41 protein-coding genes and 1 pseudogene (2 of these 42 cut by a window edge) are annotated in these 57,671 nt (G+C 63.0%); 16 read left to right on the top strand and 26 right to left on the bottom strand.

All coding sequences use genetic code 11. The features are described from left to right. Window positions 1–1,855 carry the 5' portion of a bifunctional 23S rRNA (guanine(2069)-N(7))-methyltransferase RlmK/23S rRNA (guanine(2445)-N(2))-methyltransferase RlmL gene (rlmKL, locus tag BT125_RS14405; protein WP_072407912.1) on the bottom strand. It extends 416 nt beyond the left edge of the window, so 1,855 of the gene's 2,271 nt are visible here — the first part of the coding sequence; it begins with the start codon at window positions 1,853–1,855; the stop codon falls past the left edge of the window. A gap of 531 nt (window positions 1,856–2,386) precedes the next feature. Here rlmKL and rmf point away from each other — a divergent pair. Beyond that, window positions 2,387–2,602 (top strand): ribosome modulation factor, encoded by a 216-nt coding sequence (gene rmf / locus BT125_RS14410; RefSeq protein WP_003223300.1) that lies wholly within the window; start codon window positions 2,387–2,389, stop codon window positions 2,600–2,602. Between the two features lie 221 nt (window positions 2,603–2,823). Here rmf and BT125_RS14415 read toward each other — a convergent pair whose 3' ends face one another. The 6 genes and pseudogenes from BT125_RS14415 to BT125_RS14440 form a co-directional block, all read right to left on the bottom strand. After that, on the bottom strand, window positions 2,824–3,843 hold the full coding sequence (locus tag BT125_RS14415) for a quinone-dependent dihydroorotate dehydrogenase (protein WP_072407914.1): 1,020 nt from the start codon (window positions 3,841–3,843) through the stop codon (window positions 2,824–2,826). A gap of 238 nt (window positions 3,844–4,081) precedes the next feature. Then, window positions 4,082–4,240 (bottom strand): annotated as a pseudogene (locus BT125_RS14420) (EscJ/YscJ/HrcJ family type III secretion inner membrane ring protein); the annotation flags it as partial. Beyond that, window positions 4,237–4,308, bottom strand: a complete 72-nt coding sequence (locus BT125_RS30045) for a hypothetical protein (protein WP_371857811.1) — start codon at window positions 4,306–4,308, stop codon at window positions 4,237–4,239. The pseudogene BT125_RS14420 and the gene BT125_RS30045, both read right to left, overlap by 4 nt. Before the next feature lie 130 nt (window positions 4,309–4,438). Further along, window positions 4,439–4,684 (bottom strand): type III secretion system needle filament subunit SctF, encoded by a 246-nt coding sequence (sctF, locus tag BT125_RS14430; protein ID WP_371857809.1) that lies wholly within the window; start codon window positions 4,682–4,684, stop codon window positions 4,439–4,441. A gap of 25 nt (window positions 4,685–4,709) precedes the next feature. After that, window positions 4,710–5,114 (bottom strand): PrgH/EprH family type III secretion apparatus protein, encoded by a 405-nt coding sequence (locus tag BT125_RS14435; protein WP_315984992.1) that lies wholly within the window; start codon window positions 5,112–5,114, stop codon window positions 4,710–4,712. Window positions 5,115–5,363: 249 nt separating this feature from the next. Next, window positions 5,364–6,578 carry a winged helix-turn-helix domain-containing protein gene (locus BT125_RS14440; RefSeq protein WP_256573773.1) on the bottom strand — a complete coding sequence of 405 codons (1,215 nt, stop codon included), beginning with the start codon at window positions 6,576–6,578 and terminating at the stop codon, window positions 5,364–5,366. Between the two features lie 542 nt (window positions 6,579–7,120). Here BT125_RS14440 and BT125_RS14445 point away from each other — a divergent pair. From BT125_RS14445 to cobA, 8 genes are all read left to right on the top strand, one after another. Beyond that, entirely contained in the window at window positions 7,121–8,332 is a 1,212-nt protein-coding gene (locus tag BT125_RS14445; protein WP_072407920.1) for a CmpA/NrtA family ABC transporter substrate-binding protein, read from the top strand. A 14-nt stretch (window positions 8,333–8,346) separates the two neighbouring features. After that, window positions 8,347–8,922: an ANTAR domain-containing response regulator gene (locus tag BT125_RS14450; RefSeq protein WP_060738484.1), complete on the top strand. Its 576-nt coding sequence runs from the start codon at window positions 8,347–8,349 to the stop codon at window positions 8,920–8,922. 403 nt (window positions 8,923–9,325) lie between these two features. Continuing rightward, window positions 9,326–10,537, top strand: coding sequence for a nitrate/nitrite transporter (locus BT125_RS14455; protein ID WP_025212688.1), 1,212 nt, complete (start codon window positions 9,326–9,328; stop codon window positions 10,535–10,537). Window positions 10,538–10,546: 9 nt separating this feature from the next. Continuing rightward, window positions 10,547–12,220, top strand: coding sequence for a bifunctional protein-serine/threonine kinase/phosphatase (locus BT125_RS14460; protein WP_072407922.1), 1,674 nt, complete (start codon window positions 10,547–10,549; stop codon window positions 12,218–12,220). 421 nt (window positions 12,221–12,641) lie between these two features. Continuing rightward, a complete protein-coding gene (gene nirB / locus BT125_RS14465) occupies window positions 12,642–15,095 on the top strand; it encodes a nitrite reductase large subunit NirB (RefSeq protein ID WP_072407925.1) in 2,454 nt (817 codons plus the stop codon). Beyond that, a complete protein-coding gene (gene nirD / locus BT125_RS14470) occupies window positions 15,092–15,409 on the top strand; it encodes a nitrite reductase small subunit NirD (RefSeq protein WP_018605256.1) in 318 nt (105 codons plus the stop codon). Before nirB ends, nirD begins: the two co-directional genes overlap by 4 nt. Beyond that, window positions 15,409–18,126 carry a nitrate reductase gene (locus BT125_RS14475; protein WP_072407927.1) on the top strand — a complete coding sequence of 906 codons (2,718 nt, stop codon included), beginning with the start codon at window positions 15,409–15,411 and terminating at the stop codon, window positions 18,124–18,126. Before nirD ends, BT125_RS14475 begins: the two co-directional genes overlap by 1 nt. Window positions 18,127–18,136: 10 nt before the next feature. Next, window positions 18,137–18,892 (top strand): uroporphyrinogen-III C-methyltransferase, encoded by a 756-nt coding sequence (gene cobA, locus BT125_RS14480; protein ID WP_072407929.1) that lies wholly within the window; start codon window positions 18,137–18,139, stop codon window positions 18,890–18,892. 214 nt (window positions 18,893–19,106) lie between these two features. Here the strand turns inward: cobA and BT125_RS14485 are convergent, their stop codons facing one another. The 8 genes from BT125_RS14485 to ppsA all read right to left on the bottom strand — a co-directional run bounded on the left by BT125_RS14485 (window position 19,107) and on the right by ppsA (window position 27,227). Beyond that, a complete protein-coding gene (locus BT125_RS14485; protein WP_060738489.1) occupies window positions 19,107–20,141 on the bottom strand; it encodes an OmpA family protein in 1,035 nt (344 codons plus the stop codon). 107 nt (window positions 20,142–20,248) lie between these two features. Next, window positions 20,249–20,839 (bottom strand): RNA polymerase sigma factor SigX, encoded by a 591-nt coding sequence (gene sigX, locus BT125_RS14490; protein WP_003183614.1) that lies wholly within the window; start codon window positions 20,837–20,839, stop codon window positions 20,249–20,251. Window positions 20,840–20,930: 91 nt separating this feature from the next. After that, window positions 20,931–21,755 (bottom strand): mechanosensitive ion channel family protein, encoded by an 825-nt coding sequence (locus BT125_RS14495; protein ID WP_003199523.1) that lies wholly within the window; start codon window positions 21,753–21,755, stop codon window positions 20,931–20,933. Window positions 21,756–21,757: 2 nt separating this feature from the next. After that, the gene (locus tag BT125_RS14500; protein ID WP_014337331.1) at window positions 21,758–22,003 is read right to left on the bottom strand and encodes a hypothetical protein; all 246 of its coding nucleotides are present in this window, start codon (window positions 22,001–22,003) and stop codon (window positions 21,758–21,760) included. A gap of 64 nt (window positions 22,004–22,067) precedes the next feature. Next, the gene (locus BT125_RS14505) at window positions 22,068–23,063 is read right to left on the bottom strand and encodes a zinc transporter ZntB (protein ID WP_072407931.1); all 996 of its coding nucleotides are present in this window, start codon (window positions 23,061–23,063) and stop codon (window positions 22,068–22,070) included. A 25-nt stretch (window positions 23,064–23,088) separates the two neighbouring features. Further along, window positions 23,089–23,580, bottom strand: a complete 492-nt coding sequence (rraA, locus tag BT125_RS14510) for a ribonuclease E activity regulator RraA (protein ID WP_072407933.1) — start codon at window positions 23,578–23,580, stop codon at window positions 23,089–23,091. Between the two features lie 125 nt (window positions 23,581–23,705). After that, a complete protein-coding gene (locus BT125_RS14515; RefSeq protein WP_072407935.1) occupies window positions 23,706–24,695 on the bottom strand; it encodes an alpha/beta fold hydrolase in 990 nt (329 codons plus the stop codon). A 156-nt stretch (window positions 24,696–24,851) separates the two neighbouring features. Beyond that, the gene (gene ppsA / locus BT125_RS14520) at window positions 24,852–27,227 is read right to left on the bottom strand and encodes a phosphoenolpyruvate synthase (protein WP_072407937.1); all 2,376 of its coding nucleotides are present in this window, start codon (window positions 27,225–27,227) and stop codon (window positions 24,852–24,854) included. Between the two features lie 184 nt (window positions 27,228–27,411). On the opposite strand from ppsA, the gene BT125_RS14525 reads away from it, so the two are divergent. Then, the gene (locus BT125_RS14525) at window positions 27,412–28,230 is read left to right on the top strand and encodes a posphoenolpyruvate synthetase regulatory kinase/phosphorylase PpsR (RefSeq protein WP_072407939.1); all 819 of its coding nucleotides are present in this window, start codon (window positions 27,412–27,414) and stop codon (window positions 28,228–28,230) included. A gap of 65 nt (window positions 28,231–28,295) precedes the next feature. Here BT125_RS14525 and BT125_RS14530 read toward each other — a convergent pair whose 3' ends face one another. Beyond that, a complete protein-coding gene (locus BT125_RS14530; protein WP_072407941.1) occupies window positions 28,296–29,141 on the bottom strand; it encodes a type 1 glutamine amidotransferase domain-containing protein in 846 nt (281 codons plus the stop codon). A gap of 103 nt (window positions 29,142–29,244) precedes the next feature. Between BT125_RS14530 and BT125_RS14535 the strand changes: the two genes are divergently transcribed. Continuing rightward, window positions 29,245–30,141, top strand: a complete 897-nt coding sequence (locus BT125_RS14535) for a LysR family transcriptional regulator (protein WP_072407943.1) — start codon at window positions 29,245–29,247, stop codon at window positions 30,139–30,141. A 191-nt stretch (window positions 30,142–30,332) separates the two neighbouring features. Here BT125_RS14535 and BT125_RS14540 read toward each other — a convergent pair whose 3' ends face one another. The 5 genes from BT125_RS14540 to BT125_RS14560 form a co-directional block, all read right to left on the bottom strand. After that, on the bottom strand, window positions 30,333–30,560 hold the full coding sequence (locus BT125_RS14540) for an MbtH family protein (protein ID WP_072407945.1): 228 nt from the start codon (window positions 30,558–30,560) through the stop codon (window positions 30,333–30,335). 84 nt (window positions 30,561–30,644) lie between these two features. Next, window positions 30,645–32,057, bottom strand: coding sequence for an aspartate aminotransferase family protein (locus BT125_RS14545; RefSeq protein ID WP_072407947.1), 1,413 nt, complete (start codon window positions 32,055–32,057; stop codon window positions 30,645–30,647). Between the two features lie 97 nt (window positions 32,058–32,154). Then, the gene (locus BT125_RS14550) at window positions 32,155–32,676 is read right to left on the bottom strand and encodes a GNAT family N-acetyltransferase (protein ID WP_072407949.1); all 522 of its coding nucleotides are present in this window, start codon (window positions 32,674–32,676) and stop codon (window positions 32,155–32,157) included. A 289-nt stretch (window positions 32,677–32,965) separates the two neighbouring features. Continuing rightward, entirely contained in the window at window positions 32,966–34,297 is a 1,332-nt protein-coding gene (locus BT125_RS14555) for an ATP-binding protein (RefSeq protein WP_072407951.1), read from the bottom strand. After that, window positions 34,294–34,974, bottom strand: a complete 681-nt coding sequence (locus tag BT125_RS14560) for a response regulator (protein WP_072407953.1) — start codon at window positions 34,972–34,974, stop codon at window positions 34,294–34,296. Before BT125_RS14560 ends, BT125_RS14555 begins: the two co-directional genes overlap by 4 nt. A gap of 175 nt (window positions 34,975–35,149) precedes the next feature. Between BT125_RS14560 and dsbD the strand changes: the two genes are divergently transcribed. Genes dsbD through dsbG form a run of 3 tightly spaced genes read left to right on the top strand, consistent with a single transcriptional unit; the run spans window position 35,150 to window position 38,489 of the window. Beyond that, entirely contained in the window at window positions 35,150–36,877 is a 1,728-nt protein-coding gene (gene dsbD / locus BT125_RS14565) for a protein-disulfide reductase DsbD (RefSeq protein WP_072407955.1), read from the top strand. Further along, window positions 36,877–37,746: a TlpA family protein disulfide reductase gene (locus BT125_RS14570; RefSeq protein WP_072407957.1), complete on the top strand. Its 870-nt coding sequence runs from the start codon at window positions 36,877–36,879 to the stop codon at window positions 37,744–37,746. Before dsbD ends, BT125_RS14570 begins: the two co-directional genes overlap by 1 nt. After that, window positions 37,722–38,489 carry a thiol:disulfide interchange protein DsbG gene (dsbG, locus tag BT125_RS14575; RefSeq protein WP_072407959.1) on the top strand — a complete coding sequence of 256 codons (768 nt, stop codon included), beginning with the start codon at window positions 37,722–37,724 and terminating at the stop codon, window positions 38,487–38,489. The genes BT125_RS14570 and dsbG overlap by 25 nt, the downstream gene beginning before the upstream one ends. Before the next feature lie 151 nt (window positions 38,490–38,640). On the opposite strand, the gene BT125_RS14580 is transcribed toward dsbG, so the two are convergent. After that, window positions 38,641–39,447, bottom strand: a complete 807-nt coding sequence (locus BT125_RS14580) for an alpha/beta fold hydrolase (RefSeq protein WP_072407961.1) — start codon at window positions 39,445–39,447, stop codon at window positions 38,641–38,643. 196 nt (window positions 39,448–39,643) lie between these two features. Next, the gene (locus BT125_RS14585) at window positions 39,644–52,630 is read right to left on the bottom strand and encodes a non-ribosomal peptide synthetase (protein ID WP_072407963.1); all 12,987 of its coding nucleotides are present in this window, start codon (window positions 52,628–52,630) and stop codon (window positions 39,644–39,646) included. Window positions 52,631–52,911: 281 nt separating this feature from the next. On the opposite strand from BT125_RS14585, the gene BT125_RS14590 reads away from it, so the two are divergent. After that, window positions 52,912–53,460 (top strand): RNA polymerase factor sigma-70, encoded by a 549-nt coding sequence (locus BT125_RS14590; protein WP_024619408.1) that lies wholly within the window; start codon window positions 52,912–52,914, stop codon window positions 53,458–53,460. Window positions 53,461–53,565: 105 nt separating this feature from the next. Here BT125_RS14590 and BT125_RS14595 read toward each other — a convergent pair whose 3' ends face one another. The 3 genes from BT125_RS14595 to BT125_RS14605 all read right to left on the bottom strand — a co-directional run bounded on the left by BT125_RS14595 (window position 53,566) and on the right by BT125_RS14605 (window position 56,168). Further along, window positions 53,566–54,579: a GNAT family N-acetyltransferase gene (locus BT125_RS14595; protein WP_072407965.1), complete on the bottom strand. Its 1,014-nt coding sequence runs from the start codon at window positions 54,577–54,579 to the stop codon at window positions 53,566–53,568. Window positions 54,580–54,649: 70 nt separating this feature from the next. Continuing rightward, a complete protein-coding gene (locus BT125_RS14600) occupies window positions 54,650–55,426 on the bottom strand; it encodes a substrate-binding periplasmic protein (RefSeq protein WP_072408035.1) in 777 nt (258 codons plus the stop codon). Between the two features lie 115 nt (window positions 55,427–55,541). Beyond that, the gene (locus BT125_RS14605) at window positions 55,542–56,168 is read right to left on the bottom strand and encodes a TetR/AcrR family transcriptional regulator (RefSeq protein ID WP_072407968.1); all 627 of its coding nucleotides are present in this window, start codon (window positions 56,166–56,168) and stop codon (window positions 55,542–55,544) included. Window positions 56,169–56,348: 180 nt separating this feature from the next. On the opposite strand from BT125_RS14605, the gene BT125_RS14610 reads away from it, so the two are divergent. Continuing rightward, window positions 56,349–57,671, top strand: partial view of an acyclic terpene utilization AtuA family protein gene (locus tag BT125_RS14610; RefSeq protein ID WP_072407970.1) — the 5' portion only. Its footprint extends 492 nt past the window's final position; the window shows 1,323 of its 1,815 coding nt (coding positions 1–1,323); the start codon lies at window positions 56,349–56,351; its stop codon lies beyond the right edge, outside the window.

Raw genomic sequence — 57,671 nt, forward strand, 5'->3', positions numbered from 1 at the left:
GAGCACCACCCTTGGCAGCGTGGACGCTGGCGGTCGCGGTGTAGCAGAACAGGTTGAGGAAGCGCTTGCCGGCTGCTTCTTTCTGGATCCGCAGGCGCATCGGCCGATGATCCAGAAACAGCCCGGTGTCCAGGTAGTCGGTGAGGTTGACCAGCAGCTTCACCCCGCCTTCGTTGACCTCGGTGAACTTGCCCTGAGCGCTCTGGCGCTCGTACTGCTTGGTGCCGCTCTGACGTTCGCGGCGCTTGATCACCACACGGTTCTTGTCGACGTTCAGTGCCTGGGGAATGGCCGCCAGGGCGTCGAACAAGCGGGCGGAGGCCTTTTCCGGATCGATGGACTTGGGCGCGACGTATTCCTGGACATGAACCCAGTCGTGGTACAGGTCGATGGCCATGGAATATTCCGGCATGTCGGCATCGTAGACCCGGTAGCAGTCCACACCTTCACGCTTGGCCCATTTACTCAGCAACTTGAGGTTCTTTTGCAGGCGATTGGCGAACATCTGCCCGCCTTCGCTCAACCGCGCCTGCTCGACCACAGGGGCCGGTGCCGGAGCCGGTTTGATCGGGTTGCCGTTCTTGTTGTACTGGCGCTCTTGCGGGACTTCAGGGGCCTGATCGTAGGCGGCCTGTTCGCGCTCGGCCTGGCGTTGCTCTGGAGTGCGACGCTCGCCGGTGACGAACTGATCCGGCAGGACCTTGATCAGCAGCAGCTTGCACGGCAAGGCGCCGTTCCAGAACGAATACTGCTTGTGGCTGCGAATCCCCATGCGCTTGCCCAGGTCCGGCGCGCCGGTGAACACCGCCGCCTCCCAGTTCAGGCAGGCCTGGCGCAGGCGCTCGCCGAGGTTCTGATAGAGGTAGAGCAGGCTGGCTTCATCGCCCAGGCGTTCGCCGTACGGCGGGTTGCAGATCACCAGGCCTTTCTGGTTCTGGTCCGGACGCGGTTCGAAGGTGGCGACTTCGCCTTGATAGATCTTGATCCACTCGCTCAGGCCCGCACGCTCGACGTTGTTGCGGCCCGGCTGAATCAGCCGTGGGTCGGCTTCGTAACCGCGTATCCACAACGGCGGCTTGGCCAGGCCGGCGGCGGCGCGGGCGGTGGCTTCTTCGTGGAGTTTCTTCCACAACGCCGGCACATGGCCGAGCCAGGCGGTGAAGCCCCACTGCTGGCGACGCAGGTTCGGCGCCATGTCGGCGGCGATCATGCCCGCTTCCACCAGGAACGTGCCGACACCGCACATCGGGTCGGCCAGCGCGCCGCCTTCAGCGGCAATGCGCGGCCAACCGGCGCGGATCAGGATCGCGGCGGCGAGGTTTTCCTTCAGCGGTGCGGCGCCTTGCTGCAGGCGATAACCGCGTTGGTGCAGGCTGTGGCCGGAAAGATCGAGGGAGAGGATCGCTTCGCCGCGGTCCAGGCGCAGGTGGATGCGCAGGTCCGGGTTGAGCTTGTCGATGGACGGCCGCTCGCCCGTCGGGGTGCGCAGCTTGTCGACGATGGCGTCCTTGACCTTCAAGGCGCCGAAGTGAGTGTTGTCGATGCCCGAGCCATGGCCGCTGAACTCCACCGCCAGGGTGCCATCGGCCAGCATATGGTCTTGCCAGTCGACATCCAGCACACCGTGGTACAGGTCTTCGGCGTCCTTCATCGGGAAGCGCTTGAGCACCAGCAACACGCGGTTGGCCAAGCGCGACCACAGGCACAGGCGATAGGCCGTTTCCATGTCGGCCATGCCGCGCACGGCCGAGGTGTGCTCGCGCGCCTCTTCAAGGCCAAGCCCGACGGCTTCCTCGATCAGCAGGCCTTCGAGGCCCTTGGGGCAGGTGAGGAAGAGTTCGAAACGATCGGACATGGGATTTCCAGAGCCTTTGGCTAAGTGGACCGGGCAACGCATTGCCAGGCCGGGTTCAGTCAGGTGCTTTTCTCAAGAGCACCCGCGTGGCACGAAAGTGTGCCGTGCCGCCCTCGCCGCTCAGGTTAAAAGAGCTTTGATGCGAAGGGAGGTAAAAAATTCTGTGCAACAAATTGTGAAAACTCGACCCTTTCGTCGAATAGTACCCGAGTGCAACGGGAGGACATTCTCATTCAAGGAACGCCAGTCCCCTTTGGCGCAGGGCCGATCATACAGGGGTCTTGCTCAAAAGCGGTCAACGAACATGAAGTTACTTATCGCCCTAACATCTTTATTGTTACGTGCTTATGACAAAACGATCATTCCATCCATGTGACGCTTTAGTTAGAACTCAACACAGGTTGACGTCGCAACGGCGTCAACACCTCGGCTCGTCACGCCGGCAACGAGCCACCAACGGCAGAATGATTCTGCCCCGGCCTCGATAGAGGTCGACGCTAAGTAACAGTCAACAAGTGAGGGCAACACCCTATGAGAAGACTTAAGCGTGATCCGTTGGAAAGAGCATTTTTACGTGGTTACCAATATGGCGTTGGTGGTAAATCCCGTGAGCTTTGCCCCTTTACTCTACCGTCGGTACGTCAAGCCTGGATCAATGGCTGGCGAGAAGGACGCGGCGACAACTGGGACGGTATGACCGGCACTGCGGGTATCCACAGACTCAACGAACTTCACGCCGTCGGCTGACACAGGGCTTAATACTCAAGAACTCGACAATTTGACACCCATATCGATTTAACCACGCACGTCCCATCCGGACGGCGGGCTACGGCCCAGGGGGCTCCTTCGAGGAGCCCTTTTTAATGCCTGGGGTTTGGTGAATATCGGGGGGTGATTAGCGCAGGACTCAAGCTGCAAACATTCTTGTGGCGAGGGGGTACTGCACTCCCCCTTACAGGCGCGGCTGATCAACCCAACGCCGCAATGGCATCCACCGACTCACGGATCAGCGCCGGCCCTTTGTAGATAAACCCCGAATAGATCTGCACCAGGCTCGCCCCGGCGGTGATCTTCTCGGCGGCATGCTTGCCTTCGGTAATCCCGCCCGCCGCGATGATCGGCAAGCGCCCCGCCAATTCAGCGGCCAGCACCTTCACGGTGTGGGTGCTCTTGTCACGCACTGGCGCCCCAGACAAACCACCCGCCTCGTCACCGTGCTCCAGCCCTTCGACACCTTCGCGCCCCAAGGTCGTGTTGGTGGCGATCACCGCGTCCATGCCCGTCTCGATCAGGGCCTGGGCTACCTGGGTGGTCTCCTCGTCGGTCATGTCCGGGGCGATCTTGATCGCCAGTGGCACATGCCGGCCGTGGATCAATGTCAGTTCCGCGCGCCGCCGGGCCAGGTCGGCCAGCAGTTGCTTGAGGGAATCACCAAATTGCAGGCTGCGCAGCCCCGGAGTGTTGGGGGAGCTGACGTTGACGGTCACATAGCTGGCGTGGGCATAGACCTTGTCCAGGCAGATCAGGTAGTCGTCGACGGCCCGCTCCACCGGCGTGTCGAAGTTCTTGCCGATGTTGATGCCCAGCACGCCCTTGTATTTGGCAGCGGCCACACGGGCCAGCAGATGGTCGACGCCCAGGTTGTTGAACCCCATGCGGTTGATGATCGCCTCGGCTTGCGGCAGGCGAAAGATCCGTGGCTTGGGGTTGCCCGGCTGTGGTCGTGGGGTAACGGTGCCTATTTCGACGAAACCGAAACCCAACTGGGCGAACCCGTCGATAGCCGCGCCATTCTTGTCCAGACCCGCCGCCAACCCGACCGGGTTGGGAAATTCCAGGCCCATGACCGTCACCGGCAATTTCGCCGGCGCCTTGCACAGCAAACCGTTGAGGCCCAAACGTCCGCCCGCGCCGATCAGGTCCAGGGACAGATCGTGGGAGGTTTCCGGGGAAAGTTTGAACAATAGCTGACGGGCCAGGGTGTACATGGGTGGGTTTGACTCTGGGCGATAAAAAGTGACGCGATTATACCGAGCAGGAGCGTCAGCGGCGAGAAGCGCTTTGATTGCGCCCCCATCTTTGCGCCGACACACCGCGCCCCTTTGTCTTGGGGCGTTATTTGATAGTTGCAAGCGCCAAAAGCCTGCAAAAGAGCGATGCAGCTGCAATGGCAGCTACCCAGTAGCCCTTCGTCACGCAGGATCAACAATGGAAATCCCGTCCTCAGCTCTTGCCAGCGTCGACTTTCACCGCGGCGATAGTGTTGCGCTGCAGCACCGAAAGCCCTTCGTTGGCCTGTTGCCAATCCAGCCCTTCCAGCAGGTTCGGCTGACGACAACCCGCCAGCGCCAGGCACAACAGCAGTCCCCACAGACCTGGCTTCAAGCACGCAACAAGGTTCCTGCCGGGCTCACCCCTTTGCGCACCAGCACGTTGAGCAGATTGATCCCCACGTTGTACTGCCTGGTCAACTCCTGCAGGGGGGCCAGCCTGCAGGGTGAGTGACGTCCGGCCGTTGCATCAACTCATTGATCGTCGAGACCCCTTGCCCGCTGTTGACGGCGGAACCGGAAAGAGAACGGGTCAGCGAGCCGCCTGGATGATCGCCATGTCGATATCCTTGAAACCCTTGATCGTGTTGGTCTGGGCGTTGCGCAATACCGTGTAGGAGGAAAGCGCGCTCTGGTAGGCCGCCAGTTTTCCGGGGTCCGAGGCATCCGTCTTGAGGTCCACCAGCGCTTGGTCCAAGGCTTCTTTCAGGCCTTGGGCGCCAGGCTCCAAGGCAGCGGCTTGTTTGCCGAGAAAGTCATCGGGGGTTGAGGGAAACATGATCGGGATACCAGGCATTCGTTATTCACTCTGCATGTAGGAGAAAATGCCAGGACGAAACGCTCGTCTTGACGTAGCCCTTCGGGCCGGTTTGGAACGACGTGCCCTTGAGCCCGTCGTCCCTGAGCTCGACAGTGAAATGCACGTAGCGGCCACCCCACTGTCGGTAAAAATCGTCAACGCACTGGCGGGCGGCAGCCAGTTCGGCATCCTGCAGATCGCCCGCGACGGCGAACGTGACACTATTCCCATACTCGACCCGACGGAAGGCCAGTGAAAGACGCTGCAAGCCACTCAGGGCCAGATCGGCGAGCAGCGCGTGCACTTGCAGCACGACGTCGCGGGCATACGGCGCCGCCGCGAGCAAGGTCTCGATCAGCCTGGCCTGCTGGTCCGGCGTGAGCAGATTGCGTTGCGCGCTGAGCAGCAACCGCGGCACCGACGATGAACAGGGGTCAGACCTTCGCCGAGGGAGGCCTCGCAGCCCTGCAAGGGAGCATTGAGTATCCGCAGGACACAGGGCTGTGGCGTGGGGGCTGTCAGGACTGTCACCGTCCAAGCTCCAGAGCAGTGAAATGAGCGGACATGATAGAAGGGCCGGCCGCCGGCTTCCTGATCGGATTCTGCCGATAGCGTGCGACAAACGATCAGAATCCTGCGCCGCCTGGTCATGGCGCGATCATCGTCGGGCCTGGGTAACACAGATAGCTGCTGTTGATCTGCATCTGTCGCGGATCCACACCGGCTGTTCATGAATGCGCACCCGCAAGATCTGCGCCCGGACACAACCCGGATCATGCTCCAGACACTGGTCAAGCATTTGCAGCGCCTGCTCGTTGCGTTGCCAGAACCAGTGATGCCAGGCATGAAAATACAGCACGTCCGCCTGATCGGCCGACAACAGGCAGCGCCGGAACAACACTTGGGCCGCCTGCTCGCAGCCGCGCAAACTGGTGAGCAACGCCAGGCGTGTCAACGCCGGGATGCTGCCGGGGTCCAGCGTCAACGCTCTGGAAACCGCCGAATGCGCCTCTTCGATTGCGCGCTCCAGCTCACCCAGGCCCATCATCGCCTGTCCCAGCCACACATCCGCCAAACCACACCAGGGCGGCGCATACCCGGCGTCGAGTTTCAAACACTGCCTGAACAGCACCTGGGCATCGCGCAGGCTTTGCACCGTGTGCTGTTGCACGCTGCACAACCCATTGAGATATGCCACCGCCACCGGATAGGACCCGCAGCGATCACCGACGGGGCGAAGCCCCGGTACGTGCTGGGCAACCAGGCATGTCAACGCACCCAGTGCCTCCCCCGGATCCCAGGCATCCAGCGTCTGACCGTGCAGCAAGGCCTGGTCGCGTCCACGAATCAACTCGATCGACCAGTGCTGCAACCCGCCCGCACCGATAAAACGACCGTTCAAGCAATAATCCGCCGACAACCGCCCGGCCAACGACCTCACCTCGTCCGAAGGCCCGCAGGCCGCGATCAGCCCCGAGGGAATGACATGCAATGCCTCACCGAACGCCGTGGTCAATTGGCGGATCACCTGATCCTGCAGATCCAGCGCCGCAATCTCGTCCAGATTGCGAAACGGTAAAACCGCCAGCGAAGGCGCCACCGCCCTCGCCTCGCTTGGCACCTCGAGCTCAACCACGGAGCCGGTGAACCGATATCCCTGGCCGTAAACCGTCGCAATGTAGCCCTTGTTCTCCTTGAACAACTTGCGCAATGCGTAGATACAACGGGTTAACGACTCCTGCGCCGCATCCATACGGGGCCAGACCCGGTCCAGCAAAAAATCCTTACTGACAACCGTACCCGCCGACATCAACAACAGACGCAGTACGCGCAGCTCTTTGGGCGGAACATGAACGCCCAGTCCATCTCGCATCAGCGTTCCATCGCTTTGCAATAACCAGTGGTCAAAAACGAATGACTTGCCCGGCGTTCGATCAGTTGTACTGTCCATACTCTGAGACTTCTCTATAGAAAGTTACTGAAGCGCGATCGAGCCTGTGGTGTGACAGGCTCGGGATGACGAGCGGCTTGACTATAGGAAGATGCGTAGGAGGATTCCGTAGGGCGTTGAACGTTATTGGCGTAGGAAACCGCGACGAGAACCGTAAGACAGCCCTCAATAAAATCAAGATGTAATCTTTCCTGAAAAAAAATCTGGCAGGCGCGCAACAGTACACGCCATGCCAGATTAAATATTGCAGCCGTTGCTCGACCTTAGAAGTTCAACATCGCCCCTTGATGGAAAGGTGATGAGGGCCGGGCTGGCATATGCCTTGCACCATTACTGTTCATCGGCGCCCATGTCGACATCCAAATGAGTGCCAGACTGATTAAAGGGACAACGGCGGCATCTGCTGTCCCGCTCTGGCAATTGGCTCGGACACGGCGCTTTTTTATGTGCAAAGGTGAAGCGCGATGAATGAAGTTCCAGCCAACCCCCTGGCCTGGGTCAACGGCAGCGATGCCCCGGAAAAGAGCGCGGTCAACCTCGGTTTCATGGCCTTGAGCGACTGTGCCCCGGTGGTGGTCGCCGCCACTCAGGGCTTCGCCCAACCCTACGGCCTGACCCTGAACCTCAAGCGCCAGGCATCCTGGGCCAACCTGCGGGACAAACTGGTCAGCGGTGAAATCGATGCCGCCCACAGCCTGTATGGCCTGGTCTATGCCGTGCACCTGGGCATCGGCGGGGTCGCAGCGACCGACATGGCGGTGCTGATGGGGCTGAACCAGAACGGCCAGAGCATCAACCTGTCCCATGGCTTGCAGGCCCAGGGCGTGACCAGTCCTGAAGCACTGGAACGACACGTGCACCAAACTCGCCCGAAACTGACCTTCGCCCAGACCTTCCCCACCGGCACCCACGCCATGTGGCTCTATTACTGGCTCGCCGCCCAGGGCATCCACCCCTTGTCGGACGTCGACAGTGTGGTGGTGCCGCCGCCACAGATGATTGCGCACCTGCAAGCCGGGCGCATCGACGGGTTTTGTGTCGGCGAACCGTGGTGTGCCAGCGCAGTGAAGCAGAACCTCGGCTTTACCCTGGCGACCACCCAGACCATCTGGCCCGACCACCCGGAAAAAGTCCTGGGCTGCACCCGGGCGTTCGTCGAGCAATACCCCAATACCGCCCGGGCCTTGGTGATGGCGATCCTCGAAGCCAGCCGCTTCATCGAACAAAGCAGCGAAAACCGTCGCAGCACCGCGCAACTGTTGAGTGCACCCGAATACCTCGACGCCCCGCTGGACTGCATCGAGCCGCGTCTGCTGGGGATCTATGCCGATGGCTTGGGCAACAGTTGGCAGGATCCCCACGCCATGCGCTTTCATGGCGGCGGCGAAGTGAACCTGCCGTACCTGTCCGATGGCATGTGGTTCATGACCCAGTTCCGTCGCTGGGGCCTGCTGCGCGAAGACCCGGATTACCTGGCCGTGGCCCGGGACGTCCAGCAGCTCAAGTTGTACCGTGAAGCCTGTGCGGCGCTGGATATAGCGCCCCCTGGCCAGGACATGCGCAGCAGCCAACTGATCGACGGCATCACCTGGGACGGCTCGGACCCGGTCGGGTACGCCCGCAGCTTCAAACTGCACGCCTTGAGCGATGCGGCTCCCCTTCTCGCCAGCCGCTGACAGGAGCCACGACCATGCTGCGTATCCTGCTGATCAACGACACCGCGAAAAAAGTCGGCCGCCTCAAGGCCGCCCTGATTGAAGCCGGCTTCGAAGTGATCGACGAATCCGGCCTGACCATCGACCTGCCGGCGCGCGTCGAAACGGTGCGTCCGGATGTGATCCTGATCGATACCGAGTCACCCGGACGCGATGTGATGGAGCAAGTGGTGCTGGTCAGTCGCGACCAACCACGACCGATCGTCATGTTTACCGACGAGCACGACCCCAATGTGATGCGCCAGGCGATCAAGTCGGGCGTCAGTGCCTACATCGTCGAAGGCATCCACGCCGCGCGCCTGCAACCGATCCTCGACGTGGCCATGGCCCGCTTCGAAAGTGACCAGGCCCTGCGCGCCCAACTCCTGGCCCGGGACCAGCAACTGGCCGAACGCAAGCGCATCGAACTGGCCAAGGGCATGTTGATGAAGATGAAGGACTGCAACGAAGAACAGGCCTACACCTTGATGCGCCGCCAGGCCATGAGCCGCCAACAGAAGCTGATCCAGGTGGCGGAGCAGATCATCGCCATGAACGAGTTGCTCGGCTGAAAACCTTATAGCGCCTGGCCTGGCGCCATCGCGAGCAAGCTCCCACAGGCTCTGCGGCCACTGCGGATCCATTGTGGGAGCGAGCTTGCTCGCGTAGCAATCTAACTTCCAACATCAGTATCGACTGACCCACCGTCATCGCGAGCAAGCTCGCTCCCACAGGTTCAGAGGACACCTCCGATTCCTGCTGTTGGCACAGATCTCGCTTAAGCAACTGCACAGGTAACCAACGGCGGTTGCCCCACCTACGACAAAGACGTCGCACACCCTCCTTGCCTCTCTGGCAATCCGGGTTGCGGCGTTTTTTTGTTTTGGCTCTTCGGAGCCGGTGGTGCGACCACAGGCGGCGCACTGCTCTAAGCACTGACTCATTTTCTCGAGACTTTTACAGCTGAGGTGCGCGATGAATTCAAGCTTCTGGAAATCCGGCCACACCCCGACACTGTTCGCGGCCTTCCTTTATTTCGACCTGAGTTTCATGGTCTGGTACCTGCTCGGCCCACTGGCGGTGCAGATCTCCGCCGACCTGCACCTGACCACCCAACAACGCGGCCTGATGGTGGCGACACCGATCCTGGCCGGTGCCGTGCTGCGCCTGTTCATGGGCCTGCTGGCCGACCGGATTTCACCGAAGACCGCCGGCATGGTGGGCCAGGTGATTGTGATCGGTGCGCTGTTCTGCGCCTGGAAACTGGGCATCCACAGCTACGAACAAGCCCTGCTGCTCGGCTTGTTCCTGGGCGTGGCTGGCGCGTCGTTCGCCGTGGCCCTGCCACTGGCGTCCCAGTGGTATCCGCCACAACATCAGGGCAAGGCCATGGGCATCGCTGGCGCCGGTAACTCGGGCACCGTGCTCGCGGCGTTGATCGCTCCGGTGATGGCGGTGGCCTTCGGCTGGACCAACGTGTTCGGCTTCGCGCTGATCCCCCTGGTGCTGACCCTGGTCCTCTTCGCCTGGCTGGCCAAGAACGCCCCCGAGCGGCCGAAAGCCAAATCCATGGCCGACTACCTCAAGGCTCTGGGCGATCGTGACAGCTGGTGGTTCATGTTCTTCTATAGCGTGACCTTCGGCGGTTTCATCGGCCTGGCCAGCGCACTGCCCGGCTACTTCAATGACCAATACGGCCTGAGCCCCGTCACCGCCGGCTACTACACCGCCGCCTGCGTCTTCGGTGGCAGCCTGATGCGCCCCTTGGGCGGTGCCCTGGCGGACCGTTTCGGCGGCATCCGCACCTTGCTGGGCATGTACACCGTAGCGGCGGTCTGCATCGCGGCGGTGGGCTTCAACCTGCCGAGTTCCTATGCGGCCCTGGCCCTGTTCGTCTGCACCATGCTCGGTTTGGGTGCGGGCAACGGCGCGGTGTTTCAACTGGTGCCACAACGCTTCCGTCGCGAAATCGGCGTGATGACCGGGCTGATCGGCATGGCCGGCGGCATCGGTGGCTTCGCCCTGGCGGCGGGCATGGGCGCGATCAAGCAAAGCACCGGCAGCTATCAACTGGCCCTGTGGTTGTTCGCCAGCCTCGGTGTCCTGGCCTGGTTCGGCCTGCACGGCGTCAAGCGTCGTTGGAGAACCACTTGGGGTTCGGCCGCCGTCACCGCTGCTCGGGTATAACCTGCAACCATGAGCCTGCAATTGAGCTTCGCCGAAGCCAGTGCCATCGGCCCGCGGGAGGAAAACCAGGACGCCCTGCGCCTGGTCACCCCCGCCCCGGCCCTGGCCGCCAGCAAGGGTTACCTGTTCGCCATCGCCGACGGCGTGAGCCAATGCGCCGATGGCGGGCTGGCCGCCCGTTCGACCTTGCAGGCCCTGGCCCTGGACTACTACTCCACGCCGCAAACCTGGGGCGTGGCCCAGGCACTGGATCGGTTGCTACTGGCACAGAATCGCTGGCTGCAGGCCAACGGTGGCGGGCAACCGCTGCTCACCACCGTCAGCGCCTTGGTCCTGCGAGGCCGGCGCTTCACCCTCGCGCATGTCGGCGATTGCCGGGTCTACCGCTGGCACGCCGACCACCTGCAACGGGTCAGCGAGGATCACGTCTGGGAACAGCAGGGCATGCAACATGTGCTCAAGCGGGCCCTGGGCCTGGATCAACACCTGATCCTAGACTTTCTCGACGGTGAGCTGCGCACCGACGAAACCTTCGTATTGCTCAGCGACGGCGTCTGGGCGGTCCTTGGAGACACGGCCATCGCCGGCATCCTGCGCGACCAGCCGAACCTGGACCTGGCCGCGCAGACGCTGGTCAACGCCGCGCACTTGGCCGGCAGCCAGGACAACGCCAGCGCCCTGTTGGTGCGGGTCGATGCGCTGGGCGAAGCGAGCATCGGCGATGCGCTGATCCAATTGCAGCAATGGCCCCTGCCGCCGGCGCTGAAACCGGGCCAGGTCTTCGAGGGCTGGCAGATCGAAAGCCTGCTCGGCCACAGCCAGCAATCGTTGCTCTACCGGGTACACGACGGCCAAGGCCAACCCTGGCTGTTGAAAACCCTGCCCGTGCAACTACGGGACGACAGCCGTGCCGGACAGGCCTTGCTCTCGGAGGAATGGTTTCTCAAGCGGGTCGCCGGGCGGCAGTTTCCCGAGGTCCATGGCGTACCCCAGCGACAGCATTTGTACTACGTGATGCGGGAATATCCGGGGGCGACCCTGGCCGAGCAGTTCAACCAGGGCGGGCCGCTGCCCCTGGCGCAATGGCTGGACCTGGCGCAACGACTGGTGCGGGCGGTGGGCCTGCTGCATCGAAGGCAGATCTACCACCGCGACATCAAGCCGGAAAACCTGCACCTGGGGGACGATGGGGAACTGCGCTTGCTGGACTTTGGGTTGGCGTACTGCCCGGGCCTGTCCGAAGACCAGGCCAACGTGCTGCCCGGCACCCCCAGCTACATCGCCCCGGAAGCCTTCGCCGGCACCGCGCCCACGGCCCAACAGGATTTGTATGCCGTCGGCGTGACCTTGTATTTCCTGCTGACCGGGCACTATCCCTACGGCGAAATCGAAGCTTTCCAACGCCCGCGCTTCGGTGTGCCGGTCAGTGCCAGCCGCTATCGGCCGGACCTGCCCGAATGGCTCGGGCAAAGCCTGGAACGCGCCGTCGCGGCGGACCCGGGCCAGCGCTTTGAAACCGCCGAGGAATGGTTGTTGCTGCTGGAACAGGGCGAGCGCCGCAGCTTGAGCGTAAGGCCCAGGCCATTGCTGGAGCGCGAACCGCTGAAGGTCTGGCGGACGTTGGCGCTGGTGTCGTTGGTGGTGAATGTTGTGCTGCTGTTTTTGGTGTTTCACTCGTCATGACCGTGGCGAGGGAGCTTGCTCCCGCTGGGCTGCGAAGCAGACCCAATCACTTGCGACCGCTTCGCGCTCGAGCGGGAGCGAGCTCCCTCGCCACATAAAACGCCTTACCGCTCGACAGCGCTCCATTACCGGGCAACCCGCTTTGATTCGGTGCAATAAATCCCTCCTCAACTCCATTCACCCACCTGCCCCCTCAATAAACCCGCGCCTTCCAGCCACTTGGCACAACCACTGCATAACCTCTCTCACCATACATAAAGCAACGCCTCCAACGATGAAGGCGGTGCTTCCCGAGAGAACGGGACCAGGACAAAGGCGTCCTCGCTAGCTTGCTAGCGGGACGCCTTTTTTTGTTTTCGTAAAAATTGCCGAGCCAGTCCGATCGCCGTGACGAAACGGGCCTGGCTTGCGGAGAACCCTGATGAAAAAACTCAAACTGGTAATGATCGGCAACGGCATGGCCGGGGTTCGAACCCTCGAGGAACTGCTCAAGCTGAGCAACGAGCTGTACGACATCACGGTGTTCGGCGCCGAGCCCCACACCAACTACAACCGCATCCTGCTCTCGCCGGTGCTGGCCGGTGAGCAGACGTTCGAAGAGATCGTGCTCAACGACCTGAGCTGGTACCTGGACAACAACATCAAGCTGCTGCTCAACCGCAAAGTGGTGGAGATCGACCGGGTCAAGCGCCGGGTCATCGCCGAAGACGGCAGCGAAGCCGAATACGACCGCCTGCTCATCGCCACCGGCTCCACGCCCTTCATCCTGCCGATTCCCGGCAACACCCTGGAGGGCGTGATCGGCTACCGCGACATCGCCGACACCCAGGCGATGATCGACACCGCCAAGACCCACAAGCATGCCGTGGTCATCGGCGGTGGCCTGCTGGGCCTGGAAGCCGCCAATGGCTTGAAGCTGCGGGGCATGGACGTAACCGTGGTGCACCTGGGCGAATGGCTGCTGGAACGGCAACTGGACAAGACCAGCGGCCAATTGCTGCAGACCGCCCTGGAAAACCGTGGCTTGAAATTCCGCCTCAGCGAGCAGACCCAGGCCCTGCATGACGCCGGCAACGGTCGGGTCGGCTCGGTGCAGTTCAAGAACGGCGACATCATCCCCGCCGACCTGGTGGTGATGGCCGCCGGCATCCGCCCCAACACCGAGCTGGCGGAGAAATCCGGCATCCCATGCAACCGCGGGATCCTGGTCAACGACACAATGCAAACCTACGACCCGCGCATCTACGCCATCGGTGAATGCGCCAACCATCGCGGCACCGCCTACGGTTTGGTCGCACCGCTGTTCGAACAGGCCAAGGTCTGCGCCAACCACCTCGCACAACTGGGTTTCGCCACTTACAAGGGCTCGGTCACATCGACCAAACTCAAAGTCACCGGCATCGACCTGTTCTCCGCCGGGGACTTCATGGGTGGCGAAGGCACCGAGACCATCACCCTTTCCGACCCCATCGGCGGCGTCTACAAAAAGCTGGTGATCAAGGACGACGTGCTGGTCGGTGCCTGCCTGTACGGCGACACCGCGGACGGCGGCTGGTATTTCCGCCAGATCCGTGAAAACCACGGCATCAGCGAGATCCGCGATCACCTGATGTTTGGCGAGAACGCTTTGGGCGACGTCGGCCACCAAGGCCAGGACAAGGCGATGAGCATGGCCGACAGCGCCGAAGTCTGCGGCTGCAACGGCGTGTGCAAGGGCACCATCGTCAAGGCGATCCAGGAACACGGGCTGTTCAGCGTCGATGACGTGAAGAAACACACCAAAGCCGCCAGCTCCTGCGGTTCCTGCGCCGGCCTGGTGGAGCAGATCCTGATCAACACCGTGGGTGGCGCGGCGGACGTCAAACCGAAAAGCGAAAAAGCCATCTGCGGTTGCAGCGACCTCAACCACGGCCAGATCCGCCAGGCGATCCGCGACCAGCACCTGCTGACCATCGCCGGGGCCATGAGCTACCTGAACTGGCGCACCCCGAACGGCTGCGCCACCTGCCGCCCGGCGCTGAACTACTACCTGATCTCCACCTGGCCCGGCGAAGCCCAGGACGACCCGCAGTCGCGCCTGATCAACGAACGCGCCCACGCCAACATCCAGAAAGACGGCACCTACTCGGTCGTCCCGCGGATGTGGGGCGGCGTGACCAACCCCTCCGAGCTGCGGCGCATCGCCGACGTGGCCGACAAGTACAACGTACCCATGGTCAAGGTCACTGGCGGGCAGCGCATCGATTTGCTGGGGATCAAGAAGCAGGACCTGCCCGGCGTCTGGAAAGACCTCGACATGCCGTCCGGCCACGCCTACGGCAAGTCCATCCGCACCGTGAAAACCTGCGTGGGCAGCGAGTTCTGCCGCTTCGGCACGCAGAACTCGACCCAACTGGGCATCGAGCTGGAACACGACCTGTTCAACATGTGGTCACCCCACAAGGTGAAGCTGGCCGTCTCCGGTTGCCCACGCAACTGTTCGGAAGCCGGCATCAAGGACGTCGGCATTATCGGCGTCGATTCCGGCTGGGAGATGTACATCGGGGGCAACGGCGGGATCAAGACCGAAGTCGCCGAGTTTTTCGTCAAACTCAAGACCGCTGAGGAAGTGCGTGAATACAACGGCGCCTTCCTGCAGCTGTACCGCGAGGAAGCCTTCTACCTCGAACGCACTGTGCATTACATGCAACGGGTTGGCATGGAGCACATCAAGAAAGCCGTGCTGGAAGACCCCGAGCGGCGCAAGGCCCTTTACGAACGCCTGAAGTTTTCCCTGTCGCTGGAGCAGGACCCTTGGAAGCAACGCCTGGAACAGCCTCAGTTGAAGAAAGAGTTCGAGGTCATCCCCGTGAAAAACCTGGAGGTGCCGGCATGAACTGGTTGGATATCTGCGCACTGGAAGAGATCAACATACTGGGTTCGCGCATCATCAATGGCCCCAAAGGCGATATCGCGATTTTCCGCACCAGCGACGATGAAGTGTTCGCCCTTGATGACCGTTGCCCGCACAAGGGCGGCCCGTTGTCCCAAGGCCTGGTCTACGGCAAACGCGTGGCCTGCCCGCTGCACAACTGGCAGATCGACCTGGAAAGCGGCCAGGCCCAAGCCCCCGACGTGGGCTGCGCCCATCATCATTCGGCCCGGGTCGAAAACGGCCGGGTGCAGTTGGCCCTGCGGGACGCAAGCTGATGAATCGCCAGATCACGGCCTCGACCTGCTGTTACTGCGGGGTCGGTTGCGGCGTCCTGATCGCGCATGACGGCGAGCGCATCCTCGGCGTCAGCGGCGATCCCGCCCACCCGGCCAACTTCGGCAAACTGTGCAGCAAGGGTTCCACCCTGCACCTGACCGGCGACCTCGCCGCCCGCGCCCTATACCCGGAGCTGCGCCTGGGCAAAGGCCTGGCTCGGGCCCGCACCGATTGGGACAGCGCCCTGGATCACGCCGCCAGTGTCTTCGCCGAGACCATCGCCGAGCACGGTCCCGACAGCGTGGCGTTCTACATCTCCGGACAACTGCTGACCGAGGATTACTACGCTTTCAACAAACTCGCCCGGGCGCTGGTGGGCACCAATAACATCGACAGCAATTCCCGGCTGTGCATGTCCTCCGCCGTGGTGGGCTACAAACGCAGCCTCGGCGCCGACGCCCCGCCCTGCAGCTACGAAGATCTGGAACTGAGCGACTGCGTGATGATCGTCGGCAGTAACATGGCCTACGCCCATCCCATCCTCTTTCGCCGCCTCGAAGAGGCCAAATCCCGTCGACCGCAGATGAAAATCATCGTCATCGATCCCCGGCGCACCGACACCTGCGACCTGGCGGACCTGCATCTGGCGATCCTGCCGGGCACCGATGTCGCCTTGTTCCATGGGATTTTGCACCTGCTGCTGTGGGAAGACTGGGTCGACCGCGACTTCATCAAGGCCCACACCGAAGGTTTGGCGGACCTGAAGAACCTGGTACGCGACTACACCCCGGCGATGGTCGCCCAGTTGTGCGGCATCAGCGTCGAACAACTGCACCAGTGCGCCGAATGGGTCGGCACCTCACCGAGTTTCCTGTCGTTGTGGTGCATGGGCCTGAACCAGTCCACCGCTGGCAGCGCCAAGAACAGCGCATTGATCAACCTGCACCTGGCCACCGGGCAAATCGGCCGGCCGGGTGCTGGCCCCTTCTCGCTGACGGGCCAACCCAATGCCATGGGCGGACGGGAAACCGGCAGCCTGTCGAACCTGTTGCCGGGTCACCGCGAAGCCGCCAACCCGGAGCATCGCGCCGACGTCGCCCGTTACTGGGGGGTCGAGCAATTGCCCGCCACCACCGGCTTGAGCGCCATCGAGCTGTTCGAGCAGGTGCGCAGCGGCAAGATCAAGGCCTTGTGGATCGCCTGCACCAACCCGGCCCAATCGATGCCGGACCAGACAGCGGTACGCGAGGCCCTGCAAGCCTGCCCGTTCGTGGTGTTGCAGGAAGCCTTCCGGACCACCGAGACCGCCGCCTTTGCCGACCTGCTGCTGCCGGCAGCCAGTTGGGGCGAGAAAGAAGGCTCGGTGACCAACTCCGAACGGCGTATTTCCCACGTCCGTCGGGCCATCGGCGCACCGGGTGAGGCACGGCCGGACTGGGCGATCACAGTGGATTTCGCACAACGCCTGGAGAAACGTCTGCGCCCAGGCCAACCCAGCCTGTTCGCCTTCGACACCCCGGCCCAACTGTTCGATGAATACAAGCAACTGACCCGTGGCCGCGATCTGGACTTGTCCGGCATCAGCCATGCCCTGATCGATCGGCTCGGTCCTCAGCAGTGGCCCTTCCCGGATGGCGCCACGGTCGGGACGACGCGCCTGTACGTGGACGGGATTTTCCCAACCGACAGTGGCCGAGCGCGCTTCGTGGCCGATCCCTATCGCGCCGCCCAGGAACTGCGTGACGCCCGCTACCCATTGACCCTCAACACTGGCCGCTTGCGTGACCAGTGGCACGGCATGAGCCGCACCGGTACCGCCGCGCAGCTGTTTGGTCATGTGAACGAAGCCGTACTCAGCCTGCATCCCGATGAACTACAGCGGCATCGCTTGCAACCGGGCGACCTGGTCAGCCTCAAGAGCCGTCGCGGCAGCGTGATCGTGGCCGTGGACAGCGACGACAGCGTGCGCCCCGGCCAGGCGTTCCTGCCCATGCACTGGGGGGATCGATTCCTCAAGGGCGGTGTGAATACCCTGACTCAACCGGCTTTCGACCCCTTGTCGAAACAACCGGAACTCAAGCACAGCGGCGTGCGCCTGGAGCCGGTGAACCTGCCTTGGCAGCTTTTCGCCTTGATCGAAGGCGACGTTCAACAGCATCTGGAAGCGCTGCGCCCCCTGTGCGAGGCGTTTTCCTACGTCAGCCTGAGCTTGACCGGCCGTGAACGTCCCGCGTTGCTGATTCGCGCTGCCAGCGCCGTCGCGCCCGAACCGCAACTGCTCCAGGCCATCGACGAGCAATTGGGCCTGATCGACGGGCCGGTGCTGGCCTATGACGACCCGCGCCGCGCCATCGGCAAACGGGTGCGCATCGAAAACGGCCGCATCACCGCCATTCGCCTGGCCGGCGAAACCCTGGCACGGCACTGGCTGCAGAACCTGTGGCTGGAAGGCCGTGCCGATGAACAACTGCGGCGCTGGCTGCTGGCGCCTTTGAGTGCGCCGCCGGGCAATGTCGGCGCCGCAACGGGTGGCAGCAAAACGCTGTGCAACTGCATGAACGTCAGCCAGCGTGCGATCTGCGCAGGCATTGAACGTGGCCTGGACTTGCAGGGGCTTAAACAGGAACTGGGCTGTGGCACGCAATGCGGCTCTTGCGTACCGGAAATCAAACGCCTGCTGGTTGCCACTGCGCAACCGCTGGCGGCTATCTCGTGAGGAAAACACTATGAACGCAAAAGTCTGGCTGGTGGGTGCAGGTCCCGGTGACTCCGAATTGCTGACCCTCAAAGCCGTGCGCGCCTTGGGCGAGGCCGACGTGGTGTTGATCGACGATCTGGTCAATGCCGCGGTGCTGGAACACTGCCCCGCTGCGCGCATCATTGCCGTGGGCAAGCGCGGCGGCTGCCGTTCCACTCCCCAGGCCTTCATTCATCGGCTGATGCTGCGTTATGCCCGCCAGGGCAAATGCGTGGTGCGCCTCAAGGGAGGCGATCCGTGCATCTTCGGCCGCGGCGGCGAAGAGGCGCAGTGGTTGCGCGAGCATGGCGTCGAAGTGGAGCTGGTCAACGGCATCACCGCCGGTCTCGCGGGGGCGACCCAGTGCGATATTCCACTGACCTTGCGCGGGATTGCCAGGGGCGTGACCCTCGTCACGGCCCACACCCAGGACGGCAGCCGCCTGAACTGGCAAGCCCTGGCCCAAAGCGGCACGACGCTGGTGGTGTACATGGGCGTGGCGAAACTGAGCGAGATCCGTGAGCAGTTGCTGGCCGGTGGCCTGGCGGCGAACACGCCCGTGGCCATGATCGAAAACGCCTCCCTGCCCCACCAGCGTGATTGCCGCAGCGACCTGGCCTCGATGGAAACCGATGCCAGCGACTTCCAGCTCAAGAGCCCGGCGATCCTGGTGATTGGCGCGGTGGCCGGTGCTGCCGAACTCACCGCGTCACAGCCTGCGTGGGTTCAGGCTTCGGCGCTGTAACCAACAGCACCCAACCTAATGGGGGAGCGAGCTTGCTCGCGATAGCGTGGGGTCAGCAGTATCAATACTGGCTGACACACCGCTATCGCGAGCAAGCTCGCTCCCATAGGTGTTGTGTTTAACCAACTGTTTTGCGGCAACGCCCCCTCATTTCATAAATCCCAGGCAAAGAAAAGCCCGGCCTAGGCCGGGCTTTTCCAAAGCTGCGGGCTAATTACTTAGCTTGAGCTTCAACCTGCGCTTCTACGCGACGGTTAACTGCACGACCAGCTTCAGTGGCGTTGTCGGCAACTGGGCGGGTTTCACCGTAGCCAACAGACTGAACGCGGGACGATTCAACACCGTACTGGTTGGTCAGAACTTGCTTGACGGCGTTTGCACGACGCTCAGACAGTTTCTGGTTGTAAGCGTCAGGACCGACGGAGTCAGTGTGACCTTCAACAGTGGTGCTGGTGGATGGGTACTGCTTCATGAAGTCAGCCAGGTTCTTGATGTCGCCGTAGCTGTTAGGCTTGACGACCGACTTGTCGAAGTCGAACTTGACGTCCAGCTCAACACGAACGACTTCAGCAACAGCTGGGCAGCCATCAGCGTCAACAGTTACGTTGGCTGGGGTGTCAGGGCACTTGTCAACGTTGTCGCAGACGCCATCGTTGTCGCTGTCGGAGCAGACTTCAGCCGGAGCTGGAACTGGAGCAGCAGCAGGCTTGGAGCCGCCACCGAAGTTCACACCGATACCAACGCTTGGCGCCCACTCGGTGTCGCCCTGGTCGATGTTGTACTGAGCTTCAACGCCGGCACGGGCGTAGAAGTTCTCGGTGAAATACAGCTTGGCGCCGCCACCAACGTTGGCGAAGGTAGAACGGTTACGACCGTTGCTGCCATTCTGGTCGATGCTCTGGTCGGAGAAACCGGCCGAAACGTAAGGACGCAGCATGTCGCCTGGGTTGTTGAAGTGGTACAGAGCGTCCAGAGCGGTGTTGGCGCCCTTGACGTTAGTGCCGTCGTCGGTACGTGCGTTGTGCACTTCGTCATAGGCCAGACGCAGTTCAACGTCGTCGGTCAGAAAGTAACCAACCGAACCGCCGAACAGGTTGCCGTTGTTCTTGAAGTTACGAGCGCTGTCGAATTGTTCTTTCTTGGCGAAGCCTTCGATTTCAACTGCGCCTTGGCCTTGTGCCAGAGCGCCGAACGAAGTGGCAGCAATCAAAGAACCAATGGCAAAGCCCAAGGTGTTTTTCAGTTTCATCCGTTAAATCCCCATCTGGTGATTGTGAAGCAGTCCCGCAAACCGGGGGACAACTCGGCGGCAAGTCTATCAGAACTTGCCTACGCGTAAGAGATATTTGCGCCGAACTAAGTTTCAGCAATGCCCGCAAATTTCTCACGCAATTTGTCAAGAGCGCGCTTGTAACGCATTTTTGTCGCGCTCAAACCCATGTGCATTATGTCTGCGATCTCCTGGAATTCCAGCTCTGCGACAAATCGTAGCACCAGAATCTCCCGGTCGATCGGGTTTACATAGACCAGCCAGCGATCGAGCCCACCCTTTTCCTCGGGCTTGGGCGCCTTATCTTCCGACGCTTCCTCGAGAGGATCCAGGCTCAACGCGTCCATCAAGCGACGCTTTCGCCGCTCCTTGCGATACTGCGTGATGCATTCGTTGTACGTGATGCTGTAGAGCCAGGTCTTGAACTTCGATTTCCCCTCGAAGTTCTTCAGGCCATACAGCACCTTCAACATCACCTCCTGACAGACATCGTCAGCATCACGATCGTTCCCGAGATAACGCGCACAAACGTTAAATAAAGTTCTCTGGTAGCGACGCATCAACTCTTCATAGGCGCGTGTTACGTGGAACAGCTCCGTATGCGCGCGCGCGACCAACTCCTCATCGGAGAGATCACGGGGGTCGTAGCGCGTGGATAGCGATTGGGGTTTGTTCAAAACAAGTCGGGCCGACAGTCTAGGTCAATGTGCGCCGCAGCCTGTGTTAGCAGGCATTTCGCGGCGGCATACATTAGCAGGATTTGCCGGGTTAGCGGCTACTCACATGCTGTTCCAGCAGGATCCGATTGGAAAGCGACACCAACTCGCCCTCCTCGGTCAGCAATGTGGTTTTCACCGTGCCGATCTCCTCGATCTGGCCTTCGACCTCGCCAACACGCACTTGTTGCCCAACCTCATACAATTCACGCACATAGATTCCCGCAAGAATCTGACCGGCGATTTCCCGGCTTCCCAATCCCATTGCCAGCGCAACCGCCAGACCAACGGTAATCAATACGATCACGATCACGTGGTTGAGCAGGTCTGTCTTGACCTCCAACTGGCTGATCGCCACCGAAATACTGATGATAATGACCAGGCCCTGGGCGATACGCCCCACGCCAGCGGCATAGTCCAGCCCGACGCCTTCGGCCGCCCCGCGTACCAGCCCATTGGCCAGTTGGGCCAGCAGGACACCCACCAACAACACCAGCGCGGCACCAAAAACCTTCGGCAAATACAATGCAAGCATATCGAGCGTAGCTGAAACTCGCTCAAGGCCAAGGGATTCTGCTGCGGAAACCAGGAAAATCAACAATACGAACCAATAAACGATCTTGCCGACTAGGGTCGAGATCGGCACCTGGATGCCGCCACGGGACAGCAACTTGGTCAGGCCGGTGCCCCCCATCAGGCGATCGAGACCCAGTTTGGCGAGCAACTTGGACAGCAGCGTATCCAGCAGCTTGGCCACGACAAAACCCAGCAACAGCACCACCAGCGCCCCGAAGAGGTTCGGGATGAAGTTGGCTACCTTGGTCCACAATGCAGTCATTGCCGTGACGAGGCTCTGGGTCCAGAGATCAAGTTCCATATTCAATCAGCCTTATCAGCGGTGCGAGTAACAGGTTTACGGCGGGAAACCGGCGAGACATGGGCCGATCCGTTATTCAGGGCGATCATCAGCGCGGGCAACCAGCGGCCCAGCAGGCTGAACAGATCGCCCGCGCCGACCTGGCGGTTGGCGGTTTTCAGTACACGTCCCAGGCATGCATCGTCGTCCCGGCTGGACGGCGAAGCCTTGAGCATGTCGCGCAAAGACTGTTCAAACGGATCGTGCATACGCACCTCTCGTGATGTCTGTGGAAGACGCGATCAAATTTCGTCGGGTCACATGAAACCCCTGTCATACCCAGCGCAAACGACGGAACAACCACCACTGCCCCAGTGCCACGCAGATCATCAGCAGGCACGCAACCATGAAACCGTAGGGGCTTTCGGAAAACGGAATACCGCCGACGTTAATGCCCAACAGGCCGGTGAGAAAACTCATCGGCAGGAAAATCCCGGTGATGATGCCGAAGCGGTACATGGTGCGGTTCATGCGCACCGAAAGGCGCCGGTCTTCGGCCTCCAGCACAAGCCCCACGCGCTCTCGAGTCAATTCCAGCTCCTCGAGGTAACGGGTCAGGCTGTTGTTCAATTCGTTCCAATAGTCGCCGTCGTCATCGCAAAACCAGGGCAGCTTGAGCCGCGTCATCTGGCCGAAGATGTCCCGCTGTGGCGCCAGGAATCGCTTGAGTGCGGCGGCCCTTCGACGGATGTGCAAAATGGCGTCGTGCTCGGGGGTATACCGTTCGTCGGTATCAAGCTTTTCTTCCTCGCCGTCGACGATTTCGGAGAGGCAAGTGACCAGGTCCTGCACCTTGTTGGTGAGGTATTGCGCCATGTAAAGGATGAGTTCGGAGGCCGTTTTCGGCCCCTTGCCCTCGGCCAGCTGCGCCAACAGTTCATCGGTGGCGCGCAACGGACGCAGGCGCAGGGAGATCACCCGCTGGGCGGACGCGAAGATCCGTACCGACACCATGTCCTCTGGCTCGGCACCCGGGTTGAGGTTGATCCCCCGCAGGAACAGCAGCAGCTCGGCATTGGGCAACGGCAACAAGCGCGGCCGGGTGTTCTCTTCCAGCAGCAGGTCGCAGTTGAATTCGCTCAGGCCGCTGGATTTACGCAGCCAGGTGTGGGTTTGCGGATGACTGCGATCCCAGTGCAGCCACAGGCTTTCGTGGGCCTGCAACTGCAGATCGTCGAGTTCGGTCCGGGCTATGGAACGCGCACCGCCTTTACCGTCCAGCACCAGGGCATGCACCAGCCCCCATTGCGCGTTTTCTTCCTCGAACATCCTCATCCCTTATGGCTGTGGCGCTTCATTCAGGCATTTTCAGCGGGCTTGGCGAAACGATCACGCCGTTGTTGTCGGCATAGACATACTCGCCCGGGCGGAACGTCACGCCGGCAAAGGTCACCGACACATTGAGATCGCCGATGCCGCGCTTGTCGGTTTTCATCGGATGGCTGGCCAGGGCCTGGACCCCGAGGTCGGTCTGGGCGATGACGTCGACGTCGCGGATGCAACCGTAGATCACCAGCCCTTCCCAGCCATTTTTCGCGGCTTTTTCCGCCAGCATGTCCCCCAGCAGTGCCCGGCGCAGGGAACCGCCGCCGTCGACCACCAGCACCTTGCCGTTGCCCTTGAGTTCAACCTGCTCCTTGACCCGCGAGTTGTCCTCGAAGCACTTGATGGTCACGATTTCGCCGCCGAAGGAATCGCGGCCACCAAAATTGCTGAACATCGGCTCCAACACCTGCACCAGTTCCGGGTAGGCGTCGCACAGGTCGGGCGTGAGGTAATGGTTCATCGAACAACTCCTGAAGGCTGGAACGTCAGACTGAATGAGCAACCGTTTGTGACTGGAACTGCTTGAAGCGTCATATCTTAGCCGCAAGCCGACCAGAGCGAAATGCCCTTGTCAGAGCCTTCGCCTCAAACCGCCTCGGCCAACTGGGGCTGTCCTGCCAGCAGGGGGGTCTGTTGATCCTCGAGCCAACGCGCCACCAACGGCCAGACCTCAAGGTGAGCGGCCTTGCTGACCAGCATCTCCACATGTCCGAAATCGTCTGTGAAACCCTGTCCCCGGCCCAGGCAGACAAACTGCTTGTGCACCGAGCCGATCTGATCGAAAAGTTTGCGGCAAGCCCAGGTCGGGTCCTGGTGATCACCCGCGGCACTCACCGCCAGCACAGGCAACTGGACATCGGCCAACCCGGCCCACCAGTTCTTCTCGGCATCGCCGAAACGTCCGAACAAACCGTACCAACGCATGCTTTCCAGGGCCAGGCCGATGGGCTCGTCCTCGGGGCCACGCTTGAGCCTTGAGCCGGACAATTGGGCAAAGCGCTTGAGAATGAAGCGACCGCTCCACTCCACCGGCGGAATCTTCAGCGGCCAGTAGGTACGGCTGACCTGGGTACCAAAAAAAGCCGCTGACGCCACGGCGGGCTCGCCCAGGTAGTGGCCGCCCAAGGCTGCCGCCAGGGTGATGCCACCCAGGGAGTGGCCGATCCAATGGGGAACCTGCCCGCTCTGCTCACGCACGAAGGCGCCAATGGCCGGCAAGTCGTAGCGGGCGTAGTCGGCCACCCGATTGTGGCGATAGCCGTGGTTGCGCTGGGATAGGCCATGACCGCGCATTTCGGGAATCCATACATCGAATCCCAGGCGTGCCAGGTACGCCCCCAGGCCCAGGCCCTTGGGTGAATACCAGAAGCGCCGGTTGGAGAAACTGCCGTGCAACAGGATCACCGGGACGCCACGGGTTTCACTAGCGTCGGCCATGCCCAGCCGGGTGACGGCCAGTTCGACGCTGTAGTCCGGGCTGTTGCCGGGTTTCAAGCGATAGACATCTTCGCTCAGATCACCGCGCCACTCGGCGCTGATCAGGGCGACAGGAAAAAGGTTGCTGCTGCTTTGCATAATGCTCTTGCACAAAAAAGACGACTGTGGGAGCGAGCTCGCTCGCGATGGCGGTGGATCAGCAAAATAATCTTGGCTGACACTCCGCTATCGCGAACAAGCTCGCTCCCACAAAGGTTACCCGGCTTACATTACCGGTGGGGCCCCTTCACTCGATCAGACCGCTGCCTGACCCTCAGCCAGGAAGAACCAGGTTTCCAGCACCGAGTCGGGGTTCAACGAAACGCTTTCGATGCCCTGTTCCATCAGCCACTTGGCCAGGTCCGGGTGGTCCGAAGGACCCTGGCCGCAGATGCCGATGTACTTGCCGGCCTTGTTGCAGGCGGCGATGGCGTTGGCCAGCAACTTCTTGACCGCCGGGTTCCGCTCGTCGAACAGGTGGGCGATGATCCCGGAATCGCGGTCCAGGCCCAGGGTCAGCTGGGTCAGGTCGTTGGAACCGATGGAGAAACCGTCGAAGAATTCGAGGAACTCTTCAGCCAGGATGGCGTTGGACGGCAGTTCGCACATCATGATCACGCGCAGGCCATTGTCGCCACGGGCCAGGCCGTTTTCCGCCAGCAGGTCGACGACCTGGCTCGCTTCGCCCAGGGTCCGCACGAACGGCACCATGATCTCGACGTTGGTCAGGCCCATCTCGTTGCGCACGCGCTTGAGGGCGCGGCACTCGAGCTCGAAGCAGTCACGGAACGATTCGCTGATGTAGCGCGACGCACCACGGAAGCCCAGCATCGGGTTCTCTTCTTCCGGCTCGTAGAGCTTGCCGCCGATCAGGTTGGCGTATTCGTTGGACTTGAAGTCCGACAGGCGCACGATGACCTTTTTCGGCCAGAACGCCGCCGCCAGGGTGCTGATGCCTTCCACCAGCTTCTCGACGTAGAAACCGACTGGATCGTTATAGCCGGCAATGCGCTTGTCGACGCTGTCCTTGATGTCCTGGGGCAGGCCGTCGTAGTTCAGCAGTGCCTTGGGGTGCACACCGATCATGCGGTTGATGATGAATTCCAGGCGGGCCAGGCCCACACCGGCGTTCGGCAACTGTGCGAAGTCGAAGGCGCGGTCCGGGTTGCCGACGTTCATCATGATCTTGAACGGCAGCTCCGGCATGGCGTCCACGGAGTTCTTCTTGATGTCGAAGCCCAGTTCGCCCTCGAAGATGTAGCCGGTATCGCCTTCGGCGCAGGAAACGGTCACGCCCTGGCCGTCCTTGAGCAGTTGGGTGGCGTTGCCGCAACCCACCACTGCCGGGATCCCCAGTTCACGAGCGATGATCGCCGCGTGGCAGGTACGCCCGCCGCGGTTGGTGACGATGGCGCTGGCGCGCTTCATCACTGGCTCCCAGTCCGGATCGGTCATGTCGGAGACCAGTACGTCGCCGGCCTGGACCTTGTCCATCTCCGAGACGTCCTTGATGATCCGCACCTTGCCCGCGCCGATGCGCTGGCCAATGGCCCGGCCTTCCACCAGCACGGTGCCGGTTTCCTTGAGCAGGTAGCGCTCCATGACGTTGGCCTGGGTGCGGCTTTTCACGGTTTCCGGACGGGCCTGCACGATATACAGCTTGCCGTCGTCACCGTCCTTGGCCCACTCGATGTCCATCGGACACTTGTAGTGCTGCTCGATGATCATTGCCTGCTTGGCCAGCTCGCTGACCTCGGCGTCGCTCAGGCAGAAACGCGCGCGCTCGGCCTTGTCCACGTCGACGGTCTTCACCGAACGACCGGCCTTGGCTTCGTCGCCGTAGATCATCTTGATGGCCTTGCTGCCCAGGTTGCGGCGCAGGATGGCCGGACGACCGGCTTGCAGCGTGCCCTTGTGAACGTAGAACTCATCCGGGTTCACCGCGCCCTGCACGACGGTTTCACCCAGGCCGTAGGCGCCGGTGATGAACACCACGTCACGGAAGCCGGACTCGGTGTCGAGGGTGAACATCACGCCGGCGGTGCCGGTTTCGGAGCGGACCATGCGCTGCACACCGGCGGACAGGGCGACCAGCTTGTGGTCGAAGCCCTGGTGCACGCGGTAGGAAATGGCACGGTCGTTGAAAAGGGAGGCGAAGACTTCCTTGGCGGCACGAATGACGTTTTCCACGCCACGGATGTTCAGGAAGGTTTCCTGCTGGCCGGCGAAGGAGGCATCCGGCAAGTCTTCGGCGGTGGCCGAGGAACGCACGGCGACGGCGATATCGGGATTGCCTTCGGACAGTTTGGCGAAAGCGGTGCGGATCTCGGCGTTCAGTTTCTCGGGAAACTCGGCTTCCATGATCCATTGACGGATCTGGGCGCCGGTCTTGGCCAGGGCGTTGACGTCATCGACGTCCAGGGCATCGAGCGCATCGTGGATCTGCTTGTTCAGGCCGCTCAGTTCCAGGAAATCACGATAAGCCTGGGCGGTCGTGGCGAAGCCACCTGGCACCGATACGCCGGCACCGGCGAGGTTGCTGATCATCTCGCCCAGGGATGCGTTCTTGCCCCCCACATGCTCCACATCATGGACGCCGAGCTTATCGAGGGAAACTACGTACTCTACCAAGGTGATCTCTCCACTAACTGTGTTGGAAAAGCTCAAGGCACCGGCGGCTCCAGGGGAGCGCCTGCCGGCGATATGGCCTGGACCTGGAAAATAAGTGAGAATGCTGGCCACTGGCGGCCGGCAAATCGCGCCTATCATATCCAAGAATCGTCACTAGCTCACTAGCTTAAGGCCCAAGGCGCAAATGAAACGATCTGCTTTCTTTATCTCCGACGGCACCGGCATCACGGCCGAAACGCTAGGCCAAAGCCTGTTGGCACAGTTCGAAAACATTACCTTCGCCAAGATGACACGTCCTTACATAGACAGCGTCGACAAGGCGCGGGCCATGGTACAGCAAATCAATAAAGCCGCCGAAACCGACGGTTTCCGCCCGATCATCTTCGATACCATCGTCAATCAGGACATCCGTGAGATTCTCGCAACGTCCAATGGTTTCATGATCGACATTTTTTCCACCTTCCTGGCGCCCCTGGAACAGGAGCTGAGCGAGCACTCTTCCTACTCGGTCGGCAAGTCCCATTCCATTGGTCACAACTCCAACTACATGGAGCGGATCGAGGCGGTCAACTTCGCGCTGGACAACGATGACGGCGCCCGCACGCATTATTACGACAAGGCCGACCTGATCCTAGTGGGCGTGTCGCGTTGTGGTAAGACACCGACGTGCCTGTACATGGCGATGCAATTCGGCATCCGCGCGGCCAACTATCCGCTGACCGAAGACGACATGGAGCGCCTGCAACTGCCCAGCGCCCTGCGTGCCCACCAGCACAAGCTGTTCGGCCTGACCATCGACCCGGACCGCCTCACGGCGATCCGCAACGAGCGCAAGCCCAACAGTCGCTATTCAAGCTACGCCCAGTGCGAGTTCGAAGTGCGCGAGGTGGAAAACCTGTTCCGGCGGGAGAACATTCCCCATATCAACTCCACGCATTTTTCCGTGGAAGAGATTTCGGCGAAGATCCTGGTGGAGAAAGGGGTGGAGCGGCGGTTCAAATAACCAGACGATGAAAACCTGTGGGAGCGAGCTTGCTCGCTCCCACAAGGGATAGGAAGTCTTCCGGCCTAGGGTTTCAACCGCTCAACCAACGCCTGCCCCACCGCCAGCGCCGAGGCCGGATTCTGGCCGGTGATCAATTCCCGATCCTCCACCACATGGGCAGTCCACGGCGTGGTGTTGCTGCTGTACTGCCCGCCAGCCTGCTGCAACGCGGTCTGTGGATAGAATTTCATGCTCCCGCCGCCCAGCAGCCCCTTGGCCAACTCTTCTTCCTGATTGCTGATTACCGTCATCCTGTACCCGGCGTAGATCCAGTCGGCCTTGGCCGAGGCCTGGCCTTTGGTAGTCAACTGGCCAACGAAGTCCTTGGCATCAGGCAGGGTCGACAGCAACGCGATCGGCCCGTGGCAGACCAGCGCGGTGGTCTTGCCCTTGTCATGGAAGTGCGTCAACACCCGCCCCAGCGGTGCGCTCGTGAGCAAATCCTGCATGGGCGCATGCCCACCGGGAATGTACAGGGCATCGAACTGTTCCAGACCGATCTGCTCGACACGGGCCAGGCTGATCACCGGTGAGTCCTTGGCCGAAGTGATGTTCAGTTGAGCCAGCAACGCCTGATAGCGCTCCAGCTCCGCCGGATCATTGTTGAAGTACATCTTGTCCATCGAGGACCGATCCAGCGTCGGCGCCCTGCCCTCCGGGGTGGCGAACGTCACGTGGTGACCGGCATCCAGCAACAGCTTCACCGGTTGCAGCAATTCGTTGAGGTAAAACCCGGTGGAAAAGACCTTGCCTTTGTTCAGATCCAGATGATCGGAATCCGACAGGACCACCAGCACGTTATCGGCATGGGCCGCGACGCCAATACCCGCCAGAACAACAGACGTTGCCAAGGTCGTGAGCTTTTTCATGATGACTCCAGGATGTTTCGATAAGAGATGCGCTCACTGTATTGATGCGTTAACCGGCGATAAACTGGCGAACCGGAACATCACTTGGCCCCTGGAGGCAACAATGGCCCGTCGATTCGATTATCTGGCCGACGTGGAAGCTTTCGTCACGGTCGTGGAAAAAGGCACGCTCAGTGCCGGTGCCGTGGCGCTGGGCACCACGCCTTCGGTCCTGAGCCGCGCCATCTCCCGCCTCGAAGCCCGGCTTGGGGTGCAACTGTTGCGACGCACGACCCGGCGGCTGAACCTGACCGATGCCGGTACGTTGTACCTGGAACAGTCGCGCTCGGCCTTTGCCCTGATTGACGACGCCGAGCGGCGAATCCAGGGCCAGGACGGTGTCTTGACCGGTCGCGTGCGCTTGAGCGTGCCGACCACCTACGGTCATTACCGCCTGCCATCGCTGCTGTCGCGTTTCGCCGAGGCCTACCCGCAAGTTCGAGTCGAGCTGAGTATCACCAACCGCAATGTCGATCTGGTGGCCGAGGGGTATGACCTGGCGATCCGCCTTGGGCCGCTGCCGGACAGCGGCCTGGTCGGGCGCAAGCTCGAAGACGCCCGCCTTTGCCTGGTGGCCGGGCCGCATTACCTGGAGCGCGCCGGAATACCCCGGCACGTCGATGAACTGGCTGCCCACGCCTGCCTGCCCTTCGTAATGCCCAGCAGCGGACGCATCGCACCCTGGCTGTTTCGCGACAATCATGAAGACCGGGAATGGCTGCCGGCGGGCAATGTGCAGGTGTCCGATGACGTATTGGGCATCGTGTCCCTGGCACAGGCCGGGATGGGGATCTGCCAGACCTATGAATTCATTGTCCGGGAGCGAATCGAGCGCGGGGAACTGGTGGCTTTGCTGGAGGACTTTGGCGGGCGCAGCCGACCCTTTTCAATCATCTACCCGCCCCATCGGCAATTGCCGGCGGCGGCACGGGCGTTGATTGATTTTTTGATTGAGCAATAGCGGGTAACGCCGGCCGGCCTCTGTGGGAGCGAGCTTGCTCGCGATTGCGGAGTGTCAGCCGGCATTAATGTTGCCGATCCACCGCTATCGCGAGCAAGCTCGCTCCCACAGTGGTTCTGATGTGACTGCAAGATCTGTATTCTCCCGCAGCCTTGCTGTGGGAAGCTTTCTTGCTGCCACAGGCTCTACATTTAGTGGGCTGCAGCCGCCTGCTCGTCCATTTTCTTGCGCAGGCTCAGCGGGCGCATGTCGGTCCAGACTTCTTCGATGTAGGCCAGGCACTCCTTCTTGAAGCCGCTTTTACCGACGGTACGCCAGCCCTCGGGGATGGCCTTATAGTCTGGCCAGATCGAATATTGCTCTTCGTGGTTGACCACGACCTGAAAGACGATGTCCTCGCGGTCGAATACTGAAGTCATGGGTGTCTCTCCATCTTTGCTCGAGGTTCGCTGCGTCACATGCGCAGCCAGGATATGAAAGGAACGTACGGGGCCGGTTGAAAATTAGCTGTCGGTGACCGCCGCATGCAGGGCTCGCCCGAAAATCTCGGCGACCCGGTCGATTTCGGCGCGGGTGATGATCAACGGTGGCAGGAACCGCACCACGCCGCCCTGGCGACCGCCCAGTTCCAGGATCAGCCCGCGCTTGAGGCATTCGCGTTGCAGCCGTGGCGCCAGCTGGGCATGCACTGGTGGATGGCCCTGGGCGTCCGGCTTGCCCGCCGGGTCCACCAACTCGACACCGAGCATCAGCCCCCGACCGCGGATATCGCCCAGTTGCGGGTAGTCCCGCTGCAGGATGTGCAGGTGCTCGCTCAGGCGTTCGCCCATGGCGGCGGCGTGGGCCGGCAGGTCGTGCTCGCGCAGGTAGCGCATGACCGCGGAGCCGGCGGCCATGGCCATCTGATTGCCGCGGAAGGTCCCGGCGTGAGCGCCCGGCAACCAGGTGTCGAGCCAGTCGCGGTAAACCACCACCGCCAGCGGCAGGCTGCCGCCAATGGCCTTGGACAACACCACCACGTCCGGGATGATCCCGGCATGCTCGAAGGCAAACATTTTGCCGGTACGGCCGAAGCCGCTCTGGATTTCATCGACGATCAACGCCACCCCTGCCTGCTCGGTGATCCGCCGCAAGCCGCGCAGCCAATCCAGGTCGGCGGGAATGACTCCGCCCTCGCCCTGCACCACTTCGACGATGACCGCCGCCGGCAATTGCACACCGGCCTCCGGGTCGTTCAGCAGGTTTTCCAGGTAATGCAGGTTGGCCTTCACGCCCTCGACACCGCCCAGCCCGAACGGGCAGCGGTAATCGTAGGGGTATGGCATGAACTGCACGCCGCTGCTGAGCAAGGCGCCCAAGGGTTTCTTCGGCCCCAGGCTGCCCATCAGGCTCAATGCCCCCTGACTCATGCCGTGATAACCGCCCTGGAACGACAGTACGGTGCTGCGTCCGGTGGCGGTACGCACCAGCTTGAGGGCGGCTTCCACCGCGTCGGTACCGGTGGGGCCGCAGAACTGGATCTTCGCCTCGGCGGCCAGCTCCACCGGCAACAGGCCGAACAGGTCCTGGACGAAGCGGTCCTTGACCGGAGTGGTCAGGTCCAGGGTGTGCAACGGCAACTCATCGGCCAGCACCTGCTGGATCGCGTCGATCACCACCGGGTGGTTATGCCCCAGGGCCAGCGTGCCGGCGCCGGCCAGGCAATCGATGAAGGTGCGGCCCTCGACGTCCTCGACATACAACCCCTTGGCGCGCTTGAGCGCCAGGGGTATGCGCCGTGGATAGCTGCGGGCATTGGACTCCTGCCGACTCTGGCGAGCCAGCAGCGGCGACTCATTGAACTGGTAGAGCGTCTCGGCCGGCACGGGGCTGACCCGGGCCGGCTGTGCTTCGATAAGGCTGTTGGCGACTGACATCTCTCGACCCCGCAGTACGTAGTGACCCAAAACGACACACCGGGCAGGTGCGCATCTGGTCGGGGCGCACGTGCAGGTTTCCTGTTGTGGAAACGCATCAGCCACGGGAGGATTTACTCGCGGGCAGCACTTTCTCCTGTGGCGCGATTAGTGGCTTGTGCATCGCGATGGCCTTGACCCCGCCGATGGCGCGGGCGTCAGCGCTTTGCTCGAACCCCAGGTGTCGATAGAACGCCTGGCTGCTACGGGTGCTGTTGAGGCGCACCCGGGCCACCCCGCGCCCGCGCAGCCAGGCCTCGATGTCCCGCACCAGCGCCCGGCCGACACCACGGCGGAAGGACTCCGGCTGTACGTAGCAGAAGGCGATCCGGCCACTGGCCGAGGCCATGGCGACACCCGCCGGCCGCCCCTGCAAACGTGCCAGGGTCAGCCGAAAGCCGGGATCGACCAGCCAGGGGCGGATATGCGCGAGGGTGTGGTTGCGTACCCAGGCGGCGACGACAATGGGGTCGTTGCGGTGTTCGGCGGCACACCCGACCCGGATGGAGCGTTCGGCGATCCGGCTGATGATGCCGGCATCGCTGGGCGTGGCCGTGCAGATTTCGATGAAGGTGTCCATGGCGCGGTTTTCCTCAGTCCTTGAGTCGAGCTGAAAAAAACATAGACCCGGATAAGGCCGGGGCGCCAATGGCAGGTCGTTACAGCAGATGTACGCAAATCCCTGGTATGGGAGCACAGCGCTGTTCTTAGAACTTGCCTGAACCTGTGTGGCGAGGGGATTTATCCCCGCTGGCTGCGCAGCAGCCCTCGAGAAGACAACTCAATCAATCTGACACAGCGGGTTCGCAACTTTTGGGGCTGCTGCGCAGCCCAGCGGGGATAAATCCCCTCGCCACAGGTTCATCCACCTAGCCGACCCCTACCTGCACCGGCATCGTCAACTCGACCCGCAATCCATCCGGGCGGCTGTCGAAATGCAAGCCGCAACCGCAACGCTGGACAATGGCCTGGACGATCGCCAGCCCCAGCCCGCAGCCAGTGCTCTGGCCGTTGCGCCAGAAGCGTTGGGTCAAGTGCTGGATGTCGTCGGCGGCGATGCCGGGGCCATGATCGCGGACCTGGAAACGCACGCGCTGGCCGATCATTTCCAGGCTCAGTTCCACATCGGTATCGTCCGGGGTATGGCGCAGGGCGTTATCCAGCAGGTTGCGCAAGGCGGCGATAGACAGCACCGCCGGCATCTGCACCGGCGCGTCGGACAGCCCTGGGGCCAAGTGCAATTTGATTCGCCGGGACTCACTGCTGGCCGCGTCCTGGATCGCCAGTCGCGCGACCTGCTCGGCGTTGCAGTGCACGCCATCGTCGAACGACAGGCTGCCTTCGACCCGAGCCAGGAGCAGCAACTGTTCGAGAGTGCGATGCATGCGGTCGGCGCCCTCCTCGGCCCGTGCCAGGGATTGGTCGCGGGCGGCGCCCTCGGTCATGCGCGCCACTTGCAGGTGCGTCTTGATGGCGGTCAACGGGCTGCGCAGCTCGTGGGCGGCGTCGCCGGTCAGCCGTCGCTCGCGCTCGATGGTCTTGCCGATGCGCTGGAACAGCTGGTTCTGGGTCTCCAGCAATGGACGCAACTCGCTGGGCAGCGGATGGATCTGCAAGGGCTCCAGGGAATCGGCATTGCGCCGCATCAGCGCATCGCGCATGCGATTGAGCGGCGCCAGGCCCTGGCCGATGCCCAGCCACAACAGGCACAGGCAACCGAGCAACGCCACGCCCACCGGTACCGAGGCGGCCAGCAATATCGACATGTTCAAGGCTTCGCGCTCGATCTGGCGGTCGGCGGTGGTGATGCGCAAGTCGCCTCGGGCCAGGGTGAAGCTGCGCCAGGGCGCACCGTCGATCATCTGGTCGTGGAAGCCCATTTTCTCGGCTTCCAGGGCCTGTTCCGGGGTGCCGTGGCTGCGGGCCAGAATCTCGCCGCGCAAGGAACTGACCTGACAGGCCATGCCACCGGGAACGCTCAATTGCTCGGAGCTCAAGTGCGTGCCGTCGCCCTTGCTGGGCAATGGCGGCATCTGTTCCAGCAACCCGGCAACCATCCGCGCCGAGGCCACCAGGCGCTGGTCGAGGGAGAACATCATCTGGTTGCGCAGATCACTGAGCATCCACGCCGCAGCCAAGGCCCAGATCAGGGCGAAGGCCGCGCCGAGGGTCAGGCTCAGGCGCAGTCGCAGGCTCATCACTTGGAGGGCTCTCCGCCATCGGCCGGCCCCAGGCGATAGCCCAGGCCGCGCACGGTCTCGACAATGCCGTTACCCAGTTTGCGCCGCAGGTGGTGGATATGGACGTTGAGGGCATTGCTTTCCAGCTCGTCGCTGAACCCGTAGACGCTGTCCTTGAGTTGCTCGGTGGACAGCACCCGGCCGCGACTGTGCAAGAGCGCCTGCAACAGCGATTGTTCGCGCCGGGACAGATCCACCGGCTGGCCGTCCAGGGTGGTTTCCCGGCTGCTGGGGTCGTAGGTCAGGCGACCGTGCTCGATCAGGTTGACGCTGCGCCCCGCCACGCGCCGCAGCAACGTGTGCAGGCGCGCCGCAAGCTCGCGCAGGTCGAAGGGTTTGAGCAGATAGTCATCGGCCCCGGCCTGCAAGCCGTCGACCCGGTCGGTCACCGAATCTCGGGCGGTGAGGATCAACACCGGCGTCTCCAGCCCCTGCTGGCGCAGTTGCCGGAGCAGTTTGAGACCGTCCTCATCGGGCAATCCCAGGTCCAGCACCATGACATCGAACTCCGCCACGCCGACCATCGCCCGCGCTGCCGATGCGGTGGCCACGTGCTCGACCGTCAGGCCCTGCGCCGTGAGGCCGGCAACGATCCCGCTGGCAATCAACTCATCGTCTTCGCAGACCAGTACGCGCATGGTAAGCCCCGTGGAAAAAGGTACATTAGGCCGCCGGCCGATTAAGCCGACATTATGCGACGAGTACGGCAAACATGGGCGATCATTACGGCCTGCCGGTCGCCGCCGGGTTAATCGACGGTTAATCGCCAGTCGCCATTGTGTTTTCCACTCGCTTCGTTCTAAGGCTTTATCCATGCGTCGATTGTTTTTGCTGTGGCTGTTCCTGATCTCGGGCCTGGCCCAGGCCGCCAATCCCTTCGAAACCAAACCCGATTTCCTGCCGGTGGAGAAGGCGTTCGTGTTGACCTCCGAACGCCTGGACTCCGGTGAAACGCAGCTGTTCTGGCAGATCGCCGATGGGTACTACCTGTATAAGCAGCGGCTCAGGTTCGATGGCCTGGCCGAGGCGCAGAAACCCAAGTTGCCGGAGGGCGAGGCCCACAGCGATGAGTTTTTCGGCGACCAGCAAGTCTATCGCCAGGCGCTGGAACTGAAGATCCCAGCCGATGCCACGGGCCAGATCAAGGTGGGCTTCCAGGGCTGTGCCGACGCCGGCCTGTGCTATCCACCCCAGACCCAGGTGATTGACCTGGGCGGCAGCGCACCGGCGGCAGCCACTGGCGAGGCGCCGGACCAAGCCTTGGCCAGCGGCCTGCAGCAACGGGCCTTGGGCTGGAACCTGCTGGTGTTCTTCGGCCTGGGCCTGCTGCTGGCGTTCACCCCCTGTTCGCTGCCGATGCTGCCGATCCTGGCCGGGCTGGTGGTGGGCAGCGGCGCCGGGCCGAGACGCGGCCTGGCCTTGGCCGGCAGCTACGTGATCAGCATGGCCCTGGTGTATGCGGCCATGGGCGTGCTCGCCGCTCTGCTAGGGGCCAACCTCCAGGCGCTGCTGCAACAACCGTGGCTGCTGGGCAGCTTCGCGGCCGTATTCGTGTTGCTGGCGCTGCCGATGTTCGGCTTCTTCGAATTGCAATTGCCGGCGGCGCTGCGTGATCGCCTGGAAAACGCCGGACGCCAGCGACGCGGTGGCAGCCTGGTGGGCGCCGGCGTGCTCGGCGCCCTGTCCGGCCTGTTGGTAGGCCCGTGCATGACCGCCCCGCTGGCCGGCGCCCTGCTGTATATCGCCCAGAGCGGCAATGCGCTGCACGGCGGGTTGATCCTGTTCACCATGGGCATCGGCATGGGCCTGCCACTGTTGCTCTTGGTGACCGTGGGCAACCGCTTCCTGCCCAAGCCCGGCGCCTGGATGAACCTGCTCAAGGGCGTGTTCGGCTTCCTGTTCCTGGGCACCGCGCTGCTGATGATTCGCCCGATCATCGACGGCTCGCTGTGGATCGGACTGTGGGGCGTGGTGCTGTTGATCGCCGCCTACAGCGCCTGGCGCCAGACCGGAGGCTTCGGCCGCATGGCCTACCTCTGCGGCAGCGCTTCGCTGCTGTTCGGTCTGTGGGGCAGCCTGCTGGTGATTGGCGCAGCGGGCGGTGGCGATGATCTCTTCCAACCCCTGAAGGTCTACGCTGGCAGCGAGGGTAGCGCGACCGCCAGCGCCCACGATACATTCGTGACCGTCAGCGAGCCCGCCGCCCTGCAACGGGAACTGGACGCCGCCAAGACCCAGGGTCAGTGGGTACTGCTGGACTATTACGCCGACTGGTGCGTGTCCTGCAAGATCATGGAAAAACAGGTCTTCGGCCGCGCCGAGGTGCTGGACGCCCTGCAAGGCGTGCGCCTGCTGCGCCTCGATGTCACCGCCGACAGCCCCGCCAGCCGCGAGTTGCTGAACCGTTACCAGGTACCGGGGCCGCCGAGCCTGCTGTGGATCGGCGCCGACGGTGAAGAGCGCCGCAGTCAGCGGATCACCGGGGAAGTCGACGCCAAGGCGTTCCTCGAGCGCTGGAACCTCACCCGGGATGCGCGCTGATGCTGACGTTCACCCTGGGCACCTTCGCCATCGCCCTTAACCATCTGTTGCTGATCAGCGCCCTGGCCCTGGCGACCTTCGTCGGCTGGCGGGTGGCCAGGCGCGGTGGGGAGAACCCTGAGTCGGTGCTGTTCGTGCTGTTTCTACTGGGGCTTTTGGCCGCACGGATCGGCTTCGTCGTCGCCTATTGGCAACATTACCGGGACGACCCGTGGCAGATCGTCGACCTGCGGGACGGCGGTTTCCTCGCCTGGCCGGGGATCGTGGCGCTGCTGATGGGCGCGTTATGGTGGGCCCGACGCCGCCCGGCCCTGCGCCGCCCATTGGGCTTCGGCGTCGGCAGCGGCTTGCTGTTCTGGCTGGTGGCGACCCTGTCGTTGACGATTTATGAACAAGGCACCCGGCTGCCGGATATCAACCTGCGCACCGCCGACGGCCAGACCGTGAAGCTCACCGACTACCAGGGCGGCCCGCTGGTGATCAACCTCTGGGCCACTTGGTGCCCGCCCTGCAGACGTGAAATGCCAGTGCTCGAAGAAGCCCAGCAACAGCGTCCGGACCTGACCTTCCTGTTCGTCAACCAGGCCGAAAGCATGCAAAGCGTCAGCACCTACCTGGCCACCCAGGGCCTGAGCCTGACCAACGTGTTGTTCGATGGCAGTGGCCGCCTCGGCCAGGCCGTGGGTTCCATGGCCCTGCCGACCACCCTGTTCTACAGTGCCGACGGCCGCCTGCTGGGCAGCCACCTGGGTGAATTGTCGGAAGCGAGCCTGGCCCGCGCCCTGGAAAACTTCGAAACGCCGGATTCGTTCACGACGCCCCACTCCGCCACAAGGAAACCGCCATGCCCCGCCTCCGCCACCTGCTGACCCTGGCCGTCGCCGCCGCACTGTCGCAGGCTCCGTTGCTCCAGGCCGAAGAATTGCCTGCGGCCATCAAGAAGATCGAAGCCAAGGGTGCGAAAATCGTCGGCACTTTCGAGGCCCCGGACGGGTTGCGCGGTTACGCGGCGCAATACCAGAACCGCGGCATGGCGCTGTACCTGACCCCGGATGGGCAACACGTCCTGCTGGGCAACCTGTACGACGCCGACGGCAAGGACCTGAGCGCCGAACCGCTGCAAAAACTGGTCTATGCACCGATGGCCAAGGCCATCTGGACGAAGATGGAAGCGAGCAACTGGATCGCCGACGGCAACAAGGATGCACCGCGCACGGTGTACCTGTTCAGCGACCCGAACTGCCCGTACTGCAACATGTTCTGGGAACAGGCCCGGCCTTGGGTCAAGGCCGGCAAGGTGCAGTTGCGCCACATCATGGTGGGCATCATCCGCGAAGACAGCCCGGGTAAGTCCGCCGCCTTGCTGGCCGCCAAGGACCCGGAAAAAACCCTGGCCGAGCATGAAAAGGCCGGTAAGGGCAGCCCGCTCAAACCGCTCAAGGAGATACCGCCGGCCATCCAGGCCAAACTGGACGCCAACCAGCAGTTGATGGACGAACTGGAACTGTCCGCCACCCCGGCGATTTTCTATCTGGATGAAAAAGGCGACCTGCAACAGCAGCAAGGCGCGCCATCGCCAGACAAGCTGGTGAAGATTCTCGGGCCGAAGTGACCGACAACCACTGCCCCCTGTGGGAGCGAGCTTGCTCGCGATGACGGCAGATCAGTCAGCATTGATGTGACAGGCACATTGCAATCGCGAGCAAGCTCGCTCCCACAGTGGATTTGCATCGAGCACAAATCCCTGCTCGCGATGCGGTGGATCAGCTGCGCAAGACCTTCAGCAACGCCTCGGTCACGAACTCCGGATTCTCAAGATTGGAAATGTGCCCCGCCTCCGGCACCGGCACATGCAGGCAACCAATCAGTTCGGCCATTTCCAGTGCCTCGGACGGTGGCCTTGGTTTGTCCTGGTCGCCGCACATCACCAGGGTGCGCTGAGCGTTGAGTTCATGCAGGCGCCCCCGCATGTCGTCCCGACCGAAAATGATCCGCCCCAGCGGTACGATGCTGGAGCGCAGGCGATCGCTTGGCAGCGCGGCCAATGTGGCGCGAAACTGCTGGTAGAGCGCCGATTGCGGGTCGATGCCCGGCCGGAAGAAGATCGGCACGATGATGTCCAGCAACGGCTCGGGGACGCTGCCGCTGGCTTCAATCTTGTCGAACAGTGAGAAGTAGTACTGACGGGTCTGTTCCGGCTCGACGCCCACATAAGTGTCCATCAGCACCAGCGACTGGATCCGCGTAGGCGCCGCCAGCGCCAGCCGCGTCCCCCACATCCCGCCCACCGAAAGCCCCACCAGGTGGAAGCAGTCGATGCTCAAGTAATCCAGCAGCTCCATCATCTGGCGGGCCAGATCGTTCAGCGAACTCATGCCCTCCGGCATCTGCCCGGACTGGCCATGGCCCCAAAGGTCCGGAGCGATCACCCGGTAATGCCTGGACAACACCTCGATCTGCGGCGCCCACATGGCGTGGTCCCACAGATAGCTGCCGCCCAGTAACACCACCGGGCCCTGGCCCTGGTCCAAGTAGTAAAGGGGTTGTCCGTCGATCGTTGCAAAGGGCATGGGTGACCTCCTTGTTTGAGTCTGGAAAAAAGCTTGGGAAGACTGAGCCTCGAAGCGCGAGGCGTCAACCTTGGGTTTTGCGCTGATTGTGCAGCCGCCATCGCGAGCAAGCTCGCTCCCACAGAAAATTTGCGTCGTACACAAATCCACTGTGGAAGCGAGCTTGCTCGCGATGGTCTTGTTAGACGCCGCAAAACTACATGCCTTCCAATTCCGCCATCAAATCATTCAGCCGGTCCACCTTCTCCTCAGTGATTTCGCTGGCCGCCAGCCCATCGATGTAATCGGCCAGTTCCAGCACCGTGCTGCACTCGAACATCGCCCGTAGCGGCACGTTGCGTTGCAGGGCCTTTTGCACCCGTGAGGCGATTTGCGTCGCCAGCAAGGAGTGACCGCCCAGCTCGAAGAAGTTGTCCCGTACCCCCACCCGCTCGACTTTCAGCACCTGGGCCCAGATGTCTGCCAGGGTCTGCTCCAGTTCATTACCGGGTGCCTGATAGTCCTGGCTTTGCAACTGGCCGATCTCCAGGGCCGGCAGGGCCTTGCGGTCGAGCTTGCCGTTGGCGTTGAGGGGCAGACGATCGAGCCACAGCCAGTGCAGCGGCACCATGTAGTCCGGCAGTTCGGCCCGCAGGCGCTGCTTGATGCGCTCCAGGCGTTCGGCGGGTTTGAGTGCCGAGTCGGTGGCCACGAGGTAGCCCACCAGATGCTTGCCATTGGCGCCCTCCTGCACGCCTACCGCCCCATCGCGCACTTCCGGCTGTTCATGCAAGCGCGCTTCGATTTCACCCAGCTCAATGCGGTAGCCGCGAATTTTCACCTGATGGTCGATGCGTCCGACGTATTCCAAGACCCCGTCGCTGCGCCGCCGCGCCAGGTCGCCGGTGCGATACAGCCGCTCTCCCGGTGCCCCGAACGGGTTCGGCACAAAGACCGGGGCGGTGCGCAACGGATCGCTGACATACCCGCGTCCGACTCCAGTACCCGCCACGCACAACTCACCCACCGCCCCCAGCGGCACCAGGTCCAGCGCGCCGTCGAGCAGGTACAAACGGTTGTTGTCGGTGGGCGTGCCAATCGGCAGGTAAGTGCCACGGGTGGAAGCCATGTCGACCCGGAAGAACGCCACGTCATCGGAGCATTCCGCCGGCCCGTAGGCATTCACCAGGCCAATGTCCGGATAGCGTAGCAACCATTGATGGGCCAGCTCCGGCGGCATCGCTTCGCCGGTGGGCAGCATCCAGCGCAGGCCGTCCAGACCGATACGCTCCTGGGCGAGCATGCCCTGGATCAGCGACGGCACGCTTTCCAGCACGGTGATGCCCTGCTGCTGAACATGCTCCAGCAACCCTTGCGGGTCGTGGGCGATGGCGTTGGGCACGATGTCGACCCGGGCGCCGAACAACGGTGCGGCCAGGAACTGCCAGACCGAAATATCGAAGCTTTGGGAGGCCGTCTGGGCGATGACATCCGCCTCGCTCAGCGCCAGGTACGGCACTTTGCTCAGTTGGTTGTTGAGCATACCCCGCTGTTCCACCATCACGCCTTTGGGCAGGCCAGTGGAGCCGGAGGTGTAGATCACGTAGGCGAGGTTGTCCGGCCCGCTGTAGACGCCCGGGTTTTGCGGCGAAAAGTCACCGGCCTGGACGGTTTCCCACACCAGCAACTTCGGCCGTGCGGAGCAAGCGAACTCGTCCAGCAACGCCTGGGCCTGGGCCTGGCAGGCCTGGGTGCAGACCAGCAAAGGCGTGCAGCTCAATTCGATGAGGCGACTCAGGCGCTGGCTCGGCAGGCCGGGATCCAGCGGCAGGTAGCCGGCACCGGCCTTGAAGCTGCCGATGATCATGCCCAGCAGTTGCGCATCCCGTTCAGCCAGCAACGCCACCGGCTGATCCAGACCGACCCCGGCCGCAATCAGCGCGTGGCCGAGGCGGTTGCTGCGCGCATTCAACTCGGCGTAGCTGTAGGTCGTGTCCAGGCAACTGACCGCAAGACGTTGCGGATGGACCGCGACCCGCGCCTCGAACAGCTCGACGTAGCTCTGCTCCAACGGATAGGCATGCTCGCTCTGGTTGCAGCCTTCGATCAGGAAGTCCTGCTCTTGGGCACCGATCAGCGGCAACTCGCTCATGTCACCGTGCAAGCCCTCCATCAGCGCCAGCAGCAGCCGTTTGAACTCACTCAGCAAACCCTGGACGGTGGCTTCATCGAAGTAGCGCTGGTCGTAGGAAAGGTGCAGCCCCAGGTCATCCCCCGGGTAGCAGACCGCCGTCAGCGGGAAATTGGTGTGGGTACGGCCCGAGTCGGAGGTGGCATTGAGGCTTTGGGCACGGTCCAGCACCGAGACTTCCACCGGCGCGTTCTCGAACACGAACAGACTGTCGAATAGCGGTTGGCCCTTGGGCAGTTCGCTGACTTCCTGGATGCTCACCAGCGGCAGGTATTCGTACTCGCGCAGTTGCATGTTGCTGTCCAGCAAATCGCTGAGCCACTGGCGCACGCTGCAGCGCTGATGGTCCTCGGGCATCTGCACGCGCAAAGCGATACTGTTGATGAACAGCCCGACGGTGCGTTGCATCTGCGGCAACTCCACCGGGCGCCCGGCCACGGTGACGCCGAACAGCACGTCGCGGTCGCCGCTGACCCGGCGCAGGACCAGGGCCCACGCCGCCTGGGCGAAGGTATTGACCGTCAGTTGATGGGCCTGGGCCAGTTCCCGCAGCCGTGCGCCGTCCCGGGCATCGAGACGGGTGTAGCAGTCGCCGACGATCATGCCGCCACTGTCACCGGCGTGCTCGCGCAGGAACGGCCGGTCGCCAGGGATCGGCGTGGTCCGCTCGAAGCCCTGCAGGTTGCGCTTCCACCACTGCCGGGCTGCGTCGAGGCTCTGGTGTTGCAGCCAGCCGATGTAGTCGCGATAACGCGGCGGCACGGCCAACTGCGGCTCGCGCTGCTCGCCCAGGGCGGTGTAGATCTCGAAGAAGTCGTCCATCAGCAACGAACGGCACCAGGCATCGATGAGGATGTGGTGGTTGCTCATCATGAACCAGTAGCGCGCCGCGCCGACCCGAATCAGCCGCAGGTGGAATGGCGCCTGGTTCAACAGATCGAAACCGGCCTCGCGTTCATCCTTGAGCAGGGCCTGGAGCTTGGCTTCCTGGGCGTCTTCAGGCACCTCGGACCAGTCGAGGTAATCCACCGGCGTACGGCCGGGCTTGTGGATGATTTGCAGCATGTCTTCGCCGACGTTCCAGCAGAACGACGCGCGCAAGGCTTCGTGGCGGGCGATGACCGCCTGCCAGGCCTGGGCAAAACGCTGTGGGTCCAGTTCGCTGTTGATGCGGTAGCGATCCTGCATGTAGTACAGACCGGTGCCCGGCTCCAGCAGGGTATGCAACAGCATGCCTTCCTGCATGGGCGTCAACGGGTAGACGTCGTCGATCTGCGCGGCCGGCACGGGCAGGCTGTCGAGCTGGCCCTGGGTCAGCTTCGCCAGGGGGAAGTCCGATGGCGTCAGCCCGCCCGCCTCGTCCGTCAGGCAGTGTTCGATGAGGCGTTGCAACTCATCGAGGTAAGCCTCGGCCAGGGCCGCGATGGCCTCGCGCTCATGGCGCTGGGTACTGAAGGTCCAGCGCAGCACCAGCTCACCGCCACTGACCTGGCTGTCGACGCTCAACGCGTTGGGTAGCGGCGCATCGGGATCGTGGATGGCACCCAGGGGCGCATCCAGCGGCTGGAACAGCGCCTCCTGACCCAGGGTCTGGTCGAGCTGACCCAGGTAGTTGAAGGTGATCGCCGCGTGCGGCAGGCCGGCCATCGCCTCGCGAGTCGTCGCGTCCGCCAGGTAGCGCAGCACGCCATAACCGAGGCCCTTGTGGGGCACCGCGCGCAGTTGCTCCTTGATGGTCTTGATCGAGGCGCTGAAATCTTCAACCGCCGGACTCAGGCGCACGGGATAGACGCTGGTGAACCAGCCGACGGTGCGGGTCAGGTCGAGGTCGTCGAACAGCGCTTCGCGGCCGTGGCCTTCGAGCTGGACCAAGGCCGAATCATGGCCGCTCCAACGGCACAGCACCCGGGCCAACGCCGTGAGTAGCAGGTCATTGACCTGGGTCCGGTAGGCGCTTGGGGCCTGTTGCAGCAATTGCCGGGTACGCTCGGCGTCCAGGCGCACAGTGACGGTTTGCCCGTGACGCTCCTGCAGCCCGCCGTCAGGATTCGCGCACGGCAGTTGCACTGGCGCACCGCTCAATTGCGCTTGCCACCAACCCAGTTCCTCGCGCAGGGACTCGCTGCCGGCGTAGGCTTGCAAACGCCCGGCCCAGTCACGCAACGGGCTGGTCTTGGCCGGCAGTTGCGCCGCCTGCCCGGCGACGAGCTGGCGGTAGACGGTTTGCAAATCGTCCATCAGCACCCGCCACGACACACCGTCCACCACCAGGTGATGAATGACGATCAACAACCGTTGCCGGCCATCTGGCAACTGCGCCAGCACGGCACGCAGCAACGGCCCGGTGGCTAGATTGAAACGGCTCTGCGCCTCGGCAAACAACGCTTCGCACGCCTGGGCAGTGTCCACGCAGACCTGCTGCAACAGCACAGCGTCAGCCAGCGACTGGTGCTCGGCGCGCCAATGTCCGGCGCTTTCGTCGAAGCCCAGGCGCAAGGCATCGTGGTGCTGGAAGACGCTGCGCAGCGCCTGTTCCAGCCGTTGCGGGTCCAAGGTCGTGGTCGGCTCCAGCAGCAACGCCTGGTTCCAGTGATGCCGGTTGGGGATCGGGCGGTCGAAAAACCAGTGCTGGATCGGCGTCAACCCGGACGCGCCCTGCAACAGGCCCTGCTCGGCATGCACTTGCTGGCTGCGCGTGGCGACGGCGGCCAGGGTCTGTACGGTCTGGTGCTGGAACAAGTCCCGGGGCGTGAAATGAATACCCTGCTGCCGGGCGCGGCTGACCACCTGGATGGACAGGATCGAATCACCGCCCAGCTCGAAGAAATTATCGTTGAGGCCCACCTGCGCCACGTTCAGCACGTCGCACCAGATCGCCGCCAAGGTCTGTTCCAGGGCATTGCTCGGCGCCACGTAGTGCTGGCGATTGAGTTCAGGATCGGGCAGCGGCAAGGCGCGGCGGTCGAGCTTGCCGTTGGCGGTCAGCGGCATGCTCGCCAGCAGGATCAGATGCGTGGGTACCATGTAGTCCGGCAACTGGGCCTTGAGGTGGTTTTTCAAGGCGTCGCGCAGGGCCGTTTGTCGCTCGTCGTCCTGGCTGGCGATGTCGCTCACCAGGTAGCCGGCCAGTTGCTTGCCGCCAGGCGTGTCGAGGGCCAAGACCACGGCCTCGCGCACCGCCTCATGTTCCAGCAGGCGGGTTTCGATTTCCCCCAGTTCGATGCGGAAACCACGGATCTTCACCTGATGGTCGATCCGTCCCAGATACTCCACCAGCCCATCGGCACGCTGGCGCACCAGGTCGCCGGTGCGATAGAGCCGCCCACCGTCGATGGCGAACGGGTCGGCGACGAAACGCTCGGCGGTCATCCCCGGACGCTGATGATACCCCTGGGCCAGACCGGCGCCGCCCACATACAACTCGCCCGTGGCACCCGGCGGCACCAACGCCAGGTCGGCGTCGAGGATGTAGGCGACCCGGGCACCGATCACGCTGCCAATCGGCACACTGGCCGCGCCCTCCTCCAATTGCTCGGGGGCCAGGCTCGCCAGGGGCATGACCACGGTTTCAGTCGGGCCATAGGCATTGAAAAACAGGCTCGGGCTGAACGCCGCGCGAATGCGCTGCAAATGCTCGCCCGTCAGGGCTTCGCCGCCGGTGATGCACATGCGCACCGGCAAGGTCTGGCCCTGGGTCGCCAACCATTGCGCCAACTGGCTGCCGTAGCTGGGGGTGAAACCAAGGATGTTGATGCGATGCTGGCGAATCAGCCCGCAGATTTCCTCGGCGTCCCACTGGCCCTGGGCCCGCAACACCACGTGGGCACCACTGAGCAGCGGCACCAAGAGGCGTTCGGTGGCCGCATCGAAGTTGATGGAATAGAAATGCAGCTCGCAGTCGTCCGGGCGCATGCCAAAACGCTGGATCACCGCCTGGCAATGCATGGCGATTTCACCGTGGGACACCACCACGCCCTTGGGCTTGCCGGTGGAACCGGAGGTGTAGATCAGGTAGGCCTGGTGTTGCGGCAGGTTGATCAACGGCAGCGAGTGATCCGGGTACTGCGCCAAGGCCGGCGAATCGTCTTCCAGGCACCAGCAACCCACGCCGTCGGGCAGTGCACCGAGGGCCTGGAGCATCGCCCGGTCGCTGAGCAGCAGGCTGATGCCACTGTCTTCGATCATGTAGTGCAGGCGATCCAGCGGGTATTCCGGATCCAGCGGCACGTAGGCACCGCCGGCCTTGAGAATCGCCAGCAGGCCAACGACCATTTCCAGCGAGCGCTCCAAGGCCAGGCCCACCCGCACCTGCGGCCCGACGCCTACCTCGCGCAGGCGCCAGGCCAGGCGATTGGCGCGGCTGTCCAGTTGTGCGTACGTCAGGGTCTGCCCGGCGAAGGTCAGGGCCGGCGCGTCGGGACGCGCCCGGGCCTGTTCGTCGAACAGTGGGTGAATGCATTGGTCCAGGCGATGCTCACCGGGCTCGACGCCCAGGCTGTCGAACAGTTGTTGCTGCTCGCCGACATTGAGCAACGGCAGTTCGCTCAGGCGTCGGGCCGGGTCGTCCAGCAGCGCTTCCAGCAGATTGCGCCAGTGCCCGGCCATGCGCGCGATGCGCGGTTCGTCGAACAGGTCAGTGCTGTAGGTCAGGCAGCAACCCAGGCGCTGATCCAGGTCGGTGACTTCCAGGTTCAGGTCGAACTTGGTGGCCCGGGCGTCGTTGACCAGGTATTCGACGGTCATGCCGGCCAGCGTGCGGCTCTGCTGGAACTCCCAGCGCTGCACGTTGCACATCACCTGGAACAACGGGTTGTAGGCCGCACTGCGCGGTGGTTGCAGGGCTTCCACCAGATGATCGAACGGCAAATCCTGATGGGACTGGCCTTCGATGACGGTGTGGCGCACCTGTTCGAACAGTTCGCCCACCGACATCTGCCCGTCGAGCTGGCAACGCAGCACTTGGGTGTTGAGGAACGCACCGATCAGCCCTTCGCTTTCCGGGCGGATGCGGTTGGCCACCGGCGCGCCGATGCGCAGGTCGGTCTGGCCGCTGTAGCGGTAGAGCAGCACGGCCAGGGCGGCGGTCATGGTCATGAACAGGGTGAGGCCCTGTTGCGCATTGAAGGCGCGGACCCGCGCAGCCAGCTCATCACTGAGATCGAAACGGAACAGTTCACCGCGATGGCTTTGCACCGACGGACGCGGGCGGTCGCCGGGCAGCTCCAGCAGCGGATGCTCGCGGCCCAGTTGCGCGGTCCAGTAGTCCAGCTGCCGTTGACGCTCGCCGGACTCCAGCCACTGGCGCTGCCAGACGCTGTAGTCCAGGTACTGCACCGGCAACGGCTCCAGTGGGGATTCACGGTCGTCGACAAAGGCTTCGTACAGTGCGCTCAGTTCACGGGCGAAAATGTCCATCGCCCAGCCTTCGGTGACAATGTGGTGCAGCGTCAACACAAAGTAATGCTCATGCTCGGCGGTCTTGGCCAGGCAGGCCCGCAGCAACGGTCCGGTTTCCAGGTCGAAGGGCTGGTGGGCCTCGCTGTCCGCCAGTTGCTGCACCCGCTGCTGACGAATGTCGGCGGCCAGCATCGAGAAGTCCTTCCAGTCCATGCGCAGGCCCGTCTCGCCGTGCACCTGTTGGCAGGCCACGCCGTCGACACTCGGGAACGTGGTGCGCAGGGTTTCGTGGCGCAGGATCAACGCTTGCAAGGCCGCCTCGAAGCGCCCGACATCCAGTACTCCGCGCAACCGCGCCATGCCGCCGACGTTATAGGCCGGGCTGTCCGGCTCCATCTGCCAGAGAAACCACATGCGCTGCTGGGAATACGACAGCGGCACCGGTTGGCTGCGGTCGACCTTCTCGATGGGCGGCTGGCGGTTGGTCTGGCCGCTGGCCTGGATCAAGCGTACTTGCTCGGCGAAAGCACCCAGTTCACTCGCCTCGAACAGCGCCCGCAGCGGCAGTTCCACGTTACAGGCCTGGCGCGTGCGGGAAATGATCTGGGTCGCCAGCAGCGAATGGCCGCCGAGGGCAAAAAAATCGTCCCGCAGGCCGATGCGCGCCAGTCCCAGCACCTCGCGCCAGATACCGGCGATTTGCTGTTCGAGGGCGCTGACCGGCTCGACATGCTCGCGCACCTGCCATTGCGGTTCGGGCAAGGCGCGGCGATCGAGTTTGCCGCTCGGGCTCAAAGGCATGACGTCCAGACGCAGCAGTTGGGCGGGCACCATGTAGTCCGGCAGTTCGGCGGCCAGGGCAGCCTTGAGCCGGGTGTTCAATTCATCCTCGCCGTGGGCGACCTCCGGCGCGGTGTAATAACCGATCAACTGCGGGCCGGCCGAGGTGTCGCGCACCAGCACCGCCACTTGGGCGACGCCGTCCTGGGCCAGCAGGCGCGCTTCGATTTCCTGCGGCTCGACCCGAAAGCCCCGCAGCTTGACCTGCTGGTCGAGGCGGCCGAGGTATTCGATCACGCCGTCGGCGCGCCAACGTGCCCGGTCACCGGTGCGGTACAACCGCGCACCGGCCGGTCCCATCGGGTCGGCGACGAAACGCTCGGCGCTCAGGCTCGGACGCCCGAGGTAACCCCGGGCCAGGCCCAGGCCGCCAATGCACAGCTCGCCCGGCACACCGGCGGGCACGGGATTGAGGTCGCTGTCGAGCACCCGGCACAACACGTTGCCCAGGGGACGGCCGATGGGCGAGCGCTCGCCATCAGCGTCGGTGCAATGCCAGTGAGTGACGTTGATCGCGGTTTCGGTCGGGCCGTAGCGGTTGTGCAACTGTGCCGACGGCAGTTGTGCCAGCACCCGGTTGCGCAACTCGGCCGACAAGGCTTCGCCACCGCAGAACAGCCGGCGCAGGCTGGTGCAGCGGGCGCTCAGCGGCTCTTCGACAAACAGGCTGAGCAGCGGCGGTACGAAGTGCAGCGTGGTGACGCCAAACTGCTGCACCAACTGGGCGATGCGGTGCGGGTCACGGTGCTCGCCGGGGCCCGCCAGGACCAGTTGACTGCCGGTGATCAGCGGCCAGAAGCATTCCCAGACCGACACGTCGAAGCTGATGGGGGCCTTTTGCATCAGCACATCGGTGGCATCCAGCCCATAGGTTGCTTGCATCCATTGCAGGCGCTCGGCCAGGGCCGCGTGGGTGTTGCCGACGCCTTTGGGCTGGCCGGTGGAACCGGAGGTGTAGATCACGTAGGCCAGGTGATCGCCGTGCAGGTGCAGGCCCGGCGGATTGCTCGGCCATTGTTCCAAGTGCAAGGCGTCCATGGCGATGACACTGACGCCGTCGCAGGCTGGCAAACGCTCCAGCAGCGCGGTCTGGGTCAGCAGCAGGTCGACGCCGCTGTCGTCGAGCATGTAGGCCAGGCGTTCGGCTGGGTAGTCCGCATCCAGCGGCACATAGGCACCGCCGGCCTTGATGATGGCCAGTACACCAACGAGCAACTGCGGCGAGCGCTCGCAGGCAATCGCCACGCACACGTCCGGGCCAACGCCCTTGTCCCGCAAGTAATGGGCCAGGCGATTGGCCTGGGCGTGCAGCTCGGCATAATCGAGTTGACCACCGTCCCAGCGCAGGGCGATCCGTTGCGGCGTGCGGCGGGCCTGCTCGTTCAACAGCTCCGGCAGCCATTGGTTGGCCGGCGCGCACGGGGCCGCGCCCCACTGCTGCTGTTGGCTGTGTTCATCGGCGGTCAATAACGGTACATCGCCGATGGCTTGCTGCGGATCGGCACAGACCGCCCGTAACAGGTTGCAGTAATGGACTGCCATCCGCTCGATAGTCGCCGCCTCGAACAGTTCGTCGGCGTAGTCGAACGACAGGGTCAACCGGCCGTTGCGATCTTCTTCGCTGTGCAATTGCAGGTCGAACTTGGCTTCGCGGCTGTGCCACGACAACTCCTCCGCCAGCAGCCCCGGCAGACGGCGCAAGGCACTCAGGTCGCGTTGCTGGTGGTTGAACATCACCTGGAACAGGCCTTGCTCGCGCGCCTCGGGAAACGCTTCGAGCAGTAGTTCGAACGGCAGATCCTGGTGGGCCTGGGCCCCGAGCGTGGCTTCCCGGGCCTGGACCAGCAGCGCGGCGAACGGTTGACGGGAATCGACCTGCCCGCGCAGCACCTGGGTGTTGATGAAGAAGCCGATCAGCCCCTGGGTTTCCAGGCGCGGACGGTTGGCGTTGGGCACACCGACGCGGATGTCGGATTGCCCGGTGTAACGCTGCAACAGCGCCTGGAAAGCTGCCAGCAACAGCATGAACGGCGTTGCGTCATGAGCCTGGGCCACTTGGCGCAGGGCCTCGCCGAGGTCCTTGTCCAGGCGCAGGCTGTGCCGCGCGGCGCTGCGCTGGCGTTGAGCGCTGCGTGGATGATCCGTGCCCAGCACCAGGGCCGAATGTTCAGCGCCCAGTTGCTGCTTCCAGTAGCTGAGTTGGCGCTCGGCCTCGCCCTGGGCGAGCCACTGGCGTTGCCAACTGCCGTAGTCGGCGTATTGCAAAGGCAATGGCGCCAGTTCAGCAACCTGGCCTTGGGAGGCGGCGGCGTACACGCGGGAGAATTCTTCGATCAATACATTCATCGACCAGCCGTCGGCGATGATGTGGTGCAGCGTCACCAGCAGTTGATGGTCATCCTCGTCGAGGCGCAACAGGGTGACCCGCAGCAGCGGTCCCTTCTCCAGATCGAACAGCGTGGCCGCTTCGTCTTCTCGAACCTGCCGCGCCCGGGCTTCGCGCCGGTTGACAGGTTCGTCACTGAGATCGACCACCTGCAGCTTGAATTCGCCGGCCGGATCGACCTGTTGCAAGGCCACCCCATCCCGCTCCAGGAACCGCGTGCGCAAGGACTCGTGACGCTCGATCAGTTGCTGGAAACTGGCACGCAGCGCGTCTTCGTCCAGCTCGCCGCGCAGGTGCAAGGCACCGGGAATATTGTAGGCACGGCTCGTCGGGTCGAGCTGCCAGGTGATCCACAAACGGTTCTGCGCCAGGGATTGCGGCAGTGGCGCATGACGCGGCAATGGGCTGATCGCGCCCTGGGCCTGGCCGCCGTCCTGCTGCTGGTTCGCCACCGCTGCCGCGAACGCAGCCAGGGTCGGCGCTTCGAACAGCAGGCGAAGGTTGAGCGCCAGCCCGAGGGTTTCGCTCAGGCGTGCGATCACCTGGGTGGCGGCGATGGAGTTGCCGCCCAGCAGGAAGAAATGATCGTCGGCCCGGACCTGCTCGACCTGTAATTGCTCCCGCCAGACCTGACCGATGAGGGCCTGCAACTCGGAGGACGGGGCGAGTTCGTCAGCCACATCTGCTGCGGCTGACGGGAACTGTGCGTAACTGTCCAAACTGCCGTCGGCCAACCGGATGCGGCAGGCCGAGCGCTGCAACTTGCCGCTGGAGGTCTTGGGCAATGCGCCGGGATTGAGCAGCACCACCACGCTCGGGGCTTGCTGGCAGGCCTCGGCCACGGCTTGGCGAATGGCGTTGATCAAGGCTTCGGGTGGCAGGATTTTCTGCACGCTGCGGCTGATTTCCGCGGCGATACCGATGCCCTCCTCGCCGCTGTCGTTGACCGCGAACGCCGCCACCCGACCCTTGCGCACCACCTCCACTTCGCGCTCGATGGTTTGCTCGATGTCCTGGGGATAGAGATTGTGCCCGCGCACGATCAGCAGGTCTTTCAGGCGACCGGTGATGAACAGTTCGCCGCCGCGCCGGAAACCCAGGTCGCCGGTGCGCAGCCAGGTCCGGCCCTCGTGCTGGACAAAGGTTTTGGCGCTGGCTTCAGGGTTGCGCCAGTAACCCAGGGCGATGCTCGGCCCGGCGGCCCAGACTTCACCGATCTGATTGTCGACCAACGGCTGCAACGTGGCGGGCTCGACAACCAGCACCGCGTGCCCGGGCTGGCTGACACCGCAACTCATCACCGCGCTGCCCTGCCCCGGCTCGGCCCGGTTCTGCGCCAGAGCCGCGTCATCCACTCGCAACGAAGGAATGCCGTGGCGGCGCGGCGTGCCGGCGACGAACAAGGTCGCTTCGGCCAGGCCATAGGAGGCCATGAAATTGTCCGGTGTGAAGCCGCACGGGGCGAATTTCTCGGCAAAACGTTCCAGGGTATCGAGACGGATCGGCTCGGAGCCGGAATAGGCCACGCGCCAGCCGCTCAGGTCGAGACGGTTCAGGGCCGAATCACTGACCCGTTCGCTGCACAACCGATAGGCGAAATCCGGGCCGCCGCTGATGGTGCCACCGTACTCGCTGATCGCTTCGAGCCAACGCAGAGGCCGGGCCAGGAAATAAGCCGGGGACATCAATACGCAGGGGACGCCGCTGAACACCGGCTGCAACAGACCGCCGATCAGCCCCATGTCGTGATACAGCGGCAACCAGCTGACGATGACGTCGTCGGGGTTCAGGTCGATGCCGAAGCCATGGCGGATCAGCAGTTCGTTGGCCACCAGGTTGCCGTGGCTGACCTGCACACCCTTGGGCAGCGCGGTGGAGCCGGAGGTGTATTGCAGGAAGGCAATGTCATCGTCCTGCAGTGTCGGCATCCGCCATTGCCCGGCGTGGGCCGGGTCGAGGGTATCGACGCACAACACCGGCGGTGCCGATTCGATGGCTTGCAACGGCTCGCGCAGATCGCTGCTGGTGAGCAGCAGGCGCGGTTCGGCGTCGGCGATGATCGACAGCAGGCGCTCCTGATGGTGGCGACGGGCGGACTCCGGCGGATAGGCCGGCACTGCGATCACCCCGGCGTAGAGGCAGCCAAAGAACGCCGCGACGTAATCCGGGCCACTGGGAAACAACAGCACGGCGCGATCGCCCAGCGCCGCTTCGGCCTGCAAGGCGCCGGCGATGGTCCGGGCGCGCAGGTCCAGGTCGCGATAACTCAACACCACACTCTGCCCAGGGGTGTCGGCAAGGAAGCGCAGGGCCACCCGGTCCGGCGTCAACGCGGCGCGGCGCTGGAGGGCATTAGCCAGGGTGCTGGGGAGTTCGAACGCGTCGGTCATGGGGGGTTCCTGCCTGAATTCGGCTTGCAAGTTGTCCCCCATGGAACGGATAGCCGCGGCAAATAATTAGTCGGGCAGGCGACTCACCGAGGCCTGCAGTCAAGCAGCCAACTGCCAGGCACCGCGGCAATGGGTCGCGGCGCCGAGGCTGGACTTTATTGCATCAATAATTCTTCTTCTCAATTGACAATCATTATCATTAAGCCTAATTTGGCGCTCGATGTGTAGGACGGGTCCGGCATCCGGACGTCCCGCTAACTTTTTGCAGCAAGGTGAATTCCATGACGGAACAAGTATCCACAAGCAGGTGCGACTCACCGTTACTCCAGGCGTTCGTCGATAACCGACTGATCCTGGTCAAGATCGCGGCGCGCATTACCGGTTGCCGGTCCCGCGCGGAAGATGTGGTGCAGGACGCCTTTTTCCGGCTGCAATCGGCACCACAGATCACCTCCTCGTTCAAGGCGCAGCTCAGTTATCTGTTCCAGATCGTGCGTAACCTGGCGATCGACCACTACCGCAAGCAGGCGCTGGAACAGAAATACTCGGGGCCGGAGGAGGAAGGGTTGAACGTGGTGATCCAGGGCGCTTCGCCAGAAACCTCCCATATCAACTTCTCCACGCTGGAGCACATCGCCGACGCGCTGACCGAACTGCCCAGCCGCACCCGCTATGCCTTTGAGATGTACCGCCTGCACGGCGTGCCACAGAAAGACATCGCCAAGGAATTGGGGGTCTCGCCGACCCTGGTGAACTTCATGATCCGCGACGCCCTGGTGCATTGCCGCAAGGTGTCGGGGGTTAGGGGGGATACGTTCGCCCGGCGGTAACTGGCGGTGGTTTTGCCGGCCTTATCGCGAGCTCGCTCCCACAGTGGATCTTCAGTGACCACGAAACTGTAGGAGCGAGCTTGCTCGCGATAAGGCCATAAGGCCTTACATCAACCCACACCGATCAAAGAACCGCTCACGCCCCAGGATCATCAGCGCCGCGCGCTTGTGGGGGAAATCGAATTCCTTTTCACAATGGAAGCACTGGTTGTGCAGGTGCCCGATCATCCGCGCATTGTCGGCCCGGGGCTCGGCGACCACGCGCTGGGTGCGCGGATCGTCCAGGAACAGATAATGCACCAGTGCCGACAACCAGCTCGCCACCTTGTGCGGCCCGCGGTGCTGCTCTTCGCCCACCAGCATGTGGATGCCGCGATCATAGTGGTCGGCTTCATAGAACGGCGCGATCCGATCCTCCTTGGCCCAATAGGCTTCGAAGTAAGCGAACGGCTGGTCATCGAAACAACCGATCAGTGTCAAGACCCGGGGATCGGCCTGCAGCTTGTCCAGGTACTCGCGATGCTGTTCCAGGCTGCCCTCCTCTTGCCAGAAGCTCGCCACTCGCGGGCTGTTCTGCCAGCGGTTGAAACGCTCCAAGTCCTGCTCGATCTCCAGGGTGCGCAAGGACACCCAGGCCCCCAGCCGCGCATCGAAACGTCGATACACCTCGCCACGCGGCTTCATGGGCCGGCGTGGATGGCGGCGGCCATCGGTGATGACCATCTGTTGCGGGTAACTGCCGCTGAACGACTCCCCCAGCCAGGGCTGCGGCAATTGCCAGAACATCGTGCGCTCGCAACGGTATTCACCGGCACGCTCCGTGAGCGTCAATAAACCGCTGAGCAAGGCTTCGCCGGGGCGCTCGCCGAGGTGCCAGGTCAGGTGCCGACACTCGGGATCGCGGGCAAACAGCCAATAGCAGGCCGCCCACAGCGCCGGCCCCACCGGGCGGTCGTTGATTTCCTGCAAATGCACATGCAACTCGGGACCGCGCACAAGGCGCAGCCGGATCAGCGGCGCGCCTTCGAGCATCAGGCTCAGGTGGCGTTCGGTTTCATCGGCGCCGAGGCGACGGCCACCGGGCAAGGGCAGCGTCGTCGGGTGGTTGAGGTTGGACATGGGAGCGGCTCGCGTATTCGTCGGTAGTCAACCTGTGACGTGAGCCGGGACGGGAAATTTAGTGTCGCCTTCAATGGGAATGCGTGGAGACCAGTTGGATCTGATAGGGCTGGAAAATCTTCAGCATCTGACCGTTATCCCGCAGCGTTTGCAGCAACTGTGCGAACGCTTCACTGGAAATGGGCGCCTGTGGCCGGATCAGCGCGTAATGGTGGTAAATCTGATCGATGCGTTCAGACACCAGCAATTGCGGGCCGACTTGGGGATTGCGCAACACGTAATCGTTGAGGTACGAACGGGTCACCAGGGCGATATCCGCCCGCCCGCGCAAGACCATCAGCAGATTGCTGTCGTGGGAATACGTCAGCGTGGCGTTGTATTGCCCGGTGAGGAACTTGGGGTCGGCGTTGAATTCGGCAAAGGCGTAGTGATAACCGCTGAACAGCGCCAGGCGCTTGCCCCTGAGGTCCGCGAAATAACTTTCCTGGCGCTCCGGATGACGCTGGGCGACGAAGACTTCCGCATCTTCCAGGCCCATGTCCACCGACGTGTGCGGCACATCCTGCCAACCCCATTCGGGATTCTCGAAAATCGCCATGTCCACCCGGCCCTGCTTGAAATCATTGAACCGGCGCGGGATCGACGTCGGCACCAGGACGAACTGATAGTCGCTTTGCGACTGGTTCAAGGCCTCCACCATCTGCGGCAGCAGGCCGGTGTCGGCACCGTTCTCGGGACGAACGGTATAGGGTGGAAAATGTGCCGCGCCGATCCGCACCAGTTGCGCCGCCTCGATCGGCAACGCCAGGAAAACGGCCAGAGTGGCCAGCAGCACACGGGAGGTCATCCCCATCGGCGAAAACGTCAAGATAACCCACTCCCCAAAAGTCCCCATCACTACAATCAAGCTAGGCGGTTTCAGCCGCTTAGCCAGCCATGCGACCATTTAAAGCGCCGCTCGATTATTGTTTTTCTTCAAGCACCAGGATCAGGGCCTGTTCGGCCAGCTCATCGAGGCTCAGGCTGCCTTCGGCGCGAAACCAGGTGGTGGTCCAGGACAACGCCCCCGTGAGGAACCGTCGGGTAATGGACACGTCCCCGCGAATATACCCGGCCTCCTTGGCCTGGCCCAGGACCTCGAGCCACAAGTCTTCATAAGTATCACGCAGGGCCAGCACATGCCGCTGTCCGTCCGGCGAGAGCGAACGCCATTCATAGACCAGCACCGCCATCGCCTCGCCAGTGCCGCCCATGATCGACTGCAATTCGCAGCGAATCAGCGCTAGCACCCGCTCGCGCACGCTGTCGGCTTCAGCCAGGGCCGCACGCATCAACGCGGTGTTGTAGCGGATGGTTTCTTCCATCACCGCCCGCAGGATGTCGTCCTTGCTCTTGAAATGGTGAAAGATGCTGCCCGACTGGATGCCCACGGCACTGGCCAGGTCGCGTACCGTGGTGCGCTCGAAGCCCTTGTTGCGAAACAGGTGGGCGGCGGTCTGGAGCAGTTTGCCGCGCGCACTGTCCGGGTCGGTCAGTTGCCCGTTGTCGACCAGCTCACGCATCACGCCCTGGGCTTTTTGCTCGTCCACCCATTTTCTCCTACAGTCGATCAACCAACGCGCCGCCACTGCACAGCAAACCATCGGTGGCGCGGGCAATTTAAGCCGAGCGAAGCAGCCAAGCAAGCGCTCGGCCAGAAGAACTGGCGGTCGTTTACAAACCAAGCGCTTGCTTGGTAGTCTCGAATCACCTTTGCCGGAGGGAACGCCATGTCCAAAACGATCCGAATCGGTTGCGCCAGCGCCTTTTGGGGCGATACCTGCACGGCGGCGGCGCAATTGGTCAAGGGTGGTGCGCTGGATTACCTGGTGTTCGACTATTTGGCCGAAGTCACGATGTCGATCATGGCCGGGGCGCGCCTGAAAGACGCTTCGAGCGGCTATGCCACGGACTTCATCGAGGTCCTCACCCCGCTGCTTCAGCGTTTGCATAACGATGGGATCCGCGTTATCAGCAACGCCGGCGGCGTCAATCCCCAGGCCTGTGCAAGGGCTTTGCAAGCAGCCTGCGATCAGGCCGGCGTAGCACTGAGGATTGCCGTGCTGCTGGGCGATGACCTGCAACCGCAACGTGAACGGCTCGCCGCCCAGGGCATCGGCGAGATGTTCAGCGGCGAGCCCCTGCCTCCCGCGTGTGTGTCCATCAACGCCTACCTCGGCGCGCCCGGCATCGTCGAGGCGCTGCGCCTGGGCGCCGATGTGGTGATCACCGGCCGCGTGGTGGACAGTGCCGTGGTCAGCGCCGCTCTGGTGCATGAGTTCGGCTGGGCCTGGGACGATTACGACAGATTGGCCCAGGCCGCGCTCGCGGGGCATCTCATCGAGTGTGGCGCCCAGTGCACGGGCGGTAACTTTACCGACTGGCAGGCAGTGCCGGATTACGAGCACATCGGCTTTCCCATCGTCGAAGTCAGCGCCGATGGCCAGTTCATTGTCACCAAGACCGAAGGCAGCGGCGGGCTGGTTACGCCGCTGACCGTCGGCGAGCAGTTGCTCTACGAAATCGGCGACCCGCAAGGCTACCTGCTGCCCGACGTGATCTGCGATTTCAGCCAGGTCAGGTTGATTCAGCAGGGCAAGCATGCTGTGCGCGTCCAAGGGGCCAGGGGCCTGCCGCCCAGCGATCGGTACAAGGTCTGCGCCACCTGGCTGGACGGCTGGCGCTGCACCGCCACCTGCCTGATCGCCGGCATCGATGCGGTGGCCAAGGCCGAACGGGTCAGCCAGGCGATCATCGCCAAGACCTCGCAGCTGTTGCGCCAACGTGACTGGGCGCCCTACAGCGAGGTGAACGTCGAACTGCTGGGCAGCGAAGCCACCTATGGCCAGCACGGCCAGCGCCGGGACAGCCGTGAGGTGGTGATCAAGCTGGCGGTACGGCACCCGGATAAACAGCCCCTGGTGCTGTTTTCCAGGGAAATCGCCCAGGCCGCCACTGGCATGGCGCCGGGACTGACCGGCCTGGTCGGTGGCCGGCCGACGGTGTCGCCGTTGATTCGCCTGTTCTCGTTCCTGATCGACAAAACCACTTGC

Source organism: Pseudomonas sp. NFACC04-2, from assembly GCF_900119265.1.
GTDB lineage: Bacteria > Pseudomonadota > Gammaproteobacteria > Pseudomonadales > Pseudomonadaceae > Aquipseudomonas > Aquipseudomonas fluorescens_AA.

Excerpts from the sequence above, each read along its gene's own strand:
- rmf (WP_003223300.1), top strand. The coding sequence starts at position 2,387 with ATGAGAAGACTTAAGCGTGATCCGTTGGAAAGAGCATTTTTACGTGGT.
- BT125_RS14415 (WP_072407914.1), bottom strand. The coding sequence starts at position 3,843 with ATGTACACCCTGGCCCGTCAGCTATTGTTCAAACTTTCCCCGGAAACC.
- sctF (WP_371857809.1), bottom strand. The coding sequence starts at position 4,684 with ATGTTTCCCTCAACCCCCGATGACTTTCTCGGCAAACAAGCCGCTGCC.
- BT125_RS14440 (WP_256573773.1), bottom strand. The coding sequence starts at position 6,578 with ATGCGAGATGGACTGGGCGTTCATGTTCCGCCCAAAGAGCTGCGCGTA.
- BT125_RS14445 (WP_072407920.1), top strand. The coding sequence starts at position 7,121 with ATGAATGAAGTTCCAGCCAACCCCCTGGCCTGGGTCAACGGCAGCGAT.
- BT125_RS14450 (WP_060738484.1), top strand. The coding sequence starts at position 8,347 with ATGCTGCGTATCCTGCTGATCAACGACACCGCGAAAAAAGTCGGCCGC.
- BT125_RS14455 (WP_025212688.1), top strand. The coding sequence starts at position 9,326 with ATGAATTCAAGCTTCTGGAAATCCGGCCACACCCCGACACTGTTCGCG.
- BT125_RS14460 (WP_072407922.1), top strand. The coding sequence starts at position 10,547 with ATGAGCCTGCAATTGAGCTTCGCCGAAGCCAGTGCCATCGGCCCGCGG.
- nirB (WP_072407925.1), top strand. The coding sequence starts at position 12,642 with ATGAAAAAACTCAAACTGGTAATGATCGGCAACGGCATGGCCGGGGTT.
- nirD (WP_018605256.1), top strand. The coding sequence starts at position 15,092 with ATGAACTGGTTGGATATCTGCGCACTGGAAGAGATCAACATACTGGGT.
- BT125_RS14475 (WP_072407927.1), top strand. The coding sequence starts at position 15,409 with ATGAATCGCCAGATCACGGCCTCGACCTGCTGTTACTGCGGGGTCGGT.
- cobA (WP_072407929.1), top strand. The coding sequence starts at position 18,137 with ATGAACGCAAAAGTCTGGCTGGTGGGTGCAGGTCCCGGTGACTCCGAA.
- BT125_RS14485 (WP_060738489.1), bottom strand. The coding sequence starts at position 20,141 with ATGAAACTGAAAAACACCTTGGGCTTTGCCATTGGTTCTTTGATTGCT.
- BT125_RS14495 (WP_003199523.1), bottom strand. The coding sequence starts at position 21,755 with ATGGAACTTGATCTCTGGACCCAGAGCCTCGTCACGGCAATGACTGCA.
- BT125_RS14500 (WP_014337331.1), bottom strand. The coding sequence starts at position 22,003 with ATGCACGATCCGTTTGAACAGTCTTTGCGCGACATGCTCAAGGCTTCG.
- BT125_RS14505 (WP_072407931.1), bottom strand. The coding sequence starts at position 23,063 with ATGTTCGAGGAAGAAAACGCGCAATGGGGGCTGGTGCATGCCCTGGTG.
- rraA (WP_072407933.1), bottom strand. The coding sequence starts at position 23,580 with ATGAACCATTACCTCACGCCCGACCTGTGCGACGCCTACCCGGAACTG.
- BT125_RS14515 (WP_072407935.1), bottom strand. The coding sequence starts at position 24,695 with ATGCAAAGCAGCAGCAACCTTTTTCCTGTCGCCCTGATCAGCGCCGAG.
- BT125_RS14525 (WP_072407939.1), top strand. The coding sequence starts at position 27,412 with ATGAAACGATCTGCTTTCTTTATCTCCGACGGCACCGGCATCACGGCC.
- BT125_RS14530 (WP_072407941.1), bottom strand. The coding sequence starts at position 29,141 with ATGAAAAAGCTCACGACCTTGGCAACGTCTGTTGTTCTGGCGGGTATT.
- BT125_RS14535 (WP_072407943.1), top strand. The coding sequence starts at position 29,245 with ATGGCCCGTCGATTCGATTATCTGGCCGACGTGGAAGCTTTCGTCACG.
- BT125_RS14540 (WP_072407945.1), bottom strand. The coding sequence starts at position 30,560 with ATGACTTCAGTATTCGACCGCGAGGACATCGTCTTTCAGGTCGTGGTC.
- BT125_RS14545 (WP_072407947.1), bottom strand. The coding sequence starts at position 32,057 with ATGTCAGTCGCCAACAGCCTTATCGAAGCACAGCCGGCCCGGGTCAGC.
- BT125_RS14550 (WP_072407949.1), bottom strand. The coding sequence starts at position 32,676 with ATGGACACCTTCATCGAAATCTGCACGGCCACGCCCAGCGATGCCGGC.
- BT125_RS14560 (WP_072407953.1), bottom strand. The coding sequence starts at position 34,974 with ATGCGCGTACTGGTCTGCGAAGACGATGAGTTGATTGCCAGCGGGATC.
- dsbD (WP_072407955.1), top strand. The coding sequence starts at position 35,150 with ATGCGTCGATTGTTTTTGCTGTGGCTGTTCCTGATCTCGGGCCTGGCC.
- BT125_RS14570 (WP_072407957.1), top strand. The coding sequence starts at position 36,877 with ATGCTGACGTTCACCCTGGGCACCTTCGCCATCGCCCTTAACCATCTG.
- dsbG (WP_072407959.1), top strand. The coding sequence starts at position 37,722 with ATGCCCCGCCTCCGCCACCTGCTGACCCTGGCCGTCGCCGCCGCACTG.
- BT125_RS14580 (WP_072407961.1), bottom strand. The coding sequence starts at position 39,447 with ATGCCCTTTGCAACGATCGACGGACAACCCCTTTACTACTTGGACCAG.
- BT125_RS14585 (WP_072407963.1), bottom strand. The coding sequence starts at position 52,630 with ATGACCGACGCGTTCGAACTCCCCAGCACCCTGGCTAATGCCCTCCAG.
- BT125_RS14590 (WP_024619408.1), top strand. The coding sequence starts at position 52,912 with ATGACGGAACAAGTATCCACAAGCAGGTGCGACTCACCGTTACTCCAG.
- BT125_RS14595 (WP_072407965.1), bottom strand. The coding sequence starts at position 54,579 with ATGTCCAACCTCAACCACCCGACGACGCTGCCCTTGCCCGGTGGCCGT.
- BT125_RS14600 (WP_072408035.1), bottom strand. The coding sequence starts at position 55,426 with ATGACCTCCCGTGTGCTGCTGGCCACTCTGGCCGTTTTCCTGGCGTTG.